Here is a 54,179-nt window from a genome sequence, read left to right on the forward strand (position 1 = left end):
AGTGGATGATGGGACGATGACCGAGCGTCGCATGTCGTCCAGGGAGTTCGCCCGTCGGGTGGAAGCGGGCATCACGTTCGCGCAGAACCGATGGTCGAACGCGGACGACGAACTCCAGCTGCACCACGTCCTCGAACTCGGTGCGGCATTGAACGAGCAGGGCGTCGATGGCGCGAACGAGAAGGCGGCAGAGATCGAGAGCACACACCCTGACCTCAAGCGGCGGTAGGTCGGGCGCCGTTACGGGGCGCGGTGCACGCCTCTGTGGCGGCGCTCCTGCCCGACCTGCACCCACGGTCCGATGCCGTCGACTTCGGACCGCAGCGCGGCGCAGAGCGTGTGCGTGTGCTCACCGCCGTGGTAGCCGGCGAAGAGGCCCGCGGCCTCGGCGAGCACGTCCGTCCGCCTCCCCGCAGCGGCGCGCAACTCGGCGATCACCGGCTCCGGGTCGGCGGTGTATCGGTTGCGTGAGCAGATCGAGTCGAGCTCGATACTCAGCATCAGCGGCTTGCTCAGCCGCGGCCCACCTTGACCTCTGACCATGGGATATCTCCTCTCCCCGGCCGAGGACTCCAGGCTACGCCGCAACGGCTGACGGCTTGGCTGCGTCTGACACTGTCGGGCCGAACATCATGCAACACCGTGAACGCGGAGGGCCGCCCCGTCTGGTTCGACTGGGCGGCCCGTCGCTGCGAGACGGTGTGGGTGGTTACGCGGTGCGGTCGACTGCGGGCGGCTGCCAGGTGCCGTCGAGGATGCTCGGGGCTGGCCAGTAGGTGCGCAGGTAGAGGGTGAAGTCGTCCGCGGGCGCGGGCAGCCAGTTCGCGAGTTCGGTCGGGTCGGTGGGCGCCGTTCCACCGACGGTGAGCGTCAGACTCCCATCGTCGCCGAACGTGAGGTGCTTGTTCTTCGTCCCCAGGGAGTAGCGGTCCAGCTCGTTCGGGTGGAAGAAGTGGTGCTTGTTATAGACCGTGAGAGACCAGAAGCCCTGCACGGGTGGGATCTCATCGGCATCGAAGCGGACCGTGTAGGTGTTAGTCCCGTTGAGACGTGCACCCTGGGCATCGAGGTCGAGGTAGAAGTACGACGTCTCGTTGGGTGTGTTCACGAAGATGTTTGACTTGCCGACCGCGGTGCGCATCAGATAGTCCGTGCCGAAGCGGGCGCCCAGGCGCTGCGTCGTCCAGTTCGCCGCCAGCGGGATCCCGTAGTTGCGGAACTCGAACAACTCCCGCACCGTCGCATCCGCATCGAGCGCCGCCTGCTTCAACGCCGCGGCGATCGTGTCGTCCTCGGCGGCGGCGTCCAGCACCTCCCGGAACCATGCGTAGAGTGCTTCCTCGCCAGGACGTGCCGGGATCTCGTCGAGCACCGACGGCAGCAGGTCGAAGAACGTGTCCGGGTCAACCCATTGGGTTTCCTCGTCGCCGTCAGACGCCCCGTCGCCACCAAAGCTCGGGACCTGCGAGTAATCGATGACCTTCATGCTGCCGTCGAAGTCGGCGAGCGGGTACACGCTGACCTGGTTCACCACCGGCTGAACAGCGGCGCGATCCTCATCCGTGTCGTCCTGGAACACGCGCGGAATCACGATCCCGATGCGGGTGTCGTACCGGAAAACCCCCGCGATACCCTCGGGAACGTCGCCGTCCCAATCCTCGTGCGCGAGGAGATAGTGTCCCGGCTTCGTGCCATACATCTTCCCCAGCTCGACGAACGAATCCGTGCGCTGATTCACGATCTGGTACACCCAGAACCGGTCACCGAAATCGGGAACCTGCACGACAGCGGGTCCCCGCTGCGCGTCCAGAGCACCGAACCCGTAGACGACATCCTGGTTCGGGCACGCGACAACGCGTTCTTCCGGGCGGATGTAGTCGTGGAGCATGCCGATGTGATTCGGTGGCCCAGCCGGAACGATTCCCTTCAGCAGTCCCGGCTCGGGAACCTGCTCCATGATCGACAGCCGGTTGTGCATGTTGACCAGCGGCCAACCCCACGTAAACGCCGCGCGACCCACCTCAGCCGCGTACGCCGCCGTGACCTTCTGCTTCACACCTGACACAATGCCTCCGCCCATCGTCGTAATGCCGACAGCCTACGGCTCAGGACATCGGCCCAAGTGAAGCATGATCGTCAAACACACCACGCTTGTCAGACAGGCCTTAGCCGCCGTTGATAGCTGGTCCGCGGAACGCTGGCGGGATCCGGATCGGCATCGTCGGTGCGATCACGTGCCCGCACGACGGGCACGTCCACCCGCCGTCGATGTCACGCATGACGATGCCGTCGCGCGGGCAGCGCAGTTGCGCGCCGTCGCCAAGGTCGTCCATGTCGTCGAGCGTACGCGGACCGCTCCGCTACGGTGAGGGCCATGCTCAAAAAGCTCGCGCCGCTGGCTGCCCTGCTCGTCGTTCTCACGGCCTGTGCGCCGCAGCCTCGGGCTGCGAACCCCAAGCCCACGTCGTCGGCCACACAGTCGGCCGCGCCGTCGCCGACACCCACTGCAACCGGGGCAGCGACGGGTGAGCTTCCAGAGGCGTGCGCCGCTTACGAGCCCACTCCTCTCGATCCCGCTGACGGTGGAGCGATCGGTGCCGCCGCCGAGACCGCCCAGCTAGGCGAGGACGTGCGACTCTTCCAGATTCAGGTCATCGACTCGACTGCCGAGCCGGGAATGTACGAGGCGGTCGCGCGAGTGTGTTCGTCGCCGCTCACGCGCGATCAGCTCGTCGACGCTGGGACGGCTATTGGCGCGGCGGTCTACGCGACGGCTTCGGCTCCCACTCTTGCGACGCTCGCGGTCGAAGCCTGGGAGCCCGGAGACAAGTACCTGCGGGAAGGCGAGACGATCGTTGCGCACGACTTCCAGTCCTACCTCTGGGACAACACGAACGGCGCGATCGACGCAGCCTGGGAGTGATGTCGGCGGGTCGTGATCTGATGCCGTGATGGGAACTCTGACGCTCAACCTCTTCAACGACGACGGCATCGTCCAGGTCGTCATCAACATCCCCGCCGAGTACGCCGGCCCCGACAAGCTGCCGGCCTTCGAGGCGGGGGTAGACGCTGCCGCCCGTGCCGTGTATGAAGCGCTCACCGGCGAGGCGCTCGACGCGGCGTCCGCCGCCGAGTGAGTACGGGGGAGTTGCTCGACTTCGAGCGCGCGTGGCCGCGCCACACCGGCGCCAAGGAAGAAGCGATCATCGGGCGTCTCGGGTTGAAGCCCGCACGGTACTACCAGCTACTCCGACGGGCCGCGGTATCGCTCGAAGGCCAGGCGCACGACCCCTTCACCGCGCGACGCGTTCTGCGCCGCGCTGCCTGACGAAAAGCCCCCTCTTGCCTGAGCGAGAGGGGGCCTTCTCTGTTGTCGGGTAGCGCACAACAGGGCACGTGGTGATCCCTGACATCACCCGCCGGCACTGGGCGGTCAACATCCGCAAGTTCCTCCCCGCCTTCCGCGATCTCGGACGCCTTGTCGCGGCGGGTTCGCTCGCCCCCGAGGCGGCGGGCCTGCTGCGTGACGCCATGGTCGATGGCCGGTCGGTGCTCGTCTCCGGCGCCACCCACGCAGGCAAGACGACGCTGCTCGGTGCGCTCATCGCCGCGTGCCCGCCCGCGCACCGCATCGTCACGGTGGAGGAGACGTTCGAGCTCGCCGTCGCCGCGCCCGACATCGTGTCGCTCCAGGGCCGGCAGCCGAGCCTCGAGGGGACCGGGGAGGTCACGCTCCGGCGCCTCGTGAAGGAGGCGCTGCGCATGCGCCCCGACCGTCTCGTCGTCGGCGAGGTGCGCGACGCCGAGGCGCTCGACCTGCTGCTCGCGCTGAACACCGGCGTTCCCGGTGCAGCCACGATCCACGCCAACTCTGCGCGAGAGGCGCTCGGCAAGCTCGCGGCCCTCCCGCTGCTGGCCGGGCGCAACATCGACTCGGCCTTCGTGCAGCCTGCGGTGGCGGCATCCGTCGATCTCGTCGCCCACTGCGAACGCGACGCGGGCGGTGCGCGTCGCGTCGTCGAGATCGTCGCGCCGACCGGGATCGAGGACGGGGTCGTCACGGCACGCACGCTGTACCTGGCAGGCGCGGCATGACATTCGTGTGGGGCGCGGTGCTCGCGGCAGGACTGCTGCTCGTGCTCTCGCCGTGGCTGTGGCCGGCGGGTCGGCGCGTCGCCGAGCAGCCCGCCCGGCGCGGCCCGCTCGCACGCCTCCTCGAGGACGCCGGGATGTCGCGGACGTCGCCGACGTCGCTCCTCGTCGTCGCCGTCGTGTGTGCGGTCGTGCTCGCCGCGGTCGCCTGGCTCATCGCCCCGGTGCCGGCGCTCGCGCTGGTCGCCGGGGCCGCAGGGGCGATCGCGCCGTTCACGTGGCTGCGAGCCCGCTGCTCGCGGCTCATGCGCGTCCGACGAGGTCTGTGGCCGGACGTGTGCGATCTGCTCATCGCCTCGGTGCGGGCGGGGATGTCGCTCCCGGACGCGGTGTCGAGCCTGGCCGAGTCCGCGCCCGCCGAGCTTCGCCCCGCCTTCGCGGGCTTCTCGCGCGACATGGCCGCCTCGGGTCACTTCGACTCCAGCATCCTGCGGCTGAAGGTGAACCTGGCCGACCCCGTGGCGGATCGGATCGTCGAGACGCTCCGGATGGCACGTCAGGTCGGCGGCACCGAGCTGACGGCGGTGCTCCGCGCCCTCGCCGCATCGGTGCGCGCCGACGCCGCCCTGCGTGCCGAGGTCGAGTCGCGGCAGTCGTGGATCCGGGGTGCGGCCGTGCTCGGCGTCGTCGCGCCGTGGGTGATCCTCGCGCTCCTCGCGATGCGCCCCGAGGGTGCCCGTGCCTATGCGAGTCCCACCGGCATCGCACTCATCCTCGTCGGGGCCGCCGTGTCTTTCGTCGCGTACCGGCTCATGCTCCGGCTCGGCCGGCTTCCCGAACCGCGGAGGTGGTTCGGATGATGGCCCTCGCTGCGACCGACCTCGCCTTCGCGATCGTGCTCGGCACGGCGTTCGGCGCCGGCGTGTGCCTGCTCGTCTCTCTCGCCCCGCGATGGGGAGCGCCGACCCTGGCACGCCGCATCGCCCCTTACATCCGCGACGTGACCGATGCCCGCGGCATCGACGTCACGGGCGGCGTCTCCGCCGCTGCAGGGACGTGGGCGCCCGTGCTGCGGCTGCGGCTGATGCGCCTCGCGGGCGGCGACGCCGAGCTCGCACAACGGCTGCACCGCGCCGGGTGGAGCATCGACGCGGCGCGCTTCCGCGTCCGGCAGCTCGCGTGGGCGATCGTGGGCCTGGCGCTCGGCGGTGTGGCGGTCGTCGCGCTGGTGCTCGTCGGTCGCGGTTCGCCCGCACTCGGCCTGCTGCCTCCGGTCGCCGCCGTGGCCGGAGTGCTCGGCTGCGACGCCTGGCTCACCCGTGCCGCCCGCAACCGGGCCGCGCGCATCGAGGAGGAGCTTCCGACGGTGCTGGAGTTCCTGTCGCTGTGCCTGTCGGCCGGCGAGGGCATCCTCGACTCGCTGCGGCGCGTGAGCGAGGTCGGGGCCGGGGAGCTCACGACCGAACTGCGGGGAGTCGTCGTGGCGGTCGGCACGGGCTCGCCGCTGTCCGAGTCCCTCACGCGGCTGGCCGCCGGGCTGGAGATCCCTGCCCTCACCCGCTCCGTCGACCAGCTCGTCGCGGCGATCGAACGCGGTGCGCCGCTCGCACACGTGCTGCAGGCACAGGCCCTCGATGCCCGCGAGGACGCCAAGCGCACGCTCATCGAGCGCGCCGGGCGCAAAGAGATCTACATGCTGTTCCCGCTCGTCTTCCTGATCCTTCCGTTGAGCGTGCTGTTCGCGGTCTTCCCGGGGATCTTCATGCTGCGACTCGGACTCGGCTGACGCCGGAAAGGAAACCATGAGAGATCGGATGCTGCGCCTCGTGGCGCGACTGCACGCGGCCGTCGACGACCTGGCCGACGACGAACGCGGCGACGTGCCCGGGTGGGTTCTCATCACGTTGATGACGGCAGGCCTGGTGGTCGTGATCTGGGCGCTGGCCGGACCGGCGCTGGCGGATCTGTTCGACCAGGCGCTCAAGCGCGTCTCGGGCGCGGGCCTCTAGACCGTGCGCGCCGCCGTCGCTCGTCTCGCCGCGGGCGTGCGCTCCCGGCTGCGGGCGGACCTCGGCGACGACACCGGCGCCAGCCCCGTCGAATTCGTGCTCGTCGGCGCGCTGCTGACCGCGCTCACGCTGGCGGTGCTCCAGTTCGGGCTGGCGGTGTACGTGCGCAACGTCGTGCACGATGCCGCGGTCGAGGGCGCGTACGAGGCGGCGCTCGCCGACACGACGCTCGACGACGGCGTGCGCCGCACGCGCGACATCCTGACGCGCACGGTGGGCGCCGAGTACGCGACCGACGTCCGCGTCCGCGAGACCACTGCTCTCGGTCACGATGCGGTCGAGGTGCGGGTCACGACCACGCTGCCCCTTGTCGGGCTGCTGGGTGCGCCGCGCGCTCTGGAGGTGACGGCCCATGCGCCTGTCGAATCGTTCGACTGAGCGCGGGGTCCCCGTCGCGGAAGGAGCAGACGATCCTGAGAGCGGGTCCGCGGCGCTGGAGTTCATCCTCCTCGGCCTGCTGATGCTCGTCCCGCTCGTGTACCTCATCGTCGCGCTCGGCCTCGTCCAGGGCCAGAGCCTCGGCGCCGAGGCCGCGGCCCGGCACATCGCGCGAGCGGTGTCGACCGCCTCGGACGCAGCGGACGCACGCGGCCGCGCCGATGCGGTCCTCGCCGCCGTCTCGGACGAGTACGACCTCGACGACGTCGAACTCTCGGTCTCGTGCACGCCCGCGGGCGCCGAGTGCCCACGCGCCGGCGCGGCGCTCCACGTCACCGTCCGCACGACGGTCACGCTGCCGCTCGTCCCGCCGGTGCTCGGTCTCGATGATCTGGCGGTCATCCCGGTAGAGGCATCTTCGGTGCAGAAGGTCTCGCGCTTCTGGAGCGAGCAGTGAGAGCGCACGTGCGGCGCGCCCTGCACCGGGGCGCCCGGGGCGGGGCCGACGACGACGGGAGCGTCCTGCTCCTCACACTGGGTTACGGCATCCTGGCGATCGCCGTCGTGCTCGTGTGCACCGCGGCGACGAGCCTGTACCTCGCGCAGAAGGATCTCGATGCCGTCGCCGATGCCGCGGCGCTCGCCGCGGCGGACGGCTTCGAACTCACCGTGTCCGCGGACGGCGCGGTCGCGGCCCTCTCGGACGACGACGTCGAGCGAGAGGCACGGGCGATGATCGCCGAGATCGGCGGCGACGCCGGCCTCGTCTCGGCGACCTCGCCCGACGGCGCGTCGGCGAGAGTCACGGTGACCGGCACGTGGCACCCGCCGGTCGTCACGATGTTCGTGCCCGATGGCGTGAGGCTCGAGGCCACGGCGACGAGCCGCACGGCGCTCCGCTGATCCGCTCAGCCGGTCCCGTTGCCGTCGCCCGCGCGCGCCGCCAGCGCCACGGCCTCCATGCGCGAGTGCACGCCGAGCTTCATGAGCAGGTTCTGCATGTGCGCGCCGACGGTCTTGATGCTGATGCCCATGGCCGTCGCCACCTGCTTCTGCGTCAGGCCCTCCGTCGTGAGGGCCAGCACCTCGCGCTCGCGGTGCGTGAGCGACGACAGCCGGCGCAGATCGGCCGTGGCGTTGCGGGCGGGCCTCGTGCGCTCGATCAGTCGGCGCACGCGGGCGAGGAACTCCTCGGCATCCATCGTCTCCGCCGCGTAGTCGTCGGCGCCGACGAGCAGTCCCGCGACCACGTCCGCCGGCGTCACCCGCTCTGCCGATACGAGCACCGCCGGCATGTCGGGACCGTATCGGTCGCGCAGCTCGCGCAGGAACCCGCAGCCGCCGTCTTCGACCTCCAGAATGGCGACGGCCGGCGGCGTCGCGTTCAGCCAGGCGGCGGCATCCACCGACCGCCCGAAGGCCGCCGACGGCAGTCCGAGACGGCGCAGCAGTGCCACGTAGTCGGCCCTGACGTGGTCTCCGACGACTACGAGCGCGAATGCCTCTTCCGTGCCCACGATTCCCTCCCGAAATCGCGTGCCTCGCTTGGGACGGGCGCCTTAGGGAGTTTCCCCAAACTCACCGCGCGAACACCCGATGGTCTCGTCCCCACGCAGTCCCTAGCGTAAGCCCAGCACTGGCCTGGGGAAAGGGGAAAGCCATGCGCAAGGGGATGCGGCGCCGCGCGCTCGCCGCGGGAATCACCGGCTGTCTGGTCGTGGGGGTGATCGTCGGCACCGCGTCGGCGGCATCGGCCGCGGTCATCGGGCCGTACAACATCGACGGGAACGTGCCGGACGCCGGCACGACCTCCTACACCGACCCGGCGGGCAACACGAAGGAGCTCGGGCCGCTCAACTCCAGCACGACCAAGATCGGAGTCATCCACAAGGACGCCGTGCCCACGCTCGACCTCACCAACCCGAACGCCCAGGTCGACCTCAATCAGGTGTGGCTGGCGACCGCTCGCGTGAGCAGCAAGGACTATCTCTACTTCGCCTGGCAGCGCGACAAGGAGACCGGCAGCGGCTTCATCGCCTACGAGTTCATGAAGAACTCCGCACCCGCTGCGTGCGCGTACGGCACCGCGACCGAGGCGCAGCTGATCGCCAACTGCAACCCGTGGGCGAACCGTCAGGCGGGCGACTTCATGATCCTGTGGGACCAGCAGGGCGGCAGCACGACGCTGTACGTCCGCACCTGGTCCGGCACCGCGCCCAACCTCACGCTGAGCCCGCTGAGCGCGCTCCCCGCGGGCACGTACGACGCGAAGTACAGTCCGGACGGGTTCCGCGGCGAGGCCGCGATCAACCTCACCGACAACGGCATGGGATCGGGCGGGGCGTGCCTCGCGTTCGCCAACGTGATCCCGAGCACCGTCACCGGCAACTCCGACACCGCCGACTACAAGGACACCGTCCTGCAGAAGATCACGCTGAGCAACTGCGGCTCGTCGACGGTGACCACGCCTTCCGACACCGGCGGCCTGCCTCTCGGCGGGACGGTATCGATCGGCACGGGAGTCGTCGCGGTGAAGGACTCGGCCGTCGTGAGCCTCACCGGAGGTACGGCGACGCCGGCCGGATCGGTGGACTTCTGGCTCTGCAAGAAGGACTCCGGCACGTGCGACACCGGCGGGACGCATATCGGTCCGACGAACCTCAACGCCGCGGGCACCTACCCGCAGACGGTGCTGTCGCCGACCGCGTGGGTGACGTCGGCCGGCAGGTACTGCTGGCGCGCGGAGTTCTCCGGCGATCCGGCGAACAGCATCCCGGGCTCGAAGGACTCGAGCGCGGGCGAGTGCTTCACCGTCACCCCGGTGACGCCGACGCTGTCGACCACGGCGAGCGAGGACGTCGTCCTCGGCAACGCGGTGAGCGACCAGGCGGCGCTCGGCGGGACGGCCACGCAGCCGACGGCGAACATCATCGAGACGTCGGCGCCGCAGAACCTGACGCCGGCGGGCGGCAACATCGTGTTCAAGGCGTACGGACCGGGCGCGGTGTGCAGTGGCACACCGGCCTACACGTCCGGCCAGGTCACGGTGAGCGGTGACAACACGTACACGAACAGTCCCGCGTTCGTGCCCGCTGATCCGGGCACGTACCACTGGGTCGCCGTGTACAGCGGCTCGTCGCCGAACACCAACGGCGTGACGCACAACGCGAACTGCCAGGACGGCAACGAGGACGTCACGGTCAACACCGTGCCGACGTCGATGACGACCGCGCAGACGTGGGTGCCGAACGACTCGGCGACGGTGTCGGCCACGGCGGGCGGCAACGTCAAGGGCACCGTGACGTTCTCGCTGTTCGCGACGAGCAACTGCACGGGCGCGGTCGTCTACACCACCACCGCGTCGCTCGACGGGCCGTCTCCGCAGACGGGCTCGACGGCGAACACCACGGCGGTCAACGTGTCGGGCGACTACTCGTGGCAGGTCAGCTACCACAGTGACAACCCGGCGCAGCGGCACATCGCGGCAAGCTGCCACGAGACGTCGTCCCTGACGATCGCGAACGGAGGTACCGCGACGAGCGACTGAGGATCCCGTCCCCCGTACGGGATGCGGCGGCCGTGGGCGATGCCCACGGCCGCTGTCACGCGCACTGCAGGACGCGCCCGCAGGACCCGCTACACCTCGACGGTGAAGCCGAGGTCGACGTCGGCAGCGGGGATGCCGCCGCTGCCCCAGTTCTCGAAACCGCTCTCGTGCAGCAGGATCGACACCTTGGCGCGCGGGATGCCGAGCAGCTCCAGCCGTTCGACGATCTCGCGGTACAGCGCACGCTTGGCCTCGAGCGAGCGGCCGGGGAAGCAGTCGATCGTCACGCGCGTGTACGCATCCGCGACGCCGGGTTCCGGGCCGTCGACCATGCGATGGGGTGCGTACGAGACGAGGCGGCTGAAGCGGTCCTCGACCGGGATCTTGAACGCCGACACGAGGCTCGCGTGGACCGCGTCGATGAGGGCGACTTCCTCGGCGGGGGAGTAGCCCCGCCGGACTTCGATGAGCACGCTCGGCATGTGCCAACGATAGGGGAGCGCGGCCGGACGCGCTTCGCGGGGGATGGATGCCGCACGGAGGGTTCGGCTAGAGTGAGCGCGATCGGTGCTCCGGCACCCCGGAACGGAAGGAGGTCGCATGATGGCTGCCTTTGTCGCGCCCCAGACCCTTTCCCTTCCCTTCGAGGTCGCCCGCACCCGTTGATCGTCGGCGGCCTCCTGTTCTGGAGTCCATCCGATGTCATCTGCACGCTTCGACGTGTCTTCCGCAATCCTGTCGCCGGAGCTCGAGCCCGGCCCCGATCAGCGCTGGTCCACGTGGCCGGCGTCTCCGCCCACGCAGCGGGGTCCGCTGCCGCATCCGGCGTGGGTCGTCACCGCTTCCGGCGCCTTCGACACCGAGCTCGGTGTCGTCAAGACCGGCAAGGAGGCCGACGTCCATCTCATCGAACGCGCCGTCCCGGGGACGCCGGGCGTCCTGCTGGCGGCGAAGCGCTACCGCAGCACCCACCACAGCGACTTCCACCGCTCCGGCTCGTACGAGGAGGGGCGCTCGATGCGCAACACGCGTGACGCGCGCGCTGTGCATCGCAAGACCGCGTACGGGCGCTCGGTGGCGGCCGGGCACTGGGCCGCGAGCGAGTTCGAGGCGCTGTGCCGCGCCTGGCGCGCCGGGGTGCCGGTGCCGTACCCCGTCCAGGTGAGCGACACCGAGGTGCTCATGGAGTTCATCGGCGACGGTCGAACTGCCGCGCCGCGGCTCGCGCAGAGCCGGCGACACGGTGACGAGCTCCGTGACGCGTTCGACCAGGTCGTCGCGATCCTCGCGGCGTTCGCGCGCGCGGGGTTCGCGCATGGCGACCTCTCGCCCTACAACCTGCTCGACCACGACGGCCGCATCGTGGTCATCGACCTGCCGCAGATCGTCGACGTCGCCGCGAACCCGCAGGGCTACGACTTCCTGTACCGCGACGTGGTCAACGTGTCGACGTGGTTCACGCGCCGTGGCTGGGAGAACGACCCCGAGGACGTCTTCGCCGAGCTCGTCGCGTTGATGTGGTGACGCGCATCGGCGTGGGGACTGGATGCCGCCGCCTCGCGCCGATGCCGCGTCACGTGGATTCGCGCACGTTGATGGCCGGGGTGAGCTGCACCCGCTGCGCGGGCGCGAGGTCGCGCTGCTCGAGGCGCATGAGGCACGCCTCGAGCGCGCGGCGGCCGACCGCGAGCTTGGGCGGCGCGATCGCGGTCAGCGGCACGGTGGCGAACGAGGCGATCTCGTCGTCGTAGGCGACGATCGCGAAGTCCTCGGGCACCCGCAGCCCGCGTCCTTCGGCGATGCCGAGGAGGCTCACCGCGAGATCGTCGGGCAGCACGACGGCGGCGTGGATGCCGGCATCCAGGCAGTCGTCGAGGAATGCGCGCAGCAGGTCCGACGTGGAGCCGTCGCCCCAGCGCAGCGACGGGGCGAAGACGACCGGTGCGTCGGCCATGCCGTGACGCCGGGTGGCGCGGGCGTGGCCGTCCGCGATCCACGGTGCGGTCGCGGTCTCTCGCAGCAGCAGCCCGACACCGCGGTGGCCGCGCTCGGCGAGGTGATCGACAGCGAGCTCCGCGCCGAATCCGTGGTCCGAGCGCACCGAGTCGACGCGGAGCGTGGTCGGTGCGCCGTCGGCGGAGCGCTCGACGAGCACGACCGGCGTGCGGATGTCGGCGATGGCCTGCCACGTCATGCCGTCGTCCACGCCGGGGCGCGCCGTGACGAGCATGATGGCGTCCGCGCCCCCGGCGTCGAGCCTCGCGAGCTGGTGGGTCTCTTCGCGCGGGTCGTAGTCGGTGGTGCCGAGCACGATGCGGATGCCGGCGCTCCGTGCTGCTTCGCCGACACCTCGGATGACGGGCGGGAAGTAGTACGCGGCATCCGGGACGATCAGGCCGATCGTTGCGACCGGCCGCGACGAGGACCCGATGCCGCGCGTGCCCACGGCGGGGGCGTCGGCGGTCTCGGGCAGGACCGCGCCGCCGTGCACGCGCCGGATGAGCCCGCGCTCGGCCAGGACGGCGAGGTCTCGCCGGATCGTCATGCCGCTGAGATCGGTGCGACGCGCGAAGTCGGCGACCTCGAGGCGACCGCGCATCACGATCTCGCGGAGGATGCGCTCGCGACGCTGCTCGGCGATCATCGGCTCACCCTAACGTGTGGATGTTCGGCATGTGCGTTCGTGTGCACTCGGGGAGCGGCATCCCGAGCATGCGGCGGCGGGGGCGACGCGTGTGCGCCGCCCCCGCCTTGGACCCGGGGGATCAGCGGCAGCCGATCCCGGTGTAGGGCACCACGGTGGTGGTGCGCGCTCCGCTGGCGGTCGAGGCGATCACGGTCACCTCGCCGTCCGCGAGTGCCTCGCGGATCTTGAATGAGGATCGCGTGTCCTTGCCCGGGTTGAGCTTGACCTTGATGTCGTCGCCCAGCACCGTGTCGACCGCCACCGAGATGGGGGCGTCGTCCTCGTTGGCGACGGTGACGTGCACCCAGGCGTTCGGCCCGCGGCATTCGGTCACCACTGAGGTCGACGTCGGCACGGCGCTGCCCGCGAGCTCCATCGCGAACAGGCTCAGGCCCTCGCCCGTCACCTCGCTGCCCTCGGGAAGCGTCACGCTCGCCACCGGCTTTCCCGACAGCGGGATGCGCTGAGCGAACACCGACGCGGGGGCCGTGACGGTCGTGATCGTCCCGCCGAGGTACGGCTTGGTGCGCTGCAGATACGAGCCTGCGCTGCCGAGCAGTGCGGTGTCGGCGGCATCCGTCGATCCGTCGCTCCACAGCGGCAGCGAGAGCACCACCTGCTCGCTCGTGCCGTCCTGGTAGTGGACGGTCGCCGTGCCCGACGTCGCCGTGCCGGCGGAGAAGCCGGCGACGATGAGCTCGTCGCCCTCGCCCTCGAGTGACACCTGCTGCCCGGCGACCTTGATGGCGTCGGGTGTGCCCACGGCGGTCGGGTGCCAGTCCAGTTCGTCGCCGAACGCGGTCACGGTCTGTCCGACGGCGAGCCCCGCGTCCGCCAGCGACTCGGCCGAGAACACGCGGTAGTCGGCGGTCACCGCGCCGTTGCGCGGGTTGGCCGTGGAGGCCACCGCGGTCTGGTTGACGAGCGCGTCGAACGGCAGGGGTGCGACCTCGACACCGGCTCCCTGGTAGGCGCCGATGTTCGGCGTCGCGGGGATCGGGTTGCCGAAGAAGTCGCGGTCGCCGGCATCCGCGATCGGCGTGCCCGCACCCAGCAGGGGCGAGCCGACGGCCAGCTCGTAGCCGGGGAGGGCGCGCGTGAGCTGTCCGCTGCCTGCCGCGATGAGCTGCGGGTCGCCGACGATCGCGCCTGTCTCGGTGGCCGGCGGCTGGATGCCGCCGAAGTACGCGTTGTTCGCGTACACCCCGCCCGTCGTCTTGAACGACCCGCCGGTCGCGATGATGATGTTGTTCTTCACCTGGCGCGGCGCGGTCATGTCGTCCTCGAACGGCCGGTTCAGGCACGAGAACGTGTTGTTGTAGATGAGGTGCAGGCCCGGTCCGCCGCTCGCGCCGCCGAGGCGGCAGTCGTCCTGTGAGACGTTGTAGCGCAGGATCGCGTTGGTCGTGGTCGATGCCGTGCCGCAGCCCGAGATGCAGTCCAGGTAGAAGCCGCCGGCGTTGCCGTAGGAGTAGTTGTACTGGAACGTGCAGCTGCCCTTGATCTTCATGTCGCAGTCCCACGCCGTCGAGTCGTACGTCGAGCCGACGCTGTTGCCGACCACGTTGTACTGGAACAGCGGATCCACGGAGTTGTACGGCCACATGCCGGCGAAGTTGCCCTTGAGGAACGGGTACTCGCCGTGTCCGAGGTCGATCGCCGAGTTGTACTCGATGACCGGCTTGTCGGAGTTGTGGATAACGATGCCGTCGCCGCCCACGGCGCGGATGTCGTTGCGCGCGATGTACACCTTCTCGTTGTAGTGCTTGGTGGTGTCGGGCGCCGACAGCTTGATGCCGCCCGCGGCGGTGTCGTTGACGACGTTGTCGGTGACCGTGATGCCGTCGAACCAGCCGACGCCGTCGCCGAGCACCGAGATGCCCGCCGAGCGCGAGAACGCGTTGCCCAGGCTGGTCTTGTCGGACCAGCCGGCGACCTTCTCGACGTGGTTGCGCGTCAGCACGACGCCGCTGCGCTTGGTCCCGTCGTTGATCTCGTACAGGATGCCGACGCGGCGCTGGTCGGGCGTGCCCGGGTTGACGACGTGCATGCCGTCGACCGTCCAGTTGCTGACATTGAGCAGGTGGATGCCGGCGAGCGCGCCGTTCCCGTTGATCGTGGCCTCCGCGTCGCCGTCGCCGTAGGGCGACACCGTGATCGGCGCGGTGCCCAGGCCCGAGCCGGTCGGGGCGAACGTGCCGAGGCACTCGGCGCCGCGCTGGAAGCGGACCGACTGGCCGGGCTGGAAGGGCTGCACGCCCTTCAGCTGCTCGAGCGACGTGAAGGGCGCCGCCTCGGAGCCGTCGCCGGAGCCGGTGGCGGAGCAGTCGACGAAGTACGCCGTATCGGACACTGCGACGACGTGCGCGGCGATCGCGCCCTGCGCGACCGCGCCGAACAGCGACTCCGCGCGTGCGGAGATCGAGTACTCGCCGGCGGGGGTGTCCGCGGGCACGACGAACGACGCCGTCGCGCGTCCGCTGTCGTCGGAGTTCGCGACGACCTCGGCGCCGGCGAATCCGACGGTCACCGGAACCTGCGGGTTCGCACCGGTCACGGTGACGGAGACGGGCGCGCCGGGGGCCAGCAGCGACAGGTCGACGTCGTTCGCGGTGACGGTGAGCGGCTGCGCGAGGTACTCGTCGGTGCAGTTGATGCGCAGGTCAGCCCAGTCCGCGTGGTCGTTGCCGTTGCCTTCGGGGCCGGTCTCGGCGATGAGCTCGAAGCTGGTCGCGCCGCGCAGGTCGAGGTTCAGGCGGCCGGCCGGGTCGGTGCCGCCCCGGGCCATGCGGAACTTCTCGGTGCCGTCGACCTTGACCACGAAGTCGACGCGGCCCTTGCCGGCCTGGCTGTCGTCGATGCCGACGTAGCCGAGCAGCTGGGAGCACTGCTGAGCCACGTCGTACACGATGCGGGCGGGAGCGTGCGTGCCGAGGCCCTTGGGGTACTGCACGCCGCGGATCGACTGGACGGTCCGTGTCGTGTCAGGCACCGCCTTGGAGCCGTTGCTGAAGTCGCGCTCGACGGGTCCCCAGCCGTTGTCGGCCGAGACCCAGTCGAGGTCGCTCGCGTAGTGGACGTCGCCGGCGAGACCGTCGGCGGCGAGAGCGGGCGCCGGGGCGCCTGCCAGACAGAGGGCGCCGACGGCTGCTGCGACGAGCAGCGTGGTCCGTTTCCTGGGCACGGGATTCCTCCTCGAATCTCACGGTCCGCAGCCCGGGATGGCGGCGGACGCAGCAATCGTGCCAGCCGGTGTGCGTTCAGGCGATCGAACTGAACACAAGTGAACATCGGGCAGACGGAACGGCCCCGGCGCTTGCGCACCGGGGCCGTCCTGGTCATTCGGCGGTCAGCGGATCCCCTTCGTGGGCACCGCCTCGAACGCCTTCACGATCTCCTGCGAGAAGGTGTTGCCGGCGGCATCCTTCGCCGTCACCCGCAGGTCGACCCAGCCTCCCTTGTCGGGCACGGGGACGTCGGCGCGGAACGCGCTCACGAACGAGCGGCCCTCGGCGAACGTGCCCGACGGCGGTTCGGTCGCGCCGGTCGGCGCGTCCGTCTTCGCCGGAGCGAGGGCCACCGCACGCCACGTGCCGTCCGCGCCGCGGGCTTCGAGCGTCGCCTCGGTGATCTTCGCGGCGCCGAGCGCGCCGCCCAGGTGGCCGAGCTCGAGACCGAGCGTCACACCGCTGCCCTTGCGTCGCCCGTCTCCGGCGCGGCCGTCGGCGGCGAGGTCGATGTCGTAGAACGCCTGGATCATCGGCAGGATCCGCTGCGAGTAGTCGTCGGCGGCACCCGAGGAGTGGAAGCTCCACTCCGTCGTCGTTGCGGTCGACGACGCGAGGTGCGATCCGTCCTGCGTAGCGGTGTTCACCACGCGCAGCTCGACATCGTCCTCCGGCAGACCCCACAGGTTCGCCCCTTGGTACTGACCGGATGCCGCCAGTGCGCCGTCCACGTACACATCGGTCTGCTGCGCGATGCCGGGGTTGCCGGCGAACACGTCGAAGGTGCCGGTGTGGAGCGCGTCGCCGCCGTCGGCCCACGACGGCAGGTTGAACTGGATGCCGTCGCCCGAGCGGTGCGGCGCCCAATACCCCGGACCCACGTAGGGCCGCACGATCGAGCCGAAGTAGCTCGTCTCGCTGCGCGAGCCCGCGTTGTAGGCGCGCTTGACGTCGCGGATCTGCCAGTCCACGCCGACGACGGTCGCGTCCTGGTACCACTGCAGCTGATCGGTGTTGACCCATTCGGTGCGCTCGGCACCGCGGGCGGCCCGCATCGGGAAGCCGCTGCCGTACAGCGCGCCCGGCACGAAGTCGTACCGGAACTCGCCGACCGTCTCGGGCTGGCCGAAGTACGTGGTGTCGATCTTCGCGAGCTTGCCCGGCCTGTAGGCCAGGTTCGCGGGGATCGCGCCGTCGCCGTACTGCGCGACGTCCCAGATCTCGTCGGCATCCGGGATGCCGGTGCCCGTCACCTTCACGCCCTTCGAGGCGAGCTGCGTCAGAAGCTCGCGCCCCTGGACGCCGCTGATGCCCGCGACCGGGATCGCGACCGGCGTGACGTAGTCGTCGGCGCCGACCCACTCGCTGAGCTCGCCGTCGGCGTCGTTCGCGACGATGAGCAGCGCGGCGCCGGCCGCGGCGGCGTTGGCCGCCCGCGCCGTCGCCGAGACCGCGTTGGACCGGGTGACGACGGCGACCTTGCCGCGCACGTCCACCGCGGCGAACGCCTCGGTGCTGCCGTCGCCCGCGTCGACCGCTGCCGTCTTGATCGCGCCGTCCAGCGGCGTCGATCCGGCCTGCAGGATCACGTCGAGCGTGGTCTTGCCGGCGTTCAGCGTCAGCGTCGGGCGCTGCAGGCGCCACCGGGTGGCGAACGAGAAGTCCGCGGTCTCGGCCGTCAGGGGCTGCGCCCACATCTCGTCGACCCACACCGGCATCATCGCGCTCCCGGAGAAGCCGTCGGAGGTGTAGTCGACGCGCCGGAAGGTGGCGTCGAGGCCCTTGGTCCCGACGTCGACCGTCTGCTGCTTCGCCGCGCGCGCATCGAGGGCGACCGTGCGGTCCTGGTCGAGCTGCACGTCCGGGTCGCCGACGAGCACGCTTGCGACGGCGTCGGGCGTGCGGTTGAGCTCGAGGAACGACATCACCGAGTAGGTGCCGCCGACCAGGCGCAACGTCGTCTCGCCGTCGACGGCGACGGGGGAGTACCAGCCTGTCTCTGCGTTGAACAGCCACGCGTAGGCCCCGGCGGCGTTGCCGTCGAAGTCGGTCGCGGTGAGGGTCAGGTCGTACCGCTCCTCCTCGGCGATCGCACCCAGTGCGGTGCGCGTGAGGGCCGTGCCGTCCGCCGAGGCGATGAGCTCGCCCGACAGCTGGGTGCCGGCGGCGATGAGCGACGGGTCGACGGTGAGAGTCACCGAACGGCTCTCACCGGCGGGGATCGTCAGCGTGTCGGCATCCATCGTCAGCACTTCCGCGCCCGCCGACATCGGCTCGATGCCGCCGCCCGAGCCCGGCGTGGTGTCGGTGAGGGTCGCGGCGAGCGACAGCTGCACCTCGGCGTCGCCGCGGTTCGTATACGCGACGGTGCGCGACACCGGCGCGGGGGACTCGCCCCACGCGAGCATGCCGAAGTCGCCCGACCCCGAGGCGATCACCGGCACGTCGATCGCAGCATCCACATCGAGCAGGCCGGTGCCGCCCTGGTAGGACGTGAGGCCCACGTCGGCCGTGGTGCTCGTGAGCGCGGCCTTCAGCTGGGCTCCGGTGTACTCCGGGTGACGCTGCTTCAGGATCGCCGCGGCGCCCGCGACATGCGGGGTGGCCATGGACGTGCCGCTCATCGACACGTAGAAGCCTTCCCCGCCGCTGTCGGCGGAACGCGCCGCCGTCACGTCGTTGCCCGGGCCGACGATGTCAGGCTTGAGCGTTCCCGAGCGCGTGAGCGGGCCCTGGCTGGAGAACCACGACAGCGCGCCCGTCGGGTCGTCGACCGAGCCGACGGTGAGGGCGGATGCCGCCGATCCGGGGGAACCGATGGTCTCGGGGGCGCTGGAGTTGCCCGCCGCGATGACGAACAGCGCGCCGGTCTCTTCCGAGAGACGGTCGACCGCCGCGGCCATGAGGTCGGTCCCGTCCGACGCCTCCTGCGAGCCGAGGCTCATCGAGACGATGGGAGCGTTCGAGGCCGCCCACTCCATGCCCGCGATGATCCACGAGTCCTGGCCGTAGCCGTCGTCGCCGAGCACCTTTCCGATGAGCAGGTCGGCGTCGTCGGCGACGCCGCGATGGGTGCCGTCGCTCGCGGCGCCGGTGCCGGCGATGGTCGAGGCGACGTGGGTGCCGTGCCCCTGCACGTCGGTCGCGACATCCTGGCCGGGGACGAAGCTGGTGGCACCGGGGAGCACGCGGCCGGCGAGGTCCGGGTGGGTGTCGTCGTAGCCGGTGTCGAGCACGGCGACCGTGACACCCTCGCCGGTGTAGCCCTCTTCCCACGCCTCGGGTGCGTCAACGTACGGGACGCTCGAGTCGAGCGTCGCCTTCACCTTGCCGTCGAGGTGGACGGCGGACACGCTGCCGCCGAGCTGCGCGCCGGTCGAGAGGCTCCGGGCGGTCGGAGTGTCGCCCGGCCCGGTGAGGGCCGACCAGAGGGCGGCTGCGTCGGCGTGCGAAGCCGTGCCGGCGGACGCCGAGATGCTCGGCAGCGTCGTCGTGAGCTCGATGCCGGGGAGAGGCTCGGGCGCCGTGCGCGAGCGGGCGGTGGACTGCTCGACGATGACCGGCGTCGCATCGACGGAGGCATCGTCGTAGCCGTAGTCGATGAGCTTGGTGACGTTGAACAGGTCGCCGTCCAGCGCGCCCGACGCGAGATAGGGCTGGGCGTCCGCGGGCACGACGTGAAGCTCGCCCTTGACGTCGAACGTCTGGACGCCCGCGCCGGGTTCGACGGTCTCGACCGACACGGCGTGGGTGCCGTCGCTGAGGTCGGTCACCGTGACGCGGTCGCCGGTGATCAGCGTGACGGTGTGGGAGCCCGAGACGGAGGCGGTCGCCGTGGGGGCGGCGTCCGGTTCCGTGCTCGCGGCGGATGGCAGGGCAGCGGCGCCGACGCCGGCGATGCCCATCGCCAGACCGCTTGTGGCGGCGACGATGGCGCGCAGGCGCCGGCCCGACGGGGTGGGGTGTGACATGTGCACCTCTCCGTGGTGTGGGGATTTGTCACGAATCTCTCACGGCCTTCTCATAGGGTGGTGGCGGAGATACGCCATGGCACCCTTCCGCCAGGCGGGACGGGAACGGGATGCTCGACGCGCTCGGACTGGACGCCGTGCACACCGAGGTGTACCGCTCGGTGCTGCAGCGGCCGTCGTCGTCGATCGCCGCCGCGGCCGCCGACACGGGCCTCTCCCCGACGCGGGTCAGGGCCATCGTCGCCGAGCTGGAGGGGCTCGGCCTGCTCGCCCGCCACGCCTCCGACGCCGAGCGGCTCGTCGCGTCACCGCCCGCGATGGCGCTGCGCCCGTTGCTGCTCGAGCGCGAACGCGGCCTGACCCGTGCGCACGAGGCTGTCGTCGAGCTGAGCGAGGTCTACCGCTCGGCGGCCGAGCAGCGCAGCGCCGCCGACGTCGTCGACGTCGTGATCGGCGACGACGCCGTGCGCCAGCGCGTCGCGCAGCTGCAGGCGGCGTCGACCCGCGAGGTGCGTGTGCTCGTGCTGAGCGAGGTCGCGCTCGTCACCGCTGAGGAGAACGTCGAGGAGGAGCGCGCGCTGCTGCGCGGCGTGCGGTATCGCGTCATCGTGGAGAGCGGCGTGCTGGAGCGCCCCGGCTTCCTGCAGCTCGCGCGCGAGAGCGCGCTGGTCGGCGAGGAGGTCCGGGTACTGCCGTCGCTGCCGACCCGCATGTTCATCGCGGACGATCGCATGGCGCTGCTGCCGATGCACTCGCAGGAGGACGGGCGCGGGTTCGGCGCGCTGCTCATCCACCCGAGCGGCCTGCTCGACCTCGTCATGGCGATCTTCGAGGAGTACTGGTCGGCCGCGACGCAGTTCCTCGCGCCCGCCGAGGGCGAGACCCGCGCGGATGCCGACCGCGAGCTGCTGAAGCTGCTGCTGCTCGGATTGACGGATGCCGCGGCCGCGGCCCAGCTCGGCATCTCGCTGCGCACCGCCCAGCGCCGCATCGCCGAGCTCATGGAGCGGGCGGGCGTCACGACCCGCATCCAGCTGGGCGCGGAGGCCGTGCGACGCTCGTGGGTGTGACGGGCGTCAGTGCCCCGCGCGCGGGACGTAGCGCGGGACCCAGCGGATGAACGCGAGTGCGCCGAGCAGCCCGATTCCGCCCATGACGCCCGTGGCGACCGCGAGGGAGGCGACGGCCGCGAGCGCCGACACGATGAGCGGGGCGACGGCCCCTCCCGCGTCGGTGAGCGTGCGCCACGAGCCGAGGAAGGCGGCCGGATCGGACTTCGGTGCGACGTCCGCACCGAGGGTGAGCAGGATGCCGCTCGACAGCCCGTTGCCGACACCGAGCACGGCGGCGAACATCGCGAACCACATCGCCGCCTGCGGCAGGTCGTGCGTCAGCGACAGCGCGATGAAGCCCGCGCCCATGAGGATCATGGCCGGAAGCGCCGCCCACAGCCGGCCGAACCGGTCCATCACCTGACCGCTCGCGTAGAAGAGGGCGAAGTCGATGGCCCCCGAGATCCCGACCACGAGGGCGATCGTCTGCGCGTCGAGCCCGATCGACACGCCCCACAGCGGCAGTACGACCTGCCGCGCCGAGCGGACCGCCGAGAGGGATGCCGCCGCCAGGCCGAGCGTCGAGAGCACGCGCCGGTGCCGCCACATCGTCCGGATCACGCCGGTGCGCGGCCCCGGGCCCTGAGCCTGTCGCAGGGGGATGGAGCCGGTCACCGGCTCGCCGGTGTCCTCCATCGCGTCGTCATCCGGCCGTCGCGGGACCGTGGGTACCGGCAGCTGCTTCTCGGGGTCGGGACCGAAGAGCACCAGGAGGACCGTGGCGACGAGGCATCCGCCGAAGAACCAGATCGTCGCATGCTCGTCGCCGAACACGGCGAGCAGCCCCGCGGCGATGAACGGCCCGACGAACATGCCGAGGCGGAACGTGCCACCGAGGAGCGACAGCGCGCGTGCGCGGAACGAGAGCGGCACACGGGTCGTCATGAACGAGTGGCGCGCCAGCCCGAACGCGGCCGCGCAGAAGCCGATGAGGAAGACCGCGATCGCGAACACGCCGAGCGACGGCGCGAGCGCCATGCCGACGATCCCCGCGAGCGAGATGACGCCGGCGATCGCCATCGTGAGGCGTTCGCCGATGCGGGCGACCGCCCATCCCGCCGGCAGATTGCCGCACAGCTGACCGATCACGAGCGCCGACGCCACGAGCGCGGCCGTCGCGACATCGGCGCCCAGCTGCGCGGCGATGACCGGCACGAGGGGGATGACGGCGCCCTCGCCGAGCGCGAACAGTACGGTAGGGCCGTAGACCATGGGCCCGAACCGCCACAGCACGTCGCGAGCGGTGGGGGTCTCGGCGCGTTCACTCATCGCTTCCACGTTAGTCTGGAGTGTCATGCTCGACTTCGATCCCTCCGCCGATATCCAGGCCCTGCGCTCCACGTTCGCCGACATCAAGGCCGTGGTCGACGTCGAGGCACTCACCGCCGACATCGCCCGTCTCAGCGAGGAGGCCGGCGCCCCCGACCTGTGGGACGACGTCGAGAAGGCGCAGAAGGTGACCAGCGCCCTCAGCCACCGCCAGGCGGAGCTCAAGCGCGTCACCGACGTCGAGCAGCGTCTCGACGACCTCGACGTCCTCGTCGAGCTCGCCAACGAGATGGATGACGAGGACTCCGCCGAGGAGGCCCGCCGCGAGATCGCCGAGCTCGAAGACATCGTCAGCCAGCTCGAGGTGCAGACGCTCCTCGACGGCGAGTACGACGACCGCTCGGCCGTCGTGACGATCCGCTCGGGCGCGGGCGGCGACGACGCGACCGACTTCGCCGAGATGCTGATGCGCATGTACCTGCGCTGGGCCGAGCGTCACAAGTACCCCGTCAAGGTCATGGACACCTCGTACGCCGAGGGTGCGGGAATCAAGTCCGCCACCTTCCAGGTCGACGCGCCCTACGCCTACGGCACCCTGTCGGTCGAGGCCGGCACCCACCGCCTCGCGCGCATCAGCCCCTTCGGGTCGGCCGACAAGCGCCAGACGAGCTTCGCCGCCGTCGAGGTCATCCCCGTCATGGAAGAGGCCGTCGAGGTCGACGTGCCCGAGAGCGACATCCGCGTCGACGTGTTCCGCTCGTCCGGCCCCGGCGGCCAGTCGGTCAACACGACCGACTCGGCGGTGCGCATCACCCACCTCCCGACGGGCATCGTCGTGTCGATGCAGAACGAGAAGTCGCAGATCCAGAACCGCGCCGCGGCCATGCGCGTGCTGCAGACGCGCCTCATGCTGCTGCAGCGCGAGGAGGAGGCCGCCAAGAAGAAGGAGCTCGCCGGCGTCATCACCGCGAGCTGGGGCGACCAGATGCGCTCGTACTTCCTCTACGGACAGCAGCTTGTGAAGGACCTGCGCACCGGCCACGAGGTCGGGAACCCCGCCGTGGTGTTCGACGGCGATCTCGACGGCTTCATCTCGGCGGGCATCCGCTGGCGCAAGCGCAAGGACGACGACGACTGATCCGGACCGCGGAGCCGTCGCAGGACGGATGCCGCACCCGTGAGTGTCGCTGGACGCCCTGAGGGGGCATCCGCATAGGCTCGTTAGGCCATGATCCGGTTCGAGAACGTCACGAAGCGCTATCGCGGCACAGCGAAGCCCGCCCTGACCGATGTCGACTTCGAGGTGCTCCGCGGCGAGTTCGTGTTCCTCGTCGGCGCGTCGGGGTCCGGCAAGTCGACGTGCCTGCGCATGATCCTCCGCGAAGAGACCCCCAGTGAGGGGAGGGTCGTCGTCCTCGGTCGCGACCTCCGCACGCTGTCGAACCGCAAGGTGCCGTACTTCCGGCGCCATGTCGGTGCCGTCTTCCAGGACTTCCGGCTGCTGCCGACGAAGACCGTGTTCCAGAACGTCGCGTTCACGCTGCAGGTGATCGGCTCGTCCCGCGGATTCATCCAGCAGGCGGTGCCCGAGGTGCTGGCGCTGGTGGGGCTCGCCGGGAAGGAGAAGCGGTTCCCGCACGAGCTCTCCGGCGGCGAGCAGCAGCGCGTCGCGATCGCCCGCGCCCTGGCCAACCGCCCTCAGATCCTCCTCGCCGACGAGCCGACCGGAAACCTCGACCCGGGCACGTCGGTCGACATCATGCAGCTGCTCGCCCGGATCAACGCCGGCGGCACCACGGTCGTCATGGCCACGCACGAGGCGGGTTTCGTCGACCAGATGCAGCGCCGCGTGATCGAGCTGCGTCACGGCGAGATGGTGCGCGACGAACGCCACGGCGGCTACGGCGACACGTCGAGCCTTCCGAGCCTCGCCCCCGAACCGGAGCGCGGCGCCGCCGCGGTCGCCGCCCTCACCGCCGTTCTCGAGGTGCAGCGCGAGGCCGCGATCGCCGCGGCCGCCGGCCTCGACCCCACCGACGTCCCCGATGACGACGACGACCTCCCATCCGCAGTGGCGGCGGGGGATGCCGGCACTCCGGCGCCGTCCGCGCCGTCTGCGCCGCGCACGCCTGCCGTTCCTGCGGCGGTCGCGGACACGGCTGCCGCAGCCACGGTCGCCGCAACGGAGGCCGACGAGCAGCCGGAGGAGGCGGCATCCACCCCGCCCTCGGCCGCAGCCCCGGCAACGTCGTCGATCCCGGTCGAGCTGGCCGACATCGACGTCGAGGAGCTCGGGCTCGCCGACCGGCTCGGGCTCGTGCGCGACGATACCGACGACGACGACGAAGTGGGGCCGACATCATGAGGGTCGGGCTGATCCTGTCGGAGGCCTTCTCGGGGCTGCGCCGCAACCTGTCGATGGTCGTGTCGGTCGTGCTCGTGACATTCGTGTCGCTGACCTTCGTGGGCGCCGCGATCCTCATGCAGATGCAGATCGCGACGATGCGCGACTTCTGGGTCGAACGGGCCCAGGTCGCCGTGTACATGTGCACGGACATCTCGACGTCGGCGACCTGTGTGAACGGCGAGGCCACGCCCGAGCAGGTGGCAGACGTCACGTCGAAGCTCGAGGGGACCGCGCTGGCGCCGCTCATCCGCGAGATGGTGTTCCTCAACCACGAGCAGGCCTACCAGGAGTACGTCGACCTCGCCGGCGAGGACAACGCGAGCGTCATCACGCCCGACCAGGTGAACGAGACGTTCCGCATCACGCTCGTCGACCCGTCGCAGTCGGACGTGCTGATCGAGGCGTTCAGCGGGATGCAGGGCGTCGAGGACGTCAAGGACCAGATGCAGTACCTCGACCCGCTGTTCTCGGCGCTGACGATCGCGACCTACATCGCCGTCGGCATCGCCGCGCTCATGCTGATCGCCGCGGTACTGCTCATCGCGACCACCATCCGGCTCTCGGCATTCGCGCGCAGACGCGAGCTCGGCATCATGCGCCTGGTCGGTGCATCCAACCGGTTCATCCAGACGCCGTTCATCCTGGAGGGCGTGTTCGCCGCGCTGCTCGGATCGCTGCTCGCGAGCGGCGCCGTGCTCGCCGGCGTCTACTTCGGCGTCGACAAGTACCTGCGCAACCGCGTGGATTTCGTGACGACCTGGGTCGACCTCGGTGACGCGTGGCTCGTGATCCCGATCCTGATCCTCGTGGGCGTGGTGCTCGCGGCGCTGTCGGCCGGCTTCGCCATCCGGCGCTGGCTGCGCGCCTGAGTCGGATAGACTGACAGGCTGCCGTACATCCGGTGCGGCATGCTTCGACAGGTTCAGCAACCGAGGAGACGCCCATGCCCAGGGAACGCGGGGAGAAGGTCGTGGCGACCAATCGTCGCGCGCGCTTCGAGTACGAGATCGAGAAGACGTACGAGGCGGGCCTGGTGCTCACCGGCACCGAGGTGAAGTCGCTGCGCGAGGGCCGCGCCAACCTGTCGGACGGCTACGCCTACATCGACAACGGCGAGGCCTTCCTCGACGCGGTGCACATCCCGGAGTACTCGCAGGGCCACTGGACGAACCACTCGTCCAAGCGCACGCGCAAGCTCCTGCTGCACAAGCAAGAGATCGTCAAGCTCTCGCACGCCATCTCGGCGGGCGGCTACACGCTCATCCCGCTGAAGCTCTACTTCTCGGACGGCCGGGCCAAGGTCGAGATCGCTGTCGCCAAGGGCAAGCGCGAGTACGAGAAGCGCCAGACGATCCGCGAGCGCGAAGACAAGCGCGAGGCGGAGCGCGCGATGCGCAGCCGCAACAGACTCGGCGAGTAGTGGATGCCGCGTCCCCGCGTCAGCGGGCGACGAACCGAGCCTCGACCGCGGCCGACACGACGATGTCCTCCGGCTGCAGCTGCACGGCGGGTGCTCCGCCGGCATCCGCGGCGTAGGCGGCCTTCGCCATCATCATGCGCGGGGCGGGAGCGGGGGACTGCTCCTGACGCGTGAGGAGCCCGACATCGGCGATCTCCAGCGCCGTCACGTTCGCAAGGCCCAGCGCGCCGGCGTAGGCCTCCGCGCGCGCGACCGCGACGCCCACGGCCTGCGTCGCGACATCCTTCTCGGTCTGCGCCCGTGTCTCGGGCGTGAGCAGCCACTCGATCCAGCCGAACTGAACCCCTTCGCGCTCGGCGACCTCGCCCGCCCACCACGACAGCACCGTGAAGTCCGTGAACGTGACCGAGAAGTCGACGCTGGCGTAGTGCACGGGCGCCAGGCGCTTGCCCTCGTTGTTCCACGGCCGCTCCGACCACACCGAGACCCGCTGGCTTGTCCACTCCGGGACGGTACCCGCGGCCTTGCGGGCGGCGAGGTCGTCGCGCACCGGCTCGGTGAGCGCGGCCATGCGCTCGACGACGGCGCCCCGTTCCGGCCCCTCCGCGCGGATCGTGAGGTGCGCGATGGCACGCTCCGGCGTGATGCGGGTCTCGTGCTCCCCACGGACGGTGATGACGACGTCGCTCATGACGCCGACTCTACGTGGTGCCGCGGAATGGCGGGGCGGCCGCATCCGTTGTATTCTGATGTGCTCGGGTACTCCGGTTCCCGGGATTGGCAACTCCACAGTGTGACAACGGCCCTTCGACAGAAGGAACACCTCGAACGAGGCACGGGGATGATCGGTTTCGACATCGCCTGTGAATCTGCGAGAAGCGGGCCGAGGATGCAGGGTTATCTCGTGAACGCTCCCTGCAAAAATACAACTGCCGAAAAGAAGCAGTCCGCGTTCGCCCTCGCTGCCTGAGCAGCGAGCCCGACGCCGTCAATCCGTGACTGATCCCGTCACGGGTATTGGCGTCATCTAGGGATCTTGCTGTGTGACGTCGCCTGAGCGTCACACGGGACTCTTTTCAGGATGGGCTCGTCGACTTAGGTGTCTGTGACAAAGGTCGGAGCCGAGTAGAACGCTCGTACAGACTGCGCCCGGAGAAGCCGCCGTTACTCAGCGATGGACGGGGGTTCGATTCCCCCCATCTCCACAGCCGTTGTTACTGGATGAAGGCCCCGACTTCCGCGTCATCACGCGGAAGTCGAGGCCTTCGTTCGTTGTGCGGAGACGCCGGCTCGCGACAGGACCGCCTACGCATCTGAGTGGGGCAACCGCGGTGCGCGACGACGGCGCGGTAACGGGAGCTTTCGTCGACGACGATGCGATGCTGACCCGCCGGTCGGTTCAGCGGAAGAGCTTGACGGCGCTTCGGACCGCGGTCACGCTGGCGATGGCAGCGGCGACACTCATGACGATCGGCGTGACGGCGATCACGAGGGCAATCGAATTGGGTTTGAACACCGTTCCGTTCGGGCCGGGGACATAGGCGCCGATGGGCAGGGCGATCCCGCCTCCACCTCCGCCGGAGCCTTCCCCCTTGCCCTGGGGCAACTTCTCGGTCGGGGGCGTCTCGCCAGACCCCTCTCCGGCGCCGAACCCGAACGCGACGATCGCGACAGGGACGATGTCCTGCCCACCGACCGTCGACTTCTCTCCGTACGCGATGCGAGCGCCCCAGGAGGGTACGGACCCGGCGAGCTTCTCTACCAGTCTCTCCGCCATGGTGTGACTTTATCTCGCAGCGCACCCCAGAACCAGAGTCGCACGGACTCGCGGACCGATCGAGTTCACGGGGCGAGTCTGTCAGTCGCGGCGACGGCCGAAGGCGACGGCAACGGTATGGTCGTCACGCTATGTGGGCGAGGTGGCATCCGGCAACGAGGACGACGACGACGTCGGCGTGTCAACGCATCGTGGGTATCTTCAGCGACGCACGTTCCCGAGTCCTCGATCGTTCCTAGCGAGCCCGCAGTCGCGGTCGCGCCGATACTGATGAGCGGCGAGGTCAGCCAAGCGGCCAGCCATCACTGGTCAGTGCCGGGACTGAGGGCTGTTCGGGAACGCTCGTTGGACAGTTGATCGGCACTGAGGTGACGGCGCGAGTTCCGACGGTGTAGACGTGACAGGCGCGACCGTAGTAGGCGTCATCGCCGGCGCCGGAGAAGGTCGTGTCTTCCCAGTAGGAGTAGATGGCGACCGGGAAGCTGGTTCCCTTCCGGGGGCCGACCAGGATGGTCTCGTGGGAACCGGTCACACGTTCCCCGGTCATCGACGTGAGCAGTATCTCGACTTGGGCAACTCGCTCCCCGCCCGCTGCGCCCGAGTCTGCGGCGGCGATGTTCAACTGCTGGAGCAGGTACCCGTCCGCGAAGCTCTCCGCCTCGCGGTCCGCAGGACGCCGAACCTCATCTGTGGCTCCGCTCAGAGTGCCGATGACGATCAGCACGAACGCGCAAGCGGCAACCATGAGCAGGGCACCAAGCCACTTCCTGGTCGCCGTTGTGGTAACCCTCAGAGCGGCCATCGCAATCACCTGCCTCGTGGTTTCGAGAAAGTCTGCACTGCAATCTAGCCTGTGAAGTTGAGCAGGGATGAAGGGATGCCCGCACAACTGCCGCGGTCGTTCAGCGAGCGGCCACGCGCTCCTCTTCGAAGACGACGTCTGCGAACGCGGCGACTTCGCTGCGAAGCCGGGAGGCGACCCACTCGCGGTCGCGCAACCAGCGCTGATCCTCGATGATGAACGGAGACGAGAATTCCGCAGGCGGGAGTGAACATGAGCGGTGAGTGGCATCGTACGCATCTCGGAGACGACGAGCCGGAGCAGGGTCCCGGCGAGGAGACACTGTTGGGCACCGCAGGCGACGAGGTTCCTCCAGGGGGAGTCGTCGCCGGCTCGTTCGATCACGAGTTCCCCGGGGCAGACCCGTACGCGGGTATCCCCGCCGACGAAGTGGGCCTTCCTCCGCTGAGTGAGGCGGAGCAGGAGGTCGTGGCGCGCGAGGCGGACCGGCTCGCAGACGACCCGGATGCGCTTCGCGACCTCTGAGATACCGGTCCGGAGGCTCCCGTTCCCGCGATCGCGATAGCGTTCGCAGGTGAACTCCTCCGCCGTAACCGGCTACATCGCAGCTCTCCTCGTCATCGGTCTCGGGATGGCCATCTACGGGACGCTCCTACCGCTTGGGGGTGGATTGACCGTCGCGTTCATCGGTGCCGCGGCGATCGGGTCCGGTCTCGTCCTCATCGGTGTGAGGATGATGCAACCCCGCGAGCGATAGACGGTCGGGATCGACGGCGCGGTCACCGCGATACACAGCGACGAGGTACTCGATGCGTCGACTCATGAGTTCGTTGTGACTGTTTGACCTTGCTTACTGAGCAGTCGAGCCATGCGCGGTGGCCGATCCGGCGGCGGAGACGGGACTCTGTCGTGCCCGGGCTCATTCGCTGGGCGTGTAGGTCCACACCTTCTGGCCGACGGTTCCATCAATACCCTTGAAGTCCCCTCCACCGAGAACCAGCAACTTGTCGTCGGCCCAGATCGCTTGCTCAGGCAGCGTCGGTGCACCGTCGGGTCGACCCACCTCAGTCCAGGTCATGCGCTGGGCGTCGTAGAGGTAGCCGCCGCTAAGCGCGAAACGACCCGGTCCGACCACGTCAGACATCCATGCGTCTCGTAACGGTTCGGGTGTATCCATCAGTGGCGACCATGTTCCGTCGGGCAGAGTGAAAGTGCCGCCGTACGGGTAGGTGCGTCCCCAGTTGCCGACCTCACCTCCGTCGGCGCCGCCGAGTTGTGGGTCCACAAGACGACCGCCGGTCGACATCCACCGCCACCCGCCGATCTGACCGGTATCCGGTAGCCGGGACCATTCTCCCGATTCCTCGTCATACAACGCGGCGATGGTGAGCGCAGGCCGTTCCGAGCCGGGATTGGCGACGAGCTCTTTCGCGGTGAGCACCAGCCCCTCCGGGGTCGGTGTGATGACCCGGTCGAACGTTGAACCAAGCGGGTCCGGTGGAAGCTCCGACCATTCCCCCGTCGTCGCATCCAGCACCAGATCTGCAGCGATACCGCGCTCGTCAGAACCGGAGACAAAGAGAACTCGGTCGCCGTCCGCGACCAGCGTGCGCGGTACGGCGTCGGGCACATCCCACATGTCCCACCGGTCCGCGTCCACGTCGTATGAGACCAGGGCGGACTCGCCACCCGCGCCAACAACCGAGATGAACAGCCGACCGCCCGCGAACGCCGCTGGCGATGGCGGGATGTCGACAGGAGCGTCACGGATCACCCGCCATGTCCCCGCAACCGGATCGAACGCCGCACCATCGCGAGCGAGGGCTGTCCACACACAATCGGCCGTAGGCGGGCACGGAGATCCCGTGTCGCCCCCAACCACGAACACCTCCGTACCGGACCAGGCGAGCGTGGGCACGGTCCGGGCAGTCAACGGGAGATCATCGACCTCAGTCCATCCTGAACGCAGTGCAACAGATCCGCCAGGACCCACTGAGCCGCCCGCGCACCCGCCGACACACAGGATCGAAGCGACCACGCCGGCCACGACACCGATCCTGGATCGCCGCACACCCATACCCGACAGTGTCGCAGCAACCACGATCGTCTCAATCTGCGACTGCCACCCTCGGTATTGCGAACCCCCCACCGAGGGCCCAAGGTGCGAGGTTTGCGCTCAGTTGAGCGCGGCGACGAGATACGGCGCGCTCGGCGATCGGCCGCCGGAGACACGGAACCAGCGCCCCGCTGATCTGGGGCACTCGTGATCATGCTCCGCCGAAGGGGCCTGCCGTCGCCCACCCCGGGAGCGGTACCATGACGCAGGCGCTCCGCTGGGGGCGAGCGCAAGTCGCGACAGCGGCAGTCGGACTCTCAACGCGTCGCGGCGAGTCATTTTCTCTGCATGGGAGCAGCGATGACCGACACGACGGATGACAAAAGCGTCCAGAACCAGCAAGCCCAAGACGAGCAGCCGGACTTCGTCACGACAGCGCTCAAGACCCACCGCTACCTGCGACTGTCGTTCGTCTTCGCCGTCGCGGCCCTCTTCATCGGCGTGATCATCGCTTCGGTGGTCGGCGGCTACGTGAAGGGGTCGATCAGCTACTACTACTGGACCCCCGCGCGGAACGTGTTCGTCGGGGTGCTCATCGCGGCCTCCCTCGCGATGCTCGCGCTCAACGGTCGAGGAGGTGCGGCAGAGATCCCGCTGGGACAGCGGACGCTCAAACTCCCCAGCCCGTCGACGCTGCTCGACTTCGCCGCGATCTTCGGGCCGCTCATCGCGATTGTGCCGACTGATGTGAAAGCCAGTGAGCAGGGTCTGACCACCTTCACATGCGAGGGTACGGAGCAGAGCTGCCTGCCGAAGGCCGCACTTCCCGATGTGCAGAACGCGGTCCTCACCTACATCCTCATCCTCGTGGTGATCGTCGTGGTGATGATGATCGTCCAGCGCAAGGAGAAGCGGCAGCGGTTTGCGTTCCTCGTACCCGTGACGGCCGCAGTCACTGCCGTCGCCCTCTTCTTCTTCACCTTCGTGTCGAACGACGCTTTCCCGTATTTCCGAGTCGGCCCCTCGAGCTTCAGCATCCACTACATCGCCACGTTCCTCTTCTTCGCCGCCTTCGCCACGGTGGTCTGGATCCGAGGTATCCGCGACAACGACCCGGAGGATCGCACCCCGGCAGGTGACACTCAGCGGCTCTGGTACAAGATCCTGGCGATCGCGATGGCTGCCGATATCGTCTTCCTCGTCGGGCTGGCGGTTGTGGCACAGTTCGAGGTCGAAGACGCGATTCCAGGATTCCCGGAGGTGTTGCTCGGCGAAGCGGTGGGGCTGACCCTGTTCGCCGTGTTCTGGGCCATCCAGACGGCGCAGCGGTGGAACGAGCGGATCGCCCTGCTTCCGAAGAAGGGGACTGCCGGCGCCGCTGTGCTGAGTCGAGACCTGACACCTGCGGCGTGACGATGTTCAGCACCCTCGGGCGCGCCAGTCCGGCGACGCCCCGATGCAAGCGGACTCCCAGACGGTTCGCCCATCGAGCCGGCAATCACGATGGGATCGCGGGCGAATCGGAGGGCTGATCAGTCGAGCACCGCATAAAGGCGGTGGATCCGACCGTCCCGGACCAGGGCGATGTCGGCGCCCTCCAGGTCCGCGTCCTCGGTGGGAGCGCCGAGGCGCCAGTGGAACAGCACCGCGTCGTCGACGGCCTGCGCCGGACGGCGGAGCGAGAAGCGTGCGGTCGGCCCCATCATCGCCGACAGGGCATCGATCCGGGCGGCGAAGGCTTCCCGTCCATCGACGGGTCCGTCCTGATCCACGTAACGCATGTCCTCGTGGAAAAGTCGCTCGATCGCTTCGTGCCGGCGCTGTGCGTCAGGTTCGTTGGACACATCCTCGAGGTACGAGGCAGCGAGCTCGGCGAGGTTCATGAACTCAGTGTGGCGTCGAGCGCGGCGGGTTTCCAGAGCGCCGGGATGCACCCTGAAGCGCGGGATCGAGGGTGAGGCGGCCTTACCGTGGTTCGTTCGCGTGCTCGCGATCGTGTGACGGGCGGCCCTGAGGAAGCCACTGTTCGATGGCGGTCAGCACCTCGGGATCGTCCGGGAGCACGCGGGGTGCGAATCGCCTCACCTCGCCGGTGGGGCTCACGAGGAACTTCTCGAAGTTCCAGGTGATGCGCCCGCTCTTGCCCGCGACGTCGGGGGTTCCGGTGAGCTGCTTGTACAGCGGGTGGGCACTGCGGCCGTTCACGCGAACCTTCTCCGCCATGGGGAACGTGACGCCCCAGGTCGCTGAGCAGTACTCCGCGATCGCGTCCTCGCTGGACAGCTCCTGCAGGAACTGGTTGCTGGGGAACCCGATCACCGTGAATCCGCGCGGCCCGTAGGTCCGCTGCAGCTGTTCGAGCTGCTCATACTGTGGTGCGAGTCCGCACCGCGACGCGACGTTGACCACGAGTGTCAGCCGTCCGGCGGTGAGCTCGCCGAACGTCGTGTCCTCCCCGCGGAGCATGGTGAGGGGGGTTTCGAAGAGTGTCATGAGTGTCCTTTCGGGGCGTGTCAGTGCGCCGCGGCGGCGAGCGCGGCGCGGGTGTCGAACGTGGAGACCCGTGATCGCAAGGCGTGCAGCGCCGCGATCAGCGCCTCGGCTTCTGAGCGCTCCATCTCGAGGGCATCGGCCACGCAGGCGCCGACGGGCTGCAGCTCCGCCTTGATCCTCATTGCCTTGTCGGTGGCGGAGACGCGCACGGCCCGTCGGTCGGTCACGGAGTGAGTGCGACGCACGAGATCCGCCTTCTCCATGCGGGACAGGAGCCCCGACACGCTGCTCGAATCGAGATGCAGCGCGTTTGCGAGCTCGCCCGGAGTCACCTCGTCGTGCTCCCACAGCACCGCCAGCAGCAGCACCTGCTGGAATGTGAGGCCCCATGGTGCGAGCAGATCGCGGTACAGCTGGAGCGTCGCCTGCATCGAGCTGTACAGCGCGAAGCACACCGAACGTTCCAGGTCGGAGTCGGGAACGGATGCCGGAGACATGGGAACAGTCTTGTACACCAATCCTTGGGATACAAGAGATCTGCCGGACGCGAGCGAGCCGGCCGGACGATGACCGAGCGGCGCACGGCGATCCTCCGACGCGGGCGCGTCTCGGCAACGATCCGATCGACCGCGAAGAGCACCTGCGCCATCTGGCCCGCACGGTGAACGGCATATGACGTCGAACTGCGGTTCGACGAGGGCGGCGAGCCTGCTCGACGGCGGTCGGCCCGCTCGGGCCTCAGCCCGCAGCCCAGAGGCGTTCGATCGGCATGTGCGCGCCGAGCACGGCGCAGGCGGCGCGGTGGCCTGAGAACATCGCCGCAGGGACGGTGGCGGGGTCATCGGTCCAGGTCGCCTCGCCGGCGAGATGGAGGATGCCGCCGATCGGCGTCGCCAGGGCGTCGTGGTCGGCGGTGGTGGAGCCCACCGTCATGTAGGCGTACGAGCCGTGCGAGAACGGGTCGTCCTGCCACGCCGTGATGTCGACGCGCGTCGGCTGTTCGACGCGGTCGCCGTACAGGCGGCGCAGCTGCGCGAGGACCGAGTCGACGACGTCCTCCTTGGGCCGGTCGCGGGTCGCGACGGCAGCCGGGCCCGCGGCGAAGGTGAGCAGGGTCGGCACGCCGTGCAGAGGCGTGAGGTCGTACCAGGAGTGCCACCATGCGCTCTCGGGGCCCTGCTGGCGGATCGCGTACACGTCGTCGTCCCAGAACTTCGTCGGAAAGCGCAGGAAGACCTTCTCGAACGCATTCATCCGCAGTCGTCCCAGAGCGTCCGCGATCGGATCCGGAAGCGCCGGTTCGAAGGCGAAGTCCTCCGACTGCAGCACGCCCACCGGCACCGTCACCACGGCGGTGTCGGCCGTGAACACGCCTCGGTCGGTGGTGATGGTCACCATGCCCTCGGACCAGTCGACCCGGGTCACGACATGCTCGAGCCGCACGTCCAGCCTGTCAGCGAGCCGGACCGGAAGCTGGTCGTAGCCGTCGGGGAACACGACCTCGTCCCCGTCGATCGAGTCGTCGTCGAGGCCGTGCGCGGCGAGATCCGCGATCCACGCGCCGTACTGCTCCTCCGAGCGGTGCTCCAGGTACTCGCGCACCCGCTGTTCGCGGGCGGCGTCCCAGCCCTGCAACGCCAGCGCCCGGTCGGTCACGTCGCGATACGAGTCGCCGGGGCCGGAGGCCGCGACGACATCGGCCAGCGCCGCGTCGACGGCTCCGATGTCGTCGATGAATCCCTGGGCGGCGGCATCCGTCAATCTCGTCCCGTCGGGGCCGTAGTACGCGATCGGGCGGCTGTCGGGCTGGTAGCCGCCGACCGTGAACTCCACGGTGCGCATGCCGAAGGCTTTGGCTGCGGCGGCGACCGGGCTGTCCGTCACGCCGTGGATCCAGGAGGCGCCCAGATCGGTCGCGACCCCGCCGGTCCGATCCGTGACCACGCGGCCGCCGACGCGGTCGCGCGCCTCGAGCACCACCACTCTTCGTCCGGCGTCGGCCAGCAGCTTCGCGGCGGAGAGGCCGGCGACACCCGCGCCGACGACGATCGTGTCGAAGTGTTCCACGTCCGTCATCCTCGCGCACGAGGGGCCCCCGCGCCGACCCCGGGTGCGCGCGCTGAGAGAATCGAACCATGACCGCAACACTCGTGGCCCGCGGGCTGGCCGGCGGGTACGGCCACCGCACGCTCTTCGACTCGCTGGATCTGACCGTGGCCCCCGGCGACGTCGTCGGGGTCGTCGGCGCGAACGGCGCCGGAAAGTCGACGCTGCTGCGCCTGCTCGCGGGCATCGACGAGCCGCAGGCCGGCTCCGTGACCTACTCGCCCGCCGACGCATTCGTCGGCTGGCTGCCCCAGGAGCACGAACGCGTCGAGGGCGAGTCCGTCGCGGACTACATCGCACGTCGGACGGGCTGCGCGCAGGCGACGAGAGACATGGATGCCGCAGCCGCCGCGCTCAGCGACCCGACGCCGCCGGGTGCTGCCGATCCCGCCGACGTCTATTCGGCGGCGCTCGAACGCTGGCTGGCCAGTGGCGCCGCCGACCTCGACGAGCGGCTCCCTGTCGTGCTGGCCGATCTGGGGCTGGACCTCGGCGGCATCCCGGCAGACCAGGCGAGCATGCTGTCGCTGTCGGGCGGCCAGGCGGCCCGCGTCGGCCTGGCGGCGCTCCTGCTCTCGCGGTTCGACATCGTGCTGCTGGACGAACCCACCAACGACCTCGACCTCGACGGCCTCGAACGGCTGGAAGCCTTCGTGCGCGGACTGCGGGGCGGTGTCGTCCTGGTCAGCCACGACCGCGAGTTCCTCGCCCGCAGCGTCACGCGCGTGCTGGAGCTCGACCTCGCGCAGCACTCGAACCGTGTGTTCGGGGGCGGCTACGACGCGTACCTCGAAGAGCGCGAGACCGTGCGGCGTCATGCGCGCGAGAAGTACGACGAGTTCGCCGGCAAGAAGGCCGACCTCGTCGCGCGGGCGCGGACGCAGCGGGAGTGGTCGAGTCAGGGTGTGCGCAACGCGATGAGGAAGTCGCCCGACAACGACAAGATCCGTCGCAAGGCGGCGACCGAGTCCAGCGAGAAGCAGGCGCAGAAGGTGCGTCAGATGGAGAGTCGCATCGCACGGCTCGAAGAGGTCGAGGAGCCGCGCAAGGAGTGGCAGCTCGAGTTCACCATCGGGGCGGCGCCCCGGTCGAGCACGGTGGTCTCCACTCTGAGCGCTGCCGTCGTGCAGCAGGGGACGTTCACCCTGGGCCCGCTGTCGTTGCAGGTGAACGCGGGGGAGCGGATCGGCATCACGGGCCCGAACGGTGCGGGCAAGTCGACGCTGCTGCGGGCGCTGCTGGGCAGGCAGGAGCCCGACGCGGGAACCGCGAGCCTCGGCGCGAACGTCGAGATCGGCGAGATCGACCAGGCACGATCGCTCCTCGTCGGATCACAGCCTCTGGCATCCGCGTTCGAGGAGCTCGTCCCGTCGATGGAGTCCGGCGAGGTGCGGACGCTGCTCGCCAAGTTCGGCCTCAAGGCCGATCACGTCGGGCGACCGGTGGGTGAGCTCTCGCCGGGCGAGCGCACGCGCGCGGCTCTGGCCCTCCTCCAAGGGCGTGGTGTGAACGTGCTGGTGCTCGACGAGCCCACCAACCACCTCGACCTGCCGGCGATCGAGCAGCTGGAGCAGGCGCTCGAGTCCTACCGGGGGACGCTGCTGCTGGTCACGCACGACCGGCGGATGCTCGACGCCGTCCAGCTCGATCGCCACTGGCGTGTGGACGCCGGGCGCGTCACCGAACTCTAGAGGTCGACCCGCGTCACCGCCCCTGACGCTTCTTGAACGGCTTCGGCTCGCCTTTCACGACCGGCGCGCGGCCCTTGCCCTTCGACGCCTTGGCTTTGCCGCCCGCCGGGACCGCGGGCTTCGCGGCCGGCGCGGGCGCGGTCGCGATCCGCTGCCGCGCCTCGTCGAGGAGCAGTGCCCCGGGTGCAGTCAGCGACCAGCCGGACTTGCTGCGCGTGAAGAGGGGATGCCCCACCTCCGCCTCCAGCTTCTCGATGGTCGAGTAGAGCGCGGCCAGCGGCATCCCGAGCGCTTCCGCCGCACGCGGGACATGCAGTCCGTTGTCGACGACGGCGACGAACTGCTCGAGCTGTGTGAGCTTCACTGGGGGACCTTTCGCGCGCCGGTTCGCGTCGGATGTCGATGACGTGCCGACCTTACGACCGTACCGTCCCGCGGTCAGGGCGTCCCGGCGCCGTCACCCGGCGGCTCAGCGACGCCCAGCACGGCCTCGGCGAACGCGTGCGGTGCCTCGGCCGGCAGTTCGTGCCCGGCACCGGCGATCTGCCGGTGCTCGCGTGGACCGGTGAAGAACCGCGCGTGCGCGGAGCCGTCCGTCGCCGGGAAGTTGCCGTCGGCAGTGCCGTCCAGGGTGATGGCGGGCACGGGTATGGCAGGCAGGGTCGACAGTCGCTCCTCGAGTTCTGCGTAGGCGGGGTCGCCGGCCGCCATTCCGAGGCGGTGGCGGTACGAATGGAGGACGGCATCCACGTAGTCGGGATTGTCGAACGCCGGGGCCGCACGGTCGAGGGCGGCGCCGTCGAAAGGACGCGACGGAGAGTTGCGACGCCTGATCACCTCGGCGACGCCCTTCGCGTCGGCGGCGAGCCCGCGGCGCCCGCGATCGGTCGCGAAGTACCAGAAGTACCAGAACCCCGCCTCGCGCTCCGCGGGGAGGGGGATGCCGGCGGCCGCGACGTCCTGGATCAGATACCCGTTCACCGACACCAGGCCCGCAACACGCTCGGGCCACAGCGCTGCGACCACGCACGCTGCCCGCCCGCCCCAGTCGTAGCCGGCCAGGATCGGCTGCTCGAGGTCGAGCGCGTCGAGGAAGGCGAGGAGGTCGCTGCCGAGCGCGGCCTGCTGCCCGGAGCGCATCGTGCCGGCATCCCGGAATCGTGTGGGTCCGTGCCCGCGCAGGTAGGGCACCAGCACGCGATAGCCGGCGTCGGTCAGCAGCGGTGCGACGTCGACATAGCTGTGGATGTCGTAGGGGAAGCCGTGCAGCAGCACGACGGGCTCGGCGTGCGGGTCACCGACGTCGACGTACCCGACGGTCAGGTCGCCGGCATCCACGGAACGCAGCGGGGTCCCGAACAGCTCGCTCATCTCTCGCCTCTCGATGGGGGCGGCGCCCCGGAGACCGGACCGTCGTCCGGAGCGCCGCCGGTCCGTTCAGACCGCGGCGAGGCTCGCGACGTAGGCCTTGCCGGCCGCGGCGATCGTCGCCGCGACCGCCGCCGGCTGCGACACCGGGAGAGCGTGGGAGGCGCCGGCGATCTCGTGTGTGCCGCGCGACGCAGCGCGCTCGGCCCCCGCCCGGTGCACAGCGACCGGGATGTTGAGGTCCTGGTCGCCGAACACGTGCCAGGACGGGATGTCGCGCCACGCGGGCTGCGGAGTGCCCAGTCCCTCCGACAACGCCGCCTGCGTGACCGGTCGCTGCGTGGCGGCCATGAGCGCCGCCACCTCGGCGGGGACGTCGGCTGCGAACTGGTGGTGGAACAGCTCGGGACGGATCGCGAACTCATCGCCGCCGGTCGCGACCGGGTAGGCGGTCAGCGCTTCGCCGAGCGTGCCTCCGGGGGCGCTGTTGGAGAGCTCGAAAGCGCTCTGGCCCGGCTCGGGCACGAAGGCCGCGACGTAGACGAGGCCCACGACCGCGTCGTTGCCGGCGGCGGCCTCGGTGATGACCAGGCCGCCGTACGAGTGGCCCACCAGGATGATGGGGCCCTCCAGGGCCGCCAGCACGTCGCGGACGTAGGAGGCGTCCCCGGCGAGACTGCGCAGCGGATTCGCCACCGCGACGGCGCGGACATCGTGCTGCTGCAGCTGCGCGATGACGCCGTTCCACGAGGACGACTCGGCGAATGCGCCGTGGACGAGGACGACGGTGGGCTTCTGCTCGGACATGTCGGTTCCTTTCGAGGGTCGTGCGGTGTTGTCAGCACAGACCGGATCAGGTGGCCCGCTGTGACCGATCGGGCGGAATCCGTCGATCTTCGCGACATTCGTCACACCCGGGGGCGCTGTCCGGTCTGAGCTGGAGACGCGCGCGTTCCCGCGTGCGATGAGCAGAGAGGGTTCGACATGAGGAGCGCTGTCATCGGGGGAACGGGACTGATCGGCTCGCGCGTCGTCGCGACGCTGCCGGCGCCGGGGCAGGCCGGCTGCCATGCGGGCGAGGCCGCGCTGACCTCCGCCGTGGGCGTACTCTGAGCCCGGCGATGGGAACCGGGAACGTGAGGGAACAGGCGAGCAGCCGCGACGATCTGGCGCGGGCGGTGGCCGTCTTCGACGAGCACCGGCGGCGCATCTTCGGCATCGGGTACCGGATGCTCGGCACCGTGGCGGACGCCGAGGACATCGTCCAGGAGACGTGGATCCGCTGGCAGAACGTCGATCGTGACGGCATCCACGATCCGGCGGCGTTCCTCGCGACCATCGCGACGCGGCTGTCGATCAACGCCACGCAGTCGGCGCACGCGAGACGCGAGACGTACATCGGGCCCTGGCTGCCCGAACCGGTGAACACCGACGCGGATCCCGCTCTCGGTGCGGAGCGCGGCGAGGCGCTGCAGTTCGCCATCCTGCTGATGCTGGAGAGGCTCACCCCCACCGAACGGGCCGCGTACATCCTGCGCGAGGCGCTGGACTACCCGTACGAGCGGATCGCAGAGGTCATCTCGACGAGCGTCGCCAGTGCGCGCCAGTTGGTCAGCCGCGCCCGCAAGCACCTCGAATCGGCGCGGCGGGCCGAGGTCGCCGCCGCAGAGCAGCGGCGACTGCTCGAGGCGTTCCTCGTCGCGGCCCAGAAGGGCGACGTGGGCGACCTCGAACGGCTGTTCGCCGAGGACGTCATCAGCTACACGGACGGCAACGGCGTGAAGCTCGCTGCCCGCATCCCCGTCGCAGGCCGAAGCCGCGTCGCGAAGTTCGTCGCGGCGTTCTCGAGTCACTTCTGGACCGGCAAGCGCATCGACTGGATCGAGGTCAACGGACAGCCCGCGGCGACTCTCACCGAAGACGGCGTGGTCACCACGATCGTGACCGTCACCGCAGGCGAGGACGGCATCCGTCAGCTGCTGTGGGTGATGAGCCCCGACAAGCTTGTGCACGCCCAGGTCGGGGCGTGACCGGACGTGGCGGCGGATCGTGGCTGCGCCGCTCGGCACGAGGCGCGCGGTCGAGCGTCGTGCACCACGATCGGGTCGCGCACGCCCTCGTCGCGATCGGCGCAGCGGGTGATGCGCGCGCGCTGAGACGGCTGCTGAACCCCGGTGTGGTGCTGACTGTCGACGGGGGCGGGAACGTCCCTGCTCCGGCGGCGGCGTTGGAGGGGGCGACCGAGGTCGGGTCGTATCTCGCCGGCGTGATGCTCGCGTCCGGCACGAGCCTGCGCGTGGACGCGGTCAACGGGATGCCGGGGGTCGTCGTCTGCCGCGATGACGCGGTGACGGGCATCCTCGGCTTCCGGGCGCGCGGCCGGCAGATCCTCGAAGCGTGGCTCGTGCTGAACCCCGACAAGCTCGCGCGGTGGAGCTGCGGCTGAACGTGTCACAGATCCGGCTCCGGCCCGGTCATAGCTGGCGAGCACGGCACGCGCGCTCTCCAACGAAAGGCACATCATGGCAAAGATCGTCGTCATCGGAGGTTCCGGACTGATCGGCTCGAAGGTCGTCGCGAAGCTCACTGAGCACGGTCACGAGGCACTGGCGGCCTCGCCCAACTCGGGCGTCGACACGCTGACGGGCGAAGGGCTCGCCGATGCGCTGGAGGGAGCCCAGGTTGTGGTCGACGTGTCGAACTCGCCGTCGTTCGCCCCGGACGACGTCATGGCCTTCTTCACGACGTCGACGGCGAACCTCATCGCCGCCGAGCGGGCCGCCGGCGTCGGCCACCACGTGGCGCTCACGGTCGTGGGCACCGACCGGCAGAACACGATCTCGTACTTCGCCGCGAAGGCCGCGCAGGAGCAGCTCATCCGAGAGTCGGGCGTCCCGTACTCGCTCGTGCACGCGACGCAGTTCTTCGAGTTCATCACCGGAATCGCGGCCGTCTCGGGCAAGGACGAGGCGATCCACCTGCCCGACAACCTCGTGCAGCCGATCGCCGCCGAGGACGTCGCCACCGCGGTCGCCCGCACGGCGGCGGGCGCTCCTCTCGGCGCCGACGTCGAGATCGCGGGACCGGAGGTCATGGGGCTCGACGAGATGGTGCGGCGCGGGCTGACGTTCCGCGGCGACCCCCGCGAGGTGCTCACCGATCCCGACGCGCCCTACTTCGGCGCGCGCATGGAGGAGCGCACCCTGATGCCCGTGTCCGGGGTGCAGGTGTTCACCACGACGCTGGCGGAGTGGCTGCCGGCGAACCCGCCGCGCGGCTGATCGTGGCGATGCAGAAGGCCCGGGCTGCGCTGAGCGCGGCGCGGGCCTTCCGCGTCAGCGCCGCCAGCGTCTCGTCTCGTACCGGGTCAGGACGCGCTAGGAGGCGGAGGTCGACGGGTCGCTGCGCGTGCGCCGCGGCGGTGGTGGCGGCGGAACCTCCTTCGCGGCGATGATCGCGCCGCGCGGGATGCGTTCGACACCGCGTTTGCCGTCGACGACCACGGTCGCGGCATCCACGCTCAGCAGCTCGCCCAGCGCGTCGGTCGCCTGCCCGGTGGGGAGGAGGTACCGCACGACGACGCGGCGTCCCGGCTCTGGGAGGTTCACCACGCGCCGGGGGAGTAGTCCTTGAGGAACACCCCGAACACGTCCTCGCCGGCTTCGCCGCGCACGATCGGGTCGTACACGCGGGCGGCGCCGTCGACGAGGTCGAGCGGCGCGTGGAAGCCCTCCTCGGCCAGGCGCACCTTCGTGGGGTGCGGACGCTCGTCGGTGATCCAGCCGGTGTCGACGCTCGTCATGAGGATCCGATCGGTCTCGAACATCTCGCGCGCGCTCGTGCGGGTCAGCATGTTGACCGCGGCCTTGGCCATGTTGGTGTGGGGATGCCCCGGACCCTTGTAGCCGCGGTTGAACACGCCTTCCATCGCGCTCACGTTGACGATGTAGGTGCGCCGGGCGTTCGACGCGGCCATCGACGGACGCAGCTTGGACACGAGCAGGAACGGCGCCGTCGTGTTGGCGAGCTGCACTTCGAGCATCTCGAGCGGGTCGACCTCTTCGACGCGCTGCACCCACGAGTTGCTGTGGTCGAGGTCGGGGATGAGCCCGCCGGCGTCGATCGCGGTTCCTGCGGCAAGCCTCTCCAGCGAGCTGGAGCCGGCGGCCATGGCCTGCTCGGTGAGCTCGTCGGCGCGCGAAGCGGCCGCGGCGAGGATCGGGTGCGCCGTCACCGAGCGCTCCAGCGCCTGCGGGTGACGGTCGTTCGTGTGCCCGAACGTGACGAGCTCGGGCAGCGGCCCGTTCGGCAGCGGCGCCAGTTCGGCGTCGACGAGGGGCTGATACGCGCCCGGGGAGCGGCGCACCGTCTGGGTGGCGTTGTTGATGAGGATGTCGAGGGGACCGGCCGCGGCGACGTCCTCGGCGAGACCGATGACCTGTGCGGGATCGCGCAGGTCGATGCCGACGATCTTGAGCCGGTCGATCCACTCGGGGGCGTCGGGCAGGCTGCTGAACCGGCGCACGGCGTCACGCGGGAATCGTGTGGTGATCGTGGTGTGGGCGCCGTCGCGCAGCAGGCGCAGGGCGATGTACATGCCGATCTTGGCCCGACCGCCGGTGAGCAGCGCCCGCTTGCCGGTCAGGTCGGTCCGCGCGTTGCGCTTGGCGTGGCTCATGGCGGCGCAGTCGGGGCACAGCTGGTGATAGAACGCGTCGACCACCGTGTACGGCCGCTTGCAGATGTAGCAGGCACGGGCCTTGAGAAGGGTGCCCGCCGTGGGTGCCGTCGTCGAGGACGCGATCGGGATGCCGCGCGTCTCGTCGTCGATGCGATCGGGCGCCCCCGTGGCGGTGGCCGCGACGACCGCCTTGTCCGCGGCGGCGATCGCGTCGCGGATCTCACGCCGGCGGTGACGCTTGACGGCCTTGAACATCTTGGCGGTCGCGCGCCGCACCGCGACGAAGTCGGGATGGGTCTCGTCGATCCCCGCCATGCTGTCGAGCACCCGCAGGGCGACGGCGAGGTCTTCCGGGTCGATGCCGCTCGGCGGCAGGTCGGAGGGCACGGGCGATTCGGGAGGCACACGTGATTCTACGCCGGACGAGGTGGACGCCACCTGTTAGCGTGCCAGGGTGAGCACCCCGAACCTTCCTGGAACCTCCGTGCGCAGCATCCACGTCTCGGCCGCGGTGATCGTGAACCGGGCGGGCGAGCTGCTGCTGGTGCGCAAGGCGGGCACGACGGCGTTCATGCAGCCCGGCGGCAAGCCCGAGCCCGGGGAGTCGGCGGCCGAGACGCTGGCGCGCGAGCTGCTCGAAGAACTCGGCATCCGCGTCGCGCCCGACGAGCTGGAGTCCCTCGGCTCCTTCACCGCCGCCGCGGCGAACGAGCCGGGCTTCCTCGTGGTGGCCGACGTGTTCGCGGCCGACATCGGCGCTCAGCAGCCGGTGGTCGCCGCCGAGATCGAAGAGCTGCGCTGGGTCGGCCGCGCCGAGGCCGAGCGGCTCGACATCGCGCCGCTCGCCCGCGAGAACTTCCTTCCCGCCTGACGTCGCCGCGCGGTCGGCGTCACCCGGCCGTCCGCGTGTGGATGTCGCTCTCCAGGCTCGTGCCGCCCAGGTCGAGGTAGATCCGCCGTTCGGTCACCGACAGCGTCATCGCGCTGCGACGCTCCACGAGTGCCGCAGCGGCATCCACGAAGCCGGGGTCGAAGCCGTGCAGCAGGATCTCGTCCGCACGGTGGATGCGCTTGCCGGCCCACGGTGCCGCCACCTTGGCCGGGTCGCGGTGGGTGTACACCACGGTCCGGGCCGCCTGCATGCTGCCGGAGTGCAGGCGCGCGGCATCCGGAGCCCCCACCTCGATCCAGGCGGTCAGCGCACCGGTCAGGTCGCGGACCAGCACGGCGGGCTCGTCGGTGGCCGAGATGCCCTCGCTGAACGAGATGCCCACTTCGTACTCGAGGCAGTAGGCGAGGACGCGCGTCATCATGAAGGCGTCGGTCTCAGAGGGATGCCGCGCCACGCGGAGCGACAGATCCTCATAGACGCCGCGATCGACGTCGGCCAGCTGCACCGTGAACGTGTGCATCGTCGCGCCGACGGCCATGGCTCAGGCCTTCGGCCACTCGATGAGGAGCAGACCCTGCTTCGTGTCGGCGACCGTGACCTGGCCGTCGGTGAACAGGTACGTCATTCCGTAGCCCTGGTCGTCGGTCACGAGGGCCGTGTCGTGGCTCTCGGTGATGTACACGCCGCCGGCGGCGTCCTCGCGCACCCACCCCTCGGCGAGGAGCTCGTTCTGCGCATCCTCGGCCTCGGCGTCGGTCATCTTCGCCCAGCCGTAGATCTGGCCGGAGTCGCCCGCGGGCTGGTCGAAGTTCGCCCACATGCACAGGATGCCGCCGTCGATCTGCTGGCTGCCGATGTACAGCGGCGACTCCTGCGAGGTCACGCCGATCTTCTCGTAGTCGGCCACCAGGCTGTCGGAGATGAGCGTCTTGCACGTCGGCGTGGCCGCCGCGGCCGTGGGCTCCGGCGCGGTCGATGCCGACGGCTCGGGCGCGGTCGTGGTCGGCGCCGAGGAGGATGTCGGCTCGGGCGCGGCGTCAGGGCTGCTGGAACAGGCCGTCAGCGCGAGTGCGGACAGCGCCAGAGCGGCGGCGGTGCCGAGGAGGCGGGTAGCAGGCATCGGGGGAGTCTCCGTGGGGGATGGGAGGGGAAGGGAGGTGGATCAGGACTGATGCAGAAGTTCGAGGTACGCGTCGTGCAGCACGCGGTTGGTGGCGAGGGACGAACGCGCCGACAGGGTGTCTTCGCCGTCGAACGATGTGAAGCGGCCGCCGGCTTCGGTCACGATGGGCACGAGCGCGGCGATGTCGTACTCCTTGACGTCGAACTCGGCGACGAGCTCCAGACGGCCCTCGGCGAGGAGCATGTACGGCCACGCGTCGCCGTAGCCGCGGTCGCGCCAGACCGAGGAGGTGAGGCGCTCGAGGGCGTCGAGCTTGCCGGCATCCCGCCACTGTCCGATGCTCTGGAAGCTCACGCTCGACGCGCCGATCGTGTCGACATCTGACACGGCGAGGCGCTTCGGCTCGCCCATGGGGCCGTCGGTCCAGGCGCCGAGGCCGCTGGCCGCCCACCAGCGACGGCCGATCGCCGGCTGGCTGGCGACGCCCACGCGGGGGACGCCGTCGATCGACAGCGCGATCAGGGTCGTCCACATCGGGATGCCCTTGAGGTAGTTGGCGGTGCCGTCGATCGGGTCGATGATCCACTGGCGCGCCGAGTCGCCCGTGACGCCGTACTCCTCGCCGAACACGCCGTCTGCGGGACGCTCGGCCTCCAGCAGCGCGCGGATCGCCCGCTCGGTCGCGAGGTCGGCCTCGGTGACGTGGGTCGCATCGGCCTTCAGGCTCACATCGAGATCAGCGGCGTCGAAACGGGACATGGATGCCGCATCCGCCGCGTCGGCCAGCCTCATGGCCAGTTCGAGGTCGGCCCGGAGGTCTCCATCGAACGGCGCATCGAACGTCGGGGCGGAGGGTCGGGTGGTCACGGGATACAGGATACCCGGGGCGTTCCCGCCCCGATTTCACGTCCGGCGAATCCTCATGTAATGTGGTCCCTCGTGTTCGGGTCATCCGAAACACGCACCTCTAGCTCAATCGGCAGAGCAACTGACTCTTAATCAGTGGGTTCAGGGTTCAAGTCCCTGGGGGTGCACCACAGCGAAGGGCGGTCCGCAAGGACCGCCCTTCCGCGTGTTCGCGGCACGCTTCAGCGGCCGCCTCGGCGCTCCTTCGCGATAGATCTCGCGGCTGACCGCGCGTCGAGGTTGATCTGCAGGAGGAGTCCCTTCAGCGGACTGCGGATGCCGACGAACCGCAGCCCGGGCGCGTCCGGGTGCGTCCGTCCGCCGGTGGACGCGGGCGCGCCGCGGCGGTCGAGGATCCCGAGGTGGCCGACGAGCGGGACGAGGCCGGTCGAGTATCCGGTTGCGGCGATCACGGCATCGGGGTCGACGCGGGTGCCGTCGGCAAGGACGGCGGCCGTGCCCTCGAAGCGGTCGAGCGCGGCGACGGGGGTGACGCGGCCGGCGCGCAGCGCCGCGACGAGGCCCACGTCGATGGTCGGCGTCACGGCTGTCGCCCGCGCCTGTGCGACGACGCCGGCGCGCGGAGCCGGCATGCCGTAGCGCGTCAGGTCGCCGATCGCGAACCGCTGCAGCAGGCGATTGACCGGGTCCGTGGCCCACGCCGGCAGGAAGTCCATCGGCACGGCGAGGAGCGTCGTCGGGAACGGCCCCAGCTGCCGGGGGATGATGTTGGGAGCTGTCCGGATGGCCAGCCGCACCTCCGCAGCTCCCTGCTCGGCCAGATCGGCGGCGATCTCGGCACCCGAGTTGCCCGCCCCGACGACGAGGACCCTGCGCCCGGCGAACGCCGCCGCGTCGCGGTAGCGGGAAGCGTGCACGACCTCACCCGGGTAGGACTCCTGGCCGGGCCAGCGGGGTTCGAGCGCGATGCTGCTGAAGCCGGTCGCGAGCACGACCTGGTCCGCGGTGATCGTGCCGTCGTCGGTGAGGGCGCGCCAGCCGGCTCCCGCGCGCTCGAGGCGCCGTACGCGGACGCCGAACCGCGGACGCAGGTCGTGCAGGCGCGCGTAGACCCGCAGGTAGTGGGCCATGTCGTCCTTCGCGACCCAGCGCCCGAACCGGCGCGGCATGCGCAGGCCCGGCAGCGCGGACTGGACGCGGGGCGTGTGGAGATGCAGGCGCTCGTAGCGTCGCCGCCACGTCTCGCCGACCTCCTCGCCGGCGTCGACGATCGTCGGCGCGATGCCCCGGCGACGCAGGCAGGCGGCCACCGCCAGTCCCGCAGGGCCGGCGCCGATCACGAGCACCTCGGCGTGCTGCTGTTCCACGACTCAGACGCTACCGATCGGGGCGGACCGGCACGAGAGCCCCGGACCACTTCGGTCCGGGGCTCTCGTACCGTGCCGGCTCAGGCGGCGTCGCCCACGAGCACCGCAGCGGCCTCTTCGACGGCGTCCGCTTCGCGCAGATCGATGCGCGCGAGGGCACGGCGGCCGATCGCGATCGTCGCGGTCGCGATGAGGATGGATGCCGCGGCGAACAGGTACGGGACGGTCGCGCCGTACGCGTGCCACAGCCACGCGGCCAGCGGCGGAGCGGCCGCGCCGCCGAGGAAGCGGACCGCCGAGTACGACGACGAAGCGACCGAGCGCGGCAGGTCGGTGGCCTCCATGACCGACTCGGTCAGCACGGTGTTCATGATCCCCAAGAGCAGGCCGCCGACGATGATGCACACCACGAGGGCGGTCGGGTTCTCGACGAGGATTCCGGCGATCACGAGGTCGACCGCGAGCAGCGGCAGCGTCAGCAGCATGACGGTCGTGCGGGGGAGGAACCGCAGCAGGAACGGCGCGACCCACACGCTGGTGATCGCCAGCGCCACGCCCCAGCCGAAGAACGTGAAGCCGATGCCCATCGCGCCGAAGCCGAGCGGGAACGGCGAGAACGCCAGCAGGACGAAGAAGCCGATGTTGTAGAACAGGGCGGCCACGGCGAGGACGGCGAGGGAGGGGATGCGGAGCGCCTTGAACGGGGCCGACAGCGGCACCGGCACGGGCTTCTCGCCCGACCCGCGCAGGAGCGCCAGCACGGCGACGAACGCGATCGCCATGAGTGCGACGACGCCGAAGAACGGGCCGCGCCAGCTGATCTCGCCGAGGAGCCCGCCGAGCAGGGGTCCGATCGCGATGCCGAGGCCGAGTGCGGCCTCGTAGAGCACGATGGCCGCCCCGCTGCCGCCGGAAGCGGCGCCGACGATGGTCGCGAGCGCGGTGGAGATGAACAGCGCGTTGCCGAGGCCCCAGCCGGCACGGAACCCGATGATCGCGTCGACGCTGCCCGACAGCGAGCACGCGAGGGCGAACACGACGATGAGCCCGAGGCCGATGAGCAGCGTCGCCTTGGCGCCGATGCGGCTGGAGATCCAGCTCGTGACGAGCATGGCCAACCCCGTGACGAGCAGGTAGCTCGTGAACAGGAGCTCGGTCTGCACCGGCGTGGCCTCCAGCGACTCGGCGATCGCCGGGAGGATCGGGTCGACGAGGCCGATGCCCATGAAGGCGACGACACACGCGAATGCCACCGCCCACACCTGTGCGGGCTGGCGCCACACCGACACCTTCGCGGAGCCGTGCGCGCTCATGGGGCGACCTCCGCGGTGGCCGCGGCGCGGTCCAGATTGCGCGTGAGCACCCGTGCGGTGGTGCGCAGCGCGTCCCACTCGTCGGCCGTGAGGTCGTCGAAGTGCGGCGCGAGGGCCGACGTCAGGTGCAGCAGCCACGTGTGGAGCGCCTCCAGGCCGAGCGGCGTCGCCTCGACGACCGTCGCACGGGAGTCGGCGGCATCCGTCGCCCGCGTCAGCAGTCCCTGCTCGACCATCTGCCCCACCAGCCGGGTCATGCCGGGCTGCGTGACCCGGCTGAGCCGGGCGAGCTCGCCGACGCGCAGCGGGCCGTGTTCGCGGAGGATCGTGAGGGTGCGCCACTGGGCGGCGGGGGTCTCGTTGGCTGTCTCGAGCGCCGCGAGTCGCGTGAGCGTGTGCGCGGCGACGATGAGGGTCTCGATGTCCTGATCGTGTGTCACGTCGAACAAGCATACCAGTGATATATACCGAGGGTATGCAATGGATGGATGCCGCCCGCCCTCGTATCGCGATTCGGTAACGCCACCCCGCCCGACTTGACCGCGTGCGCCCTTGTTCCTAGATTGCAAATACCTGAATCGGTTTTCATGTTTGGATCCGATGCACCAAATCCTTCCAATGGGGAAAGGCACGCACATGCGGGTTACGAAGAAGTTGCTCCTGGGCTCCGTGGTCGTCACGGCAGCGCTCGTCCTGGCGGCGTGCGCACCGTCCGCGGAGACGCCGTCCGGCGAGGCGACCGACGGCGGCGGTCCGTCCGAGGTCACCGTCGGCATCGTCACGAGTGAGTCCGGTCCGCTCGCCGGCTACGGCAAGCAGTACCTCGACGCCTTCAAGGCCGGGCTCGACTACGCCACCGACGGCAGCGGCGAGATCGACGGCACGAAGATCACCGTCGAGTACCGCGACGACGCGGGTGACCCCGACAAGGCCGTCACCGCCGTCAAGGAGCTCATCGGCGAGGGTGTCAACATCATCGCGGGCACCGCGTCGTCGGGCGTCGCACTCGCCGTCGCCGAGCAGGCGGCGCAGAACAAGGTGCTCTACATCTCGGGTCCTGCCGCGGCGGACGCGATCACCGGCATCAACGACTACACCTTCCGCTCCGGCCGCCAGAGCGCGCAGGACGTCGCGACGGCGGGGACCTTCCTCGACGACATCGAGGGCAAGAAGGTGACCGTGTTCGCCCAGGACAACGCCTTCGGCCAGGGCAACGTGGCCGCCGTGCAGGCGATCCTCGGCGGCAAGGGCGCGACGGTCGACTCGGTGCTGGTCGCCGAGGACGCCACCGAGTTCACGCCCTTCGCGCAGCAGGTGCTCGCGGGTGCGCCCGACCTCGTGTTCGTGGCATGGGCCGGCGCTACGTCAGGCGCCATGTGGCAGGCGATGAGCCAGCAGGGCGTGATGGACGAGATCCCCGTCGTCACCGGCCTCGGCGACTCGGCGACGTTCGGCGCCTACGGTGAGGCGTCCGAGAAGATCAGCTTCCTCAACCACTACTTCCCGGGCGCGCCCGACAACGACGTCAACACGGCGATGGTCAAGGCCATCGAGGACGCAGGCGGCACACCCGACCTGTTCAGCCCCGACGGCTTCAACGCGGCGATCATGATCGTCCACGCCATCGAAGAGGGCAAGGGCGATGTCGACGCGATGGTCTCGTCGCTCGAGGGCTTCGAGTTCGAAGGACCGAAGGGCACGATGACGGTCCGCGCGAGCGACCACGCCCTCATCCAGGAGATGTACCAGGCCAAGCTCGTCGCGAAGGACGGCACCTTCGTGCCCGAGCTCGTCGACACCGTGTCGGCGGACGACGTCGCGCCGGCCGAGGCGAAGAAGTAGTCCGGGGACACGTCACACGATGAGCACCTCAGTCCCGTCCGCGCCCGCCGCGGAGACCGCGCGCCGCGGCTCTCCGCTGAAGATCGAAGGCCTCGGCCTGCAGATCGGCGGCGCGACGATCCTCAAGGACGTCGAACTCGACGTCGCCGCCGGCTCCCTCGTGGGCGTCATCGGTCCCAACGGCGCCGGCAAGACCACGCTCTTCAACGTGATCTCCGGGCTCATGAAGCCCACCGCCGGCCGCGTCCTGCTGGACGACCGCGACATCACGACGGCGTCGGTGCCCGCGAGGGCGCGGGCGGGACTGGGGCGCACCTTCCAGACATCGAGCCTGTTCCCGAAGCTGTCGGTGCTCGAGAACGTGCGGCTGGCCGCCCAGGTGTCGCTGGGCGGCTCCGGGTCGCTGCTGCGATTCCCGAAGCGGTCGGACGCCGCCACCGAACTCGCGCTGGCCAAGCTTGACGCCGTCGGGCTGAGCCACAAGCTCGAGGCGCTGGCCGGCGACATCTCGCACGGCGACAAGCGCAAGCTCGAGATCGCGGTGCTGCTGGCCACCGAGGCGAGCATCGTGCTGCTGGACGAGCCGATGGCCGGCGTCGCCTCGGGCGACGTGCCGGGACTCGTCGAGAACATCCGCGAGATGCAGCGCGAGAAGGGCTGCACGCTCCTGATGGTCGAGCACCACATCGACGTGCTCATGGGCCTCGTCGAGAAGGTCGCGGTGATGTACTTCGGCACGATCATCGCGTACGACACCCCGCAGCGGGTCATGGAGAACGCGCTCGTGCAGAGCGCCTATCTCGGCACCGGCTCGGGGGTGGAGGCGGCATGAGCGCGGAACCGATCCTGACCGTACGGAACCTCCGCTGCACGATCGCCGGGCAGCAGGTCGTCGAGGACGTCTCGTTCGACGTGCCTGCGACGGGCATCACCGCGGTGCTCGGCCGCAACGGCGTCGGCAAGACCTCGACGCTGCGCGGCATCCTCGGACTCGTCTCCCGGCGCGGCGAGGTCCGCCTGGCCGGCGAGCGCATCGACGGGATCCCCACGCACCGCATCGTCCGTCGTGGCGTCGGCTACGTGCCCGAGGACCGCGAGGTGTTCTCGAAGCTCACCGTCGCCGAGAATCTCGCGCTCGCCGAACGCCAGCGCAACCCGCGTCGCGAGTTCGTCGCCGAGTTGTTCCCCGACCTGGTGGCGCGTCGCGACCAGGCCGCGGGCACGCTGTCGGGCGGCCAGCAGCAGATGGTGTCGGTCGCCCGGGCTCTGCTCAACGACAACCGGCTGCTGCTCGTGGACGAGCCCACGAAGGGACTCGCGCCCAAGATCGTGACCGAGGTCGCCGACGCGCTCGAAGAGGCGTCGAAGACCGTCCCCATCCTCCTCGTCGAGCAGAACCTCGAGGTGGTCCGTCGCCTCGCCGACGACGCCGTCGTGGTTGCGGGCGGCCGGGTCGCACATGTCGGCAAGGCGCGCGAGATCCTCGACGACGAAGACCTCACCCGCCGCCTCCTCGGCGTCCACGTGGAGCACACCGCATCATGAGCACCCTGGTCCTCACCCTCATCACCGGCGTCGGCCTCGGCGCCCTGTACTTCCTCGTCGCGAGCGGCCTGAGCCTCATCTACGGGCTCATGCACGTGCTGAACTTCGCGCACGGCGCCTTCCTCACCCTCAGCGCTTTCGTCGGCTGGATGGTGGCCCAGGCGCTCGGCACCGACTCATGGGGATCGTTCCTGCTGTCGCTGCTGGTCGGGGCCGGTGTCGGCGCGGTCTTCGCGACCCTCACCGAACTGGTCCTGATCCGCCCGCTGTACGAGCGGCACATCGAGCAGGTCCTCGTCACCGTCGGCCTCTCGTTCGCGGCGGTCGCGCTCTTCGAGGGCATCTGGGGCACCGACCCCGTGCACATCTCGGGCCCGTCGTGGCTCAAGCAGACCACCGAGGTGCTCGGCGCCCGCATCCCGAACACCTACTGGGTCCTGATGATCGCCGCGGTGCTCGTGCTGGCCGCGCTGGTGCTCTTCCTGCAGAAGACGCGCTACGGCATGATCATCCGCGCCGGGGTCGAGAACCGCTCGATGGTCACGGCGCTGGGCATCGACGTGCGACGCTCCTTCACCCTCGTCTTCGCGATCGGCGGGGCGGCGGCCGGCATCGGGGGAGTGCTCGCGATGCACTACTCGACGTTCGTGTCGGCCCACCTCGGGCAGACGCTCCTCATCTTCGCGTTCATCGTGACTGTCGTCGGCGGCCTCGGCTCGCTCACGGGCGCAGCCGTGGCCTCGGTCCTCGTGGCCGTGCTGCAGCAGTTCGCGAACTTCTACCTCGGCGGCACGGGCGACTTCATCGTCGTGATCCTGCTGGCGCTCGTGCTGCTGGTGCGGCCGACCGGACTCCTCGGAAAGAGGGCATGATGCTTCGTCGGGCTCAACAACCGGGGCGGTGGATCCCCGCCGTCGTGGGCGCCGCGCTCGTCGTGTTCATGGCGGTGCTGCCGCTGCTGAACCTGTCGCTTCCCGGCATCCTCCCCACGCCCACCTACATGCCGGGCACGCTCGCCCTGCTGTCGCTGTGCATGGTGTTCGCGGCGCTCGCGCTGTCGTACAACCTGTTGCTCGGATCGGGCGGGATGCTGTCGTTCGGCCACGCCCTGTACTTCGGGGCCGGCGCGTACGGGCTCGGCATCGCACTGGAGCACTTCGGTGTGCCGCTGTGGCCCGGCGTGTTCATCGCACTCGTCGGCGGCATGGTGATCGCCCTGGCGACCGGCGCCGTCTCGATGCGTGTGTCGGGCATCCCGTTCGCCATGGTGACACTCGCCTTCGCGCAGGCCGGCTCGGTGCTCGTGCGCCGCAACTCGCAGATCACGGGCGGCGAGGAGGGGCTGAGCCTCAACACCGAGCAGGTCCCCGACTTCCTCATCGGCGTGATCAACACGCGCAACCTGTACTGGTTCACCCTCGCGGTGCTGGTGGTCGTCTATCTCGTGACGCTGTGGGTCGACACCTCGCGGCTGGGCCATCTCGCGCGTGCGACACGCGAGAACGAGCAGCGGGTGCGCGTGCTGGGCCTCTCGCCGTACCGCGTGAAGCTCATCGTCTTCGTGATCGCCGCGGGACTCGCGAGCCTCGCCGGAGTGGCCTACATGCTGCTGCAGTCCGGCACGGTGCCCCGGTCGGTCTCGGCCGACCTCACGATCACGGTCCTCGTGATGGTGGTGCTGGGTGGCGTCGGATTCCGATGGGGTGCCATCGTTGGCGGTGTGCTCTACACGCTGCTCGATCAGCGACTCACGGTCCTCGCCGGATCCGACGCGATCGCCGGTCTTCCGGACTGGCTGCGCGTGCCGCTGTCGGAGCCGCTGTTCCTCCTCGGCGTCCTGTTCATCGTCGTCGTGATGTTCCTGCCGGGCGGCATCGCCGGCACCATCGACTCGGCCGTGCGCCGTGCGCGCGGCGAGAAGACCCGTGGTGCGCTGCGGCAGCTCGACGACGCGGACGATGCCGGCGAGACGCCGGTCACCGGCGCCGCAGCCTCGGAAAGAGTGCGCGCATGACGTGGACCGCCGACCCCGAGACGGACGACGGGCCGCACACCATCGGCCGCTGGCTGATCGACCG

60 protein-coding genes, 1 tRNA gene, 1 other RNA gene and 1 pseudogene (1 of these 63 running past the window's edge) are annotated in these 54,179 nt (G+C 70.0%); 35 read left to right on the top strand and 28 right to left on the bottom strand.

The genetic code is table 11. The features are described from left to right. Nucleotides 1-16: 16 nt before the first annotated feature. A complete protein-coding gene (locus ACFWJ8_RS00600) occupies nt 17-229 on the top strand; it encodes a hypothetical protein (RefSeq protein WP_378807730.1) in 213 nt (70 codons plus the stop codon). Nucleotides 230-240: 11 nt separating this feature from the next. Here ACFWJ8_RS00600 and ACFWJ8_RS00605 read toward each other — a convergent pair whose 3' ends face one another. The 3 genes from ACFWJ8_RS00605 to ACFWJ8_RS00615 all read right to left on the bottom strand — a co-directional run bounded on the left by ACFWJ8_RS00605 (nt 241) and on the right by ACFWJ8_RS00615 (nt 2,333). Beyond that, nucleotides 241-501: a hypothetical protein gene (locus ACFWJ8_RS00605; protein ID WP_378807732.1), complete on the bottom strand. Its 261-nt coding sequence runs from the start codon at nt 499-501 to the stop codon at nt 241-243. A 208-nt stretch (nt 502-709) separates the two neighbouring features. Continuing rightward, complete coding sequence (locus ACFWJ8_RS00610; RefSeq protein WP_378807735.1) at nt 710-2,056, bottom strand: DUF1254 domain-containing protein; 1,347 nt, start codon at nt 2,054-2,056, stop codon at nt 710-712. 109 nt (nt 2,057-2,165) lie between these two features. Continuing rightward, a complete protein-coding gene (locus tag ACFWJ8_RS00615; RefSeq protein ID WP_378807737.1) occupies nt 2,166-2,333 on the bottom strand; it encodes a hypothetical protein in 168 nt (55 codons plus the stop codon). 32 nt (nt 2,334-2,365) lie between these two features. Here ACFWJ8_RS00615 and ACFWJ8_RS00620 point away from each other — a divergent pair, with 32 nt between their 5' ends. The 10 genes and pseudogenes from ACFWJ8_RS00620 to ACFWJ8_RS00665 all read left to right on the top strand — a co-directional run bounded on the left by ACFWJ8_RS00620 (nt 2,366) and on the right by ACFWJ8_RS00665 (nt 7,442). After that, entirely contained in the window at nt 2,366-2,923 is a 558-nt protein-coding gene (locus ACFWJ8_RS00620; RefSeq protein WP_378807738.1) for a hypothetical protein, read from the top strand. 28 nt (nt 2,924-2,951) lie between these two features. Further along, nucleotides 2,952-3,137, top strand: a complete 186-nt coding sequence (locus tag ACFWJ8_RS00625; protein WP_378807739.1) for a hypothetical protein — start codon at nt 2,952-2,954, stop codon at nt 3,135-3,137. An 11-nt stretch (nt 3,138-3,148) separates the two neighbouring features. Then, complete coding sequence (locus ACFWJ8_RS00630; protein ID WP_378807741.1) at nt 3,149-3,328, top strand: DUF3263 domain-containing protein; 180 nt, start codon at nt 3,149-3,151, stop codon at nt 3,326-3,328. Nucleotides 3,329-3,393: 65 nt separating this feature from the next. Next, a pseudogene (locus ACFWJ8_RS00635) lies at nt 3,394-4,095 on the top strand (CpaF family protein); the annotation flags it as partial. Then, entirely contained in the window at nt 4,092-4,952 is an 861-nt protein-coding gene (locus ACFWJ8_RS00640; protein ID WP_378807742.1) for a type II secretion system F family protein, read from the top strand. The pseudogene ACFWJ8_RS00635 and the gene ACFWJ8_RS00640, both read left to right, overlap by 4 nt. Further along, the gene (locus tag ACFWJ8_RS00645) at nt 4,949-5,878 is read left to right on the top strand and encodes a type II secretion system F family protein (protein WP_378807744.1); all 930 of its coding nucleotides are present in this window, start codon (nt 4,949-4,951) and stop codon (nt 5,876-5,878) included. Before ACFWJ8_RS00640 ends, ACFWJ8_RS00645 begins: the two co-directional genes overlap by 4 nt. Nucleotides 5,879-5,906: 28 nt before the next feature. After that, entirely contained in the window at nt 5,907-6,101 is a 195-nt protein-coding gene (locus ACFWJ8_RS00650; protein WP_378808639.1) for a hypothetical protein, read from the top strand. A gap of 3 nt (nt 6,102-6,104) precedes the next feature. After that, complete coding sequence (locus tag ACFWJ8_RS00655) at nt 6,105-6,539, top strand: TadE/TadG family type IV pilus assembly protein (protein WP_378807746.1); 435 nt, start codon at nt 6,105-6,107, stop codon at nt 6,537-6,539. Beyond that, nucleotides 6,514-6,996 carry a TadE family protein gene (locus tag ACFWJ8_RS00660; protein ID WP_378807748.1) on the top strand — a complete coding sequence of 161 codons (483 nt, stop codon included), beginning with the start codon at nt 6,514-6,516 and terminating at the stop codon, nt 6,994-6,996. The genes ACFWJ8_RS00655 and ACFWJ8_RS00660 overlap by 26 nt, the downstream gene beginning before the upstream one ends. Further along, nucleotides 6,993-7,442: a pilus assembly protein TadG-related protein gene (locus ACFWJ8_RS00665; protein WP_378807749.1), complete on the top strand. Its 450-nt coding sequence runs from the start codon at nt 6,993-6,995 to the stop codon at nt 7,440-7,442. Before ACFWJ8_RS00660 ends, ACFWJ8_RS00665 begins: the two co-directional genes overlap by 4 nt. A gap of 5 nt (nt 7,443-7,447) precedes the next feature. Here the strand turns inward: ACFWJ8_RS00665 and ACFWJ8_RS00670 are convergent, their stop codons facing one another. Next, nucleotides 7,448-8,056: a response regulator transcription factor gene (locus tag ACFWJ8_RS00670; RefSeq protein WP_378807752.1), complete on the bottom strand. Its 609-nt coding sequence runs from the start codon at nt 8,054-8,056 to the stop codon at nt 7,448-7,450. A gap of 143 nt (nt 8,057-8,199) precedes the next feature. Here ACFWJ8_RS00670 and ACFWJ8_RS00675 point away from each other — a divergent pair, with 143 nt between their 5' ends. Beyond that, nucleotides 8,200-10,086, top strand: coding sequence for a hemagglutinin (locus tag ACFWJ8_RS00675; protein ID WP_378807754.1), 1,887 nt, complete (start codon nt 8,200-8,202; stop codon nt 10,084-10,086). 89 nt (nt 10,087-10,175) lie between these two features. Here ACFWJ8_RS00675 and ACFWJ8_RS00680 read toward each other — a convergent pair whose 3' ends face one another. Then, the gene (locus ACFWJ8_RS00680; protein ID WP_378807755.1) at nt 10,176-10,568 is read right to left on the bottom strand and encodes a tautomerase family protein; all 393 of its coding nucleotides are present in this window, start codon (nt 10,566-10,568) and stop codon (nt 10,176-10,178) included. Between the two features lie 238 nt (nt 10,569-10,806). Between ACFWJ8_RS00680 and ACFWJ8_RS00685 the strand changes: the two genes are divergently transcribed. Beyond that, on the top strand, nt 10,807-11,610 hold the full coding sequence (locus ACFWJ8_RS00685; protein ID WP_378807758.1) for a serine protein kinase RIO: 804 nt from the start codon (nt 10,807-10,809) through the stop codon (nt 11,608-11,610). Nucleotides 11,611-11,659: 49 nt separating this feature from the next. Here ACFWJ8_RS00685 and ACFWJ8_RS00690 read toward each other — a convergent pair whose 3' ends face one another. From ACFWJ8_RS00690 to ACFWJ8_RS00700, 3 genes are all read right to left on the bottom strand, one after another. Next, nucleotides 11,660-12,730 carry a substrate-binding domain-containing protein gene (locus ACFWJ8_RS00690; protein WP_378807759.1) on the bottom strand — a complete coding sequence of 357 codons (1,071 nt, stop codon included), beginning with the start codon at nt 12,728-12,730 and terminating at the stop codon, nt 11,660-11,662. A gap of 121 nt (nt 12,731-12,851) precedes the next feature. Then, on the bottom strand, nt 12,852-15,956 hold the full coding sequence (locus ACFWJ8_RS00695; protein WP_378807761.1) for an NPCBM/NEW2 domain-containing protein: 3,105 nt from the start codon (nt 15,954-15,956) through the stop codon (nt 12,852-12,854). A 165-nt stretch (nt 15,957-16,121) separates the two neighbouring features. Next, on the bottom strand, nt 16,122-19,970 hold the full coding sequence (locus ACFWJ8_RS00700) for a S8 family serine peptidase (protein ID WP_378807762.1): 3,849 nt from the start codon (nt 19,968-19,970) through the stop codon (nt 16,122-16,124). A gap of 110 nt (nt 19,971-20,080) precedes the next feature. On the opposite strand from ACFWJ8_RS00700, the gene ACFWJ8_RS00705 reads away from it, so the two are divergent. Next, entirely contained in the window at nt 20,081-21,040 is a 960-nt protein-coding gene (locus ACFWJ8_RS00705) for a transcriptional regulator TrmB (protein WP_378807764.1), read from the top strand. 6 nt (nt 21,041-21,046) lie between these two features. On the opposite strand, the gene ACFWJ8_RS00710 is transcribed toward ACFWJ8_RS00705, so the two are convergent. Beyond that, entirely contained in the window at nt 21,047-22,351 is a 1,305-nt protein-coding gene (locus tag ACFWJ8_RS00710) for an MFS transporter (RefSeq protein WP_378807765.1), read from the bottom strand. 25 nt (nt 22,352-22,376) lie between these two features. Here ACFWJ8_RS00710 and prfB point away from each other — a divergent pair, with 25 nt between their 5' ends. From prfB to smpB, 4 genes are all read left to right on the top strand, one after another. After that, a complete protein-coding gene (gene prfB / locus ACFWJ8_RS00715; protein WP_378807767.1) occupies nt 22,377-23,489 on the top strand; it encodes a peptide chain release factor 2 in 1,113 nt (370 codons plus the stop codon). A gap of 90 nt (nt 23,490-23,579) precedes the next feature. Beyond that, nucleotides 23,580-24,716 carry a cell division ATP-binding protein FtsE gene (gene ftsE / locus ACFWJ8_RS00720; RefSeq protein ID WP_378807769.1) on the top strand — a complete coding sequence of 379 codons (1,137 nt, stop codon included), beginning with the start codon at nt 23,580-23,582 and terminating at the stop codon, nt 24,714-24,716. Beyond that, on the top strand, nt 24,713-25,627 hold the full coding sequence (ftsX, locus tag ACFWJ8_RS00725; RefSeq protein ID WP_378807771.1) for a permease-like cell division protein FtsX: 915 nt from the start codon (nt 24,713-24,715) through the stop codon (nt 25,625-25,627). The genes ftsE and ftsX overlap by 4 nt, the downstream gene beginning before the upstream one ends. A 74-nt stretch (nt 25,628-25,701) precedes the next feature. Then, nucleotides 25,702-26,178, top strand: coding sequence for an SsrA-binding protein SmpB (smpB, locus tag ACFWJ8_RS00730; protein WP_378807773.1), 477 nt, complete (start codon nt 25,702-25,704; stop codon nt 26,176-26,178). A gap of 19 nt (nt 26,179-26,197) precedes the next feature. On the opposite strand, the gene ACFWJ8_RS00735 is transcribed toward smpB, so the two are convergent. Continuing rightward, nucleotides 26,198-26,869, bottom strand: a complete 672-nt coding sequence (locus ACFWJ8_RS00735; protein WP_378807775.1) for an SIMPL domain-containing protein — start codon at nt 26,867-26,869, stop codon at nt 26,198-26,200. A 146-nt stretch (nt 26,870-27,015) separates the two neighbouring features. Here ACFWJ8_RS00735 and ssrA point away from each other — a divergent pair. Further along, nucleotides 27,016-27,386, top strand: a transfer-messenger RNA (tmRNA) gene (gene ssrA, locus ACFWJ8_RS00740). Between the two features lie 191 nt (nt 27,387-27,577). Here the strand turns inward: ssrA and ACFWJ8_RS00745 are convergent. Together ACFWJ8_RS00745 and ACFWJ8_RS00750 are read right to left on the bottom strand one after the other, a co-directional pair. After that, on the bottom strand, nt 27,578-27,955 hold the full coding sequence (locus ACFWJ8_RS00745; protein ID WP_378807776.1) for a hypothetical protein: 378 nt from the start codon (nt 27,953-27,955) through the stop codon (nt 27,578-27,580). Nucleotides 27,956-28,238: 283 nt separating this feature from the next. Beyond that, nucleotides 28,239-28,757 carry a hypothetical protein gene (locus tag ACFWJ8_RS00750; protein ID WP_378807777.1) on the bottom strand — a complete coding sequence of 173 codons (519 nt, stop codon included), beginning with the start codon at nt 28,755-28,757 and terminating at the stop codon, nt 28,239-28,241. 324 nt (nt 28,758-29,081) lie between these two features. Here ACFWJ8_RS00750 and ACFWJ8_RS00755 point away from each other — a divergent pair, with 324 nt between their 5' ends. Both ACFWJ8_RS00755 and ACFWJ8_RS00760 read left to right on the top strand, forming a co-directional pair. Next, nucleotides 29,082-29,282 carry a hypothetical protein gene (locus ACFWJ8_RS00755; RefSeq protein ID WP_378807778.1) on the top strand — a complete coding sequence of 67 codons (201 nt, stop codon included), beginning with the start codon at nt 29,082-29,084 and terminating at the stop codon, nt 29,280-29,282. A gap of 49 nt (nt 29,283-29,331) precedes the next feature. Continuing rightward, the gene (locus tag ACFWJ8_RS00760) at nt 29,332-29,514 is read left to right on the top strand and encodes a hypothetical protein (protein WP_378807779.1); all 183 of its coding nucleotides are present in this window, start codon (nt 29,332-29,334) and stop codon (nt 29,512-29,514) included. Between the two features lie 162 nt (nt 29,515-29,676). Here the strand turns inward: ACFWJ8_RS00760 and ACFWJ8_RS00765 are convergent, their stop codons facing one another. After that, entirely contained in the window at nt 29,677-30,531 is an 855-nt protein-coding gene (locus ACFWJ8_RS00765; RefSeq protein WP_378807780.1) for a hypothetical protein, read from the bottom strand. A gap of 642 nt (nt 30,532-31,173) precedes the next feature. On the opposite strand from ACFWJ8_RS00765, the gene ACFWJ8_RS00770 reads away from it, so the two are divergent. After that, nucleotides 31,174-32,226 carry a hypothetical protein gene (locus ACFWJ8_RS00770; protein ID WP_378807781.1) on the top strand — a complete coding sequence of 351 codons (1,053 nt, stop codon included), beginning with the start codon at nt 31,174-31,176 and terminating at the stop codon, nt 32,224-32,226. 119 nt (nt 32,227-32,345) lie between these two features. On the opposite strand, the gene ACFWJ8_RS00775 is transcribed toward ACFWJ8_RS00770, so the two are convergent. From ACFWJ8_RS00775 to ACFWJ8_RS00790, 4 genes are all read right to left on the bottom strand, one after another. Beyond that, nucleotides 32,346-32,696: a nuclear transport factor 2 family protein gene (locus ACFWJ8_RS00775; RefSeq protein ID WP_378807783.1), complete on the bottom strand. Its 351-nt coding sequence runs from the start codon at nt 32,694-32,696 to the stop codon at nt 32,346-32,348. Between the two features lie 82 nt (nt 32,697-32,778). Beyond that, the gene (locus ACFWJ8_RS00780; RefSeq protein ID WP_378807784.1) at nt 32,779-33,306 is read right to left on the bottom strand and encodes a glutathione peroxidase; all 528 of its coding nucleotides are present in this window, start codon (nt 33,304-33,306) and stop codon (nt 32,779-32,781) included. Nucleotides 33,307-33,326: 20 nt separating this feature from the next. Continuing rightward, nucleotides 33,327-33,803: a MarR family winged helix-turn-helix transcriptional regulator gene (locus ACFWJ8_RS00785; RefSeq protein ID WP_378807786.1), complete on the bottom strand. Its 477-nt coding sequence runs from the start codon at nt 33,801-33,803 to the stop codon at nt 33,327-33,329. Between the two features lie 241 nt (nt 33,804-34,044). Next, complete coding sequence (locus ACFWJ8_RS00790) at nt 34,045-35,373, bottom strand: flavin monoamine oxidase family protein (protein ID WP_378807789.1); 1,329 nt, start codon at nt 35,371-35,373, stop codon at nt 34,045-34,047. A gap of 68 nt (nt 35,374-35,441) precedes the next feature. Here ACFWJ8_RS00790 and ACFWJ8_RS00795 point away from each other — a divergent pair, with 68 nt between their 5' ends. After that, nucleotides 35,442-37,103: an ABC-F family ATP-binding cassette domain-containing protein gene (locus ACFWJ8_RS00795; RefSeq protein ID WP_378807790.1), complete on the top strand. Its 1,662-nt coding sequence runs from the start codon at nt 35,442-35,444 to the stop codon at nt 37,101-37,103. Nucleotides 37,104-37,116: 13 nt separating this feature from the next. Here the strand turns inward: ACFWJ8_RS00795 and ACFWJ8_RS00800 are convergent, their stop codons facing one another. The 3 genes from ACFWJ8_RS00800 to ACFWJ8_RS00810 all read right to left on the bottom strand — a co-directional run bounded on the left by ACFWJ8_RS00800 (nt 37,117) and on the right by ACFWJ8_RS00810 (nt 39,278). Next, nucleotides 37,117-37,467, bottom strand: a complete 351-nt coding sequence (locus tag ACFWJ8_RS00800; RefSeq protein WP_378807792.1) for a LysR family transcriptional regulator — start codon at nt 37,465-37,467, stop codon at nt 37,117-37,119. Between the two features lie 74 nt (nt 37,468-37,541). Beyond that, complete coding sequence (locus ACFWJ8_RS00805) at nt 37,542-38,474, bottom strand: alpha/beta fold hydrolase (RefSeq protein ID WP_378807793.1); 933 nt, start codon at nt 38,472-38,474, stop codon at nt 37,542-37,544. Between the two features lie 66 nt (nt 38,475-38,540). Beyond that, nucleotides 38,541-39,278, bottom strand: coding sequence for an alpha/beta fold hydrolase (locus ACFWJ8_RS00810; protein WP_378807795.1), 738 nt, complete (start codon nt 39,276-39,278; stop codon nt 38,541-38,543). Between the two features lie 177 nt (nt 39,279-39,455). Here ACFWJ8_RS00810 and ACFWJ8_RS00815 point away from each other — a divergent pair, with 177 nt between their 5' ends. The 4 genes from ACFWJ8_RS00815 (at nt 39,456) to ACFWJ8_RS00830 (ending at nt 41,752) form a co-directional block, all read left to right on the top strand. Then, on the top strand, nt 39,456-39,584 hold the full coding sequence (locus ACFWJ8_RS00815) for a hypothetical protein (protein ID WP_378807796.1): 129 nt from the start codon (nt 39,456-39,458) through the stop codon (nt 39,582-39,584). A gap of 23 nt (nt 39,585-39,607) precedes the next feature. Beyond that, nucleotides 39,608-40,501 carry an RNA polymerase sigma-70 factor gene (locus tag ACFWJ8_RS00820; protein ID WP_378807798.1) on the top strand — a complete coding sequence of 298 codons (894 nt, stop codon included), beginning with the start codon at nt 39,608-39,610 and terminating at the stop codon, nt 40,499-40,501. Further along, entirely contained in the window at nt 40,498-40,917 is a 420-nt protein-coding gene (locus ACFWJ8_RS00825; RefSeq protein WP_378807800.1) for a hypothetical protein, read from the top strand. Before ACFWJ8_RS00820 ends, ACFWJ8_RS00825 begins: the two co-directional genes overlap by 4 nt. Nucleotides 40,918-40,993: 76 nt before the next feature. Then, complete coding sequence (locus ACFWJ8_RS00830) at nt 40,994-41,752, top strand: SDR family oxidoreductase (RefSeq protein WP_378807802.1); 759 nt, start codon at nt 40,994-40,996, stop codon at nt 41,750-41,752. Nucleotides 41,753-41,848: 96 nt separating this feature from the next. On the opposite strand, the gene ACFWJ8_RS00835 is transcribed toward ACFWJ8_RS00830, so the two are convergent. Further along, nucleotides 41,849-42,082 carry a hypothetical protein gene (locus ACFWJ8_RS00835; RefSeq protein WP_378807803.1) on the bottom strand — a complete coding sequence of 78 codons (234 nt, stop codon included), beginning with the start codon at nt 42,080-42,082 and terminating at the stop codon, nt 41,849-41,851. Continuing rightward, nucleotides 42,076-43,557 (bottom strand): SDR family NAD(P)-dependent oxidoreductase, encoded by a 1,482-nt coding sequence (locus tag ACFWJ8_RS00840; RefSeq protein ID WP_378807806.1) that lies wholly within the window; start codon nt 43,555-43,557, stop codon nt 42,076-42,078. The genes ACFWJ8_RS00835 and ACFWJ8_RS00840 overlap by 7 nt, the downstream gene beginning before the upstream one ends. A gap of 79 nt (nt 43,558-43,636) precedes the next feature. Between ACFWJ8_RS00840 and ACFWJ8_RS00845 the strand changes: the two genes are divergently transcribed. Further along, on the top strand, nt 43,637-44,023 hold the full coding sequence (locus tag ACFWJ8_RS00845) for an NUDIX domain-containing protein (RefSeq protein ID WP_378808642.1): 387 nt from the start codon (nt 43,637-43,639) through the stop codon (nt 44,021-44,023). Nucleotides 44,024-44,042: 19 nt separating this feature from the next. On the opposite strand, the gene ACFWJ8_RS00850 is transcribed toward ACFWJ8_RS00845, so the two are convergent. Genes ACFWJ8_RS00850 through ACFWJ8_RS00860 form a run of 3 tightly spaced genes read right to left on the bottom strand, consistent with a single transcriptional unit; the run spans nt 44,043 to nt 46,034 of the window. Then, nucleotides 44,043-44,582 (bottom strand): YaeQ family protein, encoded by a 540-nt coding sequence (locus ACFWJ8_RS00850; RefSeq protein ID WP_378807809.1) that lies wholly within the window; start codon nt 44,580-44,582, stop codon nt 44,043-44,045. Between the two features lie 3 nt (nt 44,583-44,585). Beyond that, nucleotides 44,586-45,164 carry a hypothetical protein gene (locus ACFWJ8_RS00855; RefSeq protein WP_378807811.1) on the bottom strand — a complete coding sequence of 193 codons (579 nt, stop codon included), beginning with the start codon at nt 45,162-45,164 and terminating at the stop codon, nt 44,586-44,588. Nucleotides 45,165-45,206: 42 nt separating this feature from the next. After that, nucleotides 45,207-46,034 carry an inositol monophosphatase family protein gene (locus tag ACFWJ8_RS00860; RefSeq protein ID WP_378807813.1) on the bottom strand — a complete coding sequence of 276 codons (828 nt, stop codon included), beginning with the start codon at nt 46,032-46,034 and terminating at the stop codon, nt 45,207-45,209. A gap of 94 nt (nt 46,035-46,128) precedes the next feature. Here ACFWJ8_RS00860 and ACFWJ8_RS00865 point away from each other — a divergent pair. Further along, nucleotides 46,129-46,204, top strand: a tRNA-Lys gene (locus ACFWJ8_RS00865). A gap of 51 nt (nt 46,205-46,255) precedes the next feature. On the opposite strand, the gene ACFWJ8_RS00870 is transcribed toward ACFWJ8_RS00865, so the two are convergent. The 3 genes from ACFWJ8_RS00870 to ACFWJ8_RS00880 all read right to left on the bottom strand — a co-directional run bounded on the left by ACFWJ8_RS00870 (nt 46,256) and on the right by ACFWJ8_RS00880 (nt 49,154). Next, a complete protein-coding gene (locus tag ACFWJ8_RS00870) occupies nt 46,256-47,401 on the bottom strand; it encodes a flavin-containing monooxygenase (protein ID WP_378807815.1) in 1,146 nt (381 codons plus the stop codon). Nucleotides 47,402-47,481: 80 nt separating this feature from the next. After that, nucleotides 47,482-48,714, bottom strand: coding sequence for an MFS transporter (locus ACFWJ8_RS00875; protein ID WP_378807818.1), 1,233 nt, complete (start codon nt 48,712-48,714; stop codon nt 47,482-47,484). Further along, nucleotides 48,711-49,154, bottom strand: a complete 444-nt coding sequence (locus ACFWJ8_RS00880; RefSeq protein WP_378807820.1) for a MarR family winged helix-turn-helix transcriptional regulator — start codon at nt 49,152-49,154, stop codon at nt 48,711-48,713. The genes ACFWJ8_RS00875 and ACFWJ8_RS00880 overlap by 4 nt, the downstream gene beginning before the upstream one ends. A gap of 196 nt (nt 49,155-49,350) precedes the next feature. Between ACFWJ8_RS00880 and ACFWJ8_RS00885 the strand changes: the two genes are divergently transcribed. The 6 genes in view from ACFWJ8_RS00885 to ACFWJ8_RS00910 are tightly spaced (at most 19 nt apart) and all read left to right on the top strand, a layout consistent with a single transcriptional unit that may run on beyond the window. After that, nucleotides 49,351-50,556: a substrate-binding domain-containing protein gene (locus ACFWJ8_RS00885; RefSeq protein WP_378807823.1), complete on the top strand. Its 1,206-nt coding sequence runs from the start codon at nt 49,351-49,353 to the stop codon at nt 50,554-50,556. A 19-nt stretch (nt 50,557-50,575) separates the two neighbouring features. After that, a complete protein-coding gene (locus ACFWJ8_RS00890; protein ID WP_378807825.1) occupies nt 50,576-51,388 on the top strand; it encodes an ABC transporter ATP-binding protein in 813 nt (270 codons plus the stop codon). Beyond that, a complete protein-coding gene (locus ACFWJ8_RS00895; RefSeq protein WP_378807827.1) occupies nt 51,385-52,101 on the top strand; it encodes an ABC transporter ATP-binding protein in 717 nt (238 codons plus the stop codon). The genes ACFWJ8_RS00890 and ACFWJ8_RS00895 overlap by 4 nt, the downstream gene beginning before the upstream one ends. Next, nucleotides 52,098-52,973, top strand: coding sequence for a branched-chain amino acid ABC transporter permease (locus tag ACFWJ8_RS00900; protein WP_378807830.1), 876 nt, complete (start codon nt 52,098-52,100; stop codon nt 52,971-52,973). The genes ACFWJ8_RS00895 and ACFWJ8_RS00900 overlap by 4 nt, the downstream gene beginning before the upstream one ends. Further along, on the top strand, nt 52,973-54,115 hold the full coding sequence (locus ACFWJ8_RS00905; protein WP_378808645.1) for a branched-chain amino acid ABC transporter permease: 1,143 nt from the start codon (nt 52,973-52,975) through the stop codon (nt 54,113-54,115). The genes ACFWJ8_RS00900 and ACFWJ8_RS00905 overlap by 1 nt, the downstream gene beginning before the upstream one ends. Then, nucleotides 54,112-54,179 carry the 5' portion of a class I adenylate-forming enzyme family protein gene (locus tag ACFWJ8_RS00910; RefSeq protein WP_378807833.1) on the top strand. It continues 1,534 nt past the right edge of the window, so the window shows 68 of its 1,602 coding nt (coding positions 1-68); the start codon lies at nt 54,112-54,114; the stop codon falls past the right edge of the window. Before ACFWJ8_RS00905 ends, ACFWJ8_RS00910 begins: the two co-directional genes overlap by 4 nt.

Origin of the sequence: Microbacterium sp. NPDC058389 (genome assembly GCF_042722305.1) — a bacterium.
Lineage (GTDB): Bacteria > Actinomycetota > Actinomycetes > Actinomycetales > Microbacteriaceae > Microbacterium.

Coding starts and splice junctions, on each gene's coding strand:
- ACFWJ8_RS00600 (WP_378807730.1), top strand. CDS start 17: ATGACCGAGCGTCGCATGTCGTCCAGGGAGTTCGCCCGTCGGGTGGAA.
- ACFWJ8_RS00605 (WP_378807732.1), bottom strand. CDS start 501: ATGCTGAGTATCGAGCTCGACTCGATCTGCTCACGCAACCGATACACC.
- ACFWJ8_RS00615 (WP_378807737.1), bottom strand. CDS start 2,333: ATGGACGACCTTGGCGACGGCGCGCAACTGCGCTGCCCGCGCGACGGC.
- ACFWJ8_RS00625 (WP_378807739.1), top strand. CDS start 2,952: ATGGGAACTCTGACGCTCAACCTCTTCAACGACGACGGCATCGTCCAG.
- ACFWJ8_RS00640 (WP_378807742.1), top strand. CDS start 4,092: ATGACATTCGTGTGGGGCGCGGTGCTCGCGGCAGGACTGCTGCTCGTG.
- ACFWJ8_RS00645 (WP_378807744.1), top strand. CDS start 4,949: ATGATGGCCCTCGCTGCGACCGACCTCGCCTTCGCGATCGTGCTCGGC.
- ACFWJ8_RS00650 (WP_378808639.1), top strand. CDS start 5,907: ATGCTGCGCCTCGTGGCGCGACTGCACGCGGCCGTCGACGACCTGGCC.
- ACFWJ8_RS00660 (WP_378807748.1), top strand. CDS start 6,514: ATGCGCCTGTCGAATCGTTCGACTGAGCGCGGGGTCCCCGTCGCGGAA.
- ACFWJ8_RS00675 (WP_378807754.1), top strand. CDS start 8,200: ATGCGCAAGGGGATGCGGCGCCGCGCGCTCGCCGCGGGAATCACCGGC.
- ACFWJ8_RS00680 (WP_378807755.1), bottom strand. CDS start 10,568: ATGCCGAGCGTGCTCATCGAAGTCCGGCGGGGCTACTCCCCCGCCGAG.
- ACFWJ8_RS00690 (WP_378807759.1), bottom strand. CDS start 12,730: ATGATCGCCGAGCAGCGTCGCGAGCGCATCCTCCGCGAGATCGTGATG.
- ACFWJ8_RS00700 (WP_378807762.1), bottom strand. CDS start 19,970: ATGTCACACCCCACCCCGTCGGGCCGGCGCCTGCGCGCCATCGTCGCC.
- ACFWJ8_RS00705 (WP_378807764.1), top strand. CDS start 20,081: ATGCTCGACGCGCTCGGACTGGACGCCGTGCACACCGAGGTGTACCGC.
- ACFWJ8_RS00710 (WP_378807765.1), bottom strand. CDS start 22,351: ATGAGTGAACGCGCCGAGACCCCCACCGCTCGCGACGTGCTGTGGCGG.
- prfB (WP_378807767.1), top strand. CDS start 22,377: ATGCTCGACTTCGATCCCTCCGCCGATATCCAGGCCCTGCGCTCCACG.
- ftsE (WP_378807769.1), top strand. CDS start 23,580: ATGATCCGGTTCGAGAACGTCACGAAGCGCTATCGCGGCACAGCGAAG.
- ftsX (WP_378807771.1), top strand. CDS start 24,713: ATGAGGGTCGGGCTGATCCTGTCGGAGGCCTTCTCGGGGCTGCGCCGC.
- smpB (WP_378807773.1), top strand. CDS start 25,702: ATGCCCAGGGAACGCGGGGAGAAGGTCGTGGCGACCAATCGTCGCGCG.
- ACFWJ8_RS00735 (WP_378807775.1), bottom strand. CDS start 26,869: ATGAGCGACGTCGTCATCACCGTCCGTGGGGAGCACGAGACCCGCATC.
- ACFWJ8_RS00745 (WP_378807776.1), bottom strand. CDS start 27,955: ATGGCGGAGAGACTGGTAGAGAAGCTCGCCGGGTCCGTACCCTCCTGG.
- ACFWJ8_RS00750 (WP_378807777.1), bottom strand. CDS start 28,757: ATGGCCGCTCTGAGGGTTACCACAACGGCGACCAGGAAGTGGCTTGGT.
- ACFWJ8_RS00770 (WP_378807781.1), top strand. CDS start 31,174: ATGACCGACACGACGGATGACAAAAGCGTCCAGAACCAGCAAGCCCAA.
- ACFWJ8_RS00775 (WP_378807783.1), bottom strand. CDS start 32,696: ATGAACCTCGCCGAGCTCGCTGCCTCGTACCTCGAGGATGTGTCCAAC.
- ACFWJ8_RS00780 (WP_378807784.1), bottom strand. CDS start 33,306: ATGACACTCTTCGAAACCCCCCTCACCATGCTCCGCGGGGAGGACACG.
- ACFWJ8_RS00785 (WP_378807786.1), bottom strand. CDS start 33,803: ATGTCTCCGGCATCCGTTCCCGACTCCGACCTGGAACGTTCGGTGTGC.
- ACFWJ8_RS00795 (WP_378807790.1), top strand. CDS start 35,442: ATGACCGCAACACTCGTGGCCCGCGGGCTGGCCGGCGGGTACGGCCAC.
- ACFWJ8_RS00805 (WP_378807793.1), bottom strand. CDS start 38,474: ATGAGCGAGCTGTTCGGGACCCCGCTGCGTTCCGTGGATGCCGGCGAC.
- ACFWJ8_RS00810 (WP_378807795.1), bottom strand. CDS start 39,278: ATGTCCGAGCAGAAGCCCACCGTCGTCCTCGTCCACGGCGCATTCGCC.
- ACFWJ8_RS00815 (WP_378807796.1), top strand. CDS start 39,456: ATGAGGAGCGCTGTCATCGGGGGAACGGGACTGATCGGCTCGCGCGTC.
- ACFWJ8_RS00830 (WP_378807802.1), top strand. CDS start 40,994: ATGGCAAAGATCGTCGTCATCGGAGGTTCCGGACTGATCGGCTCGAAG.
- ACFWJ8_RS00850 (WP_378807809.1), bottom strand. CDS start 44,582: ATGGCCGTCGGCGCGACGATGCACACGTTCACGGTGCAGCTGGCCGAC.
- ACFWJ8_RS00855 (WP_378807811.1), bottom strand. CDS start 45,164: ATGCCTGCTACCCGCCTCCTCGGCACCGCCGCCGCTCTGGCGCTGTCC.
- ACFWJ8_RS00875 (WP_378807818.1), bottom strand. CDS start 48,714: ATGAGCGCGCACGGCTCCGCGAAGGTGTCGGTGTGGCGCCAGCCCGCA.
- ACFWJ8_RS00885 (WP_378807823.1), top strand. CDS start 49,351: ATGCGGGTTACGAAGAAGTTGCTCCTGGGCTCCGTGGTCGTCACGGCA.
- ACFWJ8_RS00890 (WP_378807825.1), top strand. CDS start 50,576: ATGAGCACCTCAGTCCCGTCCGCGCCCGCCGCGGAGACCGCGCGCCGC.
- ACFWJ8_RS00895 (WP_378807827.1), top strand. CDS start 51,385: ATGAGCGCGGAACCGATCCTGACCGTACGGAACCTCCGCTGCACGATC.
- ACFWJ8_RS00900 (WP_378807830.1), top strand. CDS start 52,098: ATGAGCACCCTGGTCCTCACCCTCATCACCGGCGTCGGCCTCGGCGCC.
- ACFWJ8_RS00905 (WP_378808645.1), top strand. CDS start 52,973: ATGCTTCGTCGGGCTCAACAACCGGGGCGGTGGATCCCCGCCGTCGTG.